The organism is Bacteroidota bacterium (assembly GCA_036522515.1).
Classification (GTDB): domain Bacteria; phylum Bacteroidota; class Ignavibacteria; order UBA10030; family SZUA-254; genus VBOC01.
In genome coordinates this window covers 1-57,671 of record DATDFQ010000032.1, presented here as the reverse complement: position 1 = coordinate 57,671, position 57,671 = coordinate 1, and the positions used below count along the sequence as shown (strand labels likewise).

Genomic DNA, 57,671 nt, shown 5'->3' with positions numbered 1-57,671 from the left:
ATCCCAGTTCAAACAGATCCGAATAGAAAAACGGAAGATGGTGATATGGCTGGCGGGCTCCCGCCATATTCCTTCCGGCGGCCGCACCCATGGAATTCGCGTTGTCCTCGTGTTCGACGCGCATTCTTGTCTCGAGCGCGGGATTGTAAAAATTCGCAACGTCTCCCGCCGCATGGATGTCCGGTTGCGACGTCGCCGTATATTCGTCGACGACGATCCCGTTCTCGACCTTCAAGCCCGCGGAATTTGCCAGCGCGACATTCGGCTCGATCCCGATCCCCGCAACGACTCCGTCGACTTTGAATTCCTTCCCCTGCTTCGTCCTGATCGAGAATGAACCCCCGTTCGCTTCTATTCCCGCGACACTCTCACCCGGAACGATTTCCACACCCTTCGACTGATAAAAGGTGTTAAGGAATTGCGAGAGCTTCCGCGGATAGATCTTCGCGCCGATTCCATTATCCGGAAATATAATCGTAACTTTTTTGCCGTTCAGGGTAAGGGCGGCGGCGATTTCGGACCCGATAAATCCTCCTCCGATCACCGCGAACGTGTTGCCCCGCTCCGTCTCCTTCCTCAGCCTCGTGTAATCATCGAGCGTGCGGTAGTAGATGATACCCTCGACACTCCAGGGGAACCTCCGCACCGTTCCACCGGTCGCGAGAAGCAGCGTCCTGTACCTGTACGATGTACCGGTATCATCGACGACCGTTTTCGTGGACGGATCGAGGGTCGTTGCGGTTTTCCCGGAATGGATTTGCAGATTTTCAGGGGGAGTTGTTCGCCAGATTTTCTCAACCGGGGATCCCTTCCAGAGCGCCTTCGAAAGGGGCGGCCTGTCGTACGGCGGATGCGGTTCGCTCCCGATAATCCCGATGGAACCGGTCGCGTCAATCTCCCGGATACCTTTGACGGCCGCGTCCGCCGTCATTCCGCCCCCAACGATAAGATACTTGTAGTCAGGCATCGCCTCCTCCTTTTGGTGTTTTCCTGCCCCGTATGCGGATCTTCCCCCGCGGTGTGCGGGGGAAGATTACGCCCGCGATACGTAAACACCGAGCCACCGTTCAAAGTTCGCCCAAAGCTCGCCCAAAGCTCGGTTGACACCGGGTGAAGTTAGGACGCTACAAGCTCTCCCGGCACGAGAGTAAGAGAGATCTTTTTCTCCAGCCGCAGGATGATGAGATGCGTCTCTTTTCCCACGATCCCTGCGGTAAGATGCCTGTGCAGGTCGTCGATGCTTTCAACTCGCTTCGAATCGATCTGAACGATCACGTCGCCCACAAGAATGCCTGCTTTCTCCGCCGGACCGCCGCGCTCGACGTGCGCAACCATCACGCCGCGAGATCCCGGAAGCGCGTGCGCATGCAGGGCGCCTCGGGCGAGATCGAGAACCTGGCCGGCAATGCCGAGGTACGCACGTGAGACTTTTCCATCCTTCATCAGATAGCCCGCGATGAGCCTGGCGGTATTGACCGGGATCGAGAAGCAGATGCCCTGGCCCCAGGGGATCGCAGCCGTATTAATCCCCACGACTTCACCGCGCGAGTTCACCAGTGGTCCGCCGGAATTTCCCGGATTGAGGGCGGCGTCCGTCTGAATGACGTTGTCGATCGATCTTCCGCCGCCGGTGTGAAGCGAACGGCCGAGAGCGCTCACAACCCCCGTCGTCACCGTGCACTGAAATCCGAACGGGTTGCCGATGGCAATCACGAGCTCCCCGATCCGGATTCCCTGCGAATCTCCAAGAGCCGCGACGGGCAGATCCTGTGCGTGGATCCGAATCACCGCTATGTCGGTGAACGGGTCGTCCCCGACGAGCTCCCCTCTGAACTCCCTCCCGTCGGCGAGCGTGACATTGATAACCGCGGCATGATGTATGACGTGGCTGTTGGTGAGTATGAACCCGTCAGGCGTAAATATCAGGCCGGAGCCGCTTCCGGTGATTTGTTCCGGGCCGCCCGGGCGCCGCCGTGCCTGATACTCCCTCCGCCTTCGTCCGTGATGCGACACATCGATCTTGACCACTGTCGGAGAAAGGCGGTCCACCACCTTCGTGACTGCGGCGGAGTATGCGTCGAGGAGAGCGAGATCTCCGTTCGATCCCTGAACCGGGTGTTCCTGTTTGGACTCCTGGCTGGTCGACATGAACTGAATGAGATTTGGCATTGCACATTCCCTTCGTGAAATTGATCTATGCTCGTCATCCCGACGTGTTTTAGGTCGGGATCTTTATTTTACATTTTCGATCCTTGTTTCTGGTCCGGTTCTTCTTTGTGCGAAGGACCGCACCGGTGTCTGTATTCCTCCCTGAATTTCTCCCTCTCTTCGGGGCTCATGGAGGCAAGTTTTTCCTCAAACCGGCGTCTCCATCGCTCCCGGTGCCACCCGCCGCCGTGCCGGCCCATTCCCCACGACCTCAGGAGCAAATGAGAGAGCAGCAGCAAACCAACCGCCTGCCAGAAGGTCAACAGATGCCCGCCAAACAGGTCGGGGATCAAGGCGTTCCAGAGCGCCATCACCACGAAGCCGAGGACGAGCGTGGCGACGATCATCATGACAACGAATTTTCCGATCCTCAACATCCACCATGCTTTCATACACTTCCCTCTTATGGTTGTTCGAATTCCTGATACAATTCTTGAAGCCGTTCCCGCAGAAATAAGACCGCATACCGTTTCCGTGAGATCAGGGTGTTCACCCCTTCGCCCGTCAGTTCGGCGATCTCTTTGAAGCTCTTCCCTTCCAACTCATGCATGACGAACACCTGCCGCTGATTCTCCGGGAGATCATCCAGCGCGTCGGCGAGTTCGGTCCAGACCGTCGACCGGGCGTATGCCTGATCGGGGGTATTTCCAGGATCGAAGAGGATCTCTTCCAGGTTGAGCGGGAGCGAGGATTCAAACTCTCCGTCCGAACCCGCGATACTCTTCGAGAGCGAATTCCCGGGTTTACGCTTCCGGTACCAATCGATGATCTTGTTGCGCGCGACCGCGAAGAGCCAGGAAGTCAGCCTTTCGATCGGTTCGGTCACGCTGTAGCTCGAAATCAACTGGTAGTAAACATCCTGCAGTATGTCTTCGGCATCCTCCCGGGATCGCACCCGGCGGAGGATAAAGTCGAACAGCCGTCGGCGCTCTTCCCTCACCGCATGGTCAATCGCACCGTTGCGGTCCGCCTGTTCCTCAGTAGAATTCAACGAACGATTTCTTTCTTTACCTGGGTAGACGTATGAATCGGGAAAATATTGTTCAGAAGTCCTGGGGTACGATAAATCGTACGAAATCGGACGGGAAAATGCCCGTGCGGACTGCCGCCGGACCGGGGTTGACTCTCTCTCCCCAACCCGATATATTGGTCAACCTTTTACAACCAAGGAGAATTGCCATGAAAAAAGTCCTCATCGGCGGAATTGTGGGCGGAATCGCTCTCTTCATCTGGAGCGCGCTTGCATGGACCGTCCTGCCCCTCCACAAATCGAGTCTTCACGCTATTCCGAACGAGGATGCGACGATCGCCGCGCTCAAGTCCAACATCGGGGAAAAAGCCGTCTATGTCTTTCCTGCGATGCCGGCCCAGGGTCAACCGGGAATGGATGCCTACACTCAGAAGATGGAACAGGGTCCGGTCGGCCTGATTATCTACGATCCGCAAGGGATGGGGCAGATGATGACGAGCCAGTTTGTCAGCGGACTCATCATCGATATTCTTGCAGCTCTCCTTGCCGCATGGATTCTCTCCAGAAGTACTGCGCTCGGATCGACCTTCGTCGCGCGTGTCGCATTCTGCGGGCTCCTCGGCATTTTCATATCGCTCGGATCATTTCTTCCGGGATGGAATTGGATGGGCTATGCGCTCGATTATACGACGGCGATGGCGGCAGACGCCCTCATCGGATGGCTGATTGTTGGACTCGTGATCGCCTCGTTCGTGAAGGCACCGGCGGAACAACTAGCGTAAAAATGCGGCGTTCCGATTCCATAGGCGCGAGGCATGCGTCGCCCGGACAGCTTGCCAACGCGACCTGAAGGTCGCGCCTACCGACGCCTCGGGCTTGGTAGCCGCAGCCTTTAGGCTGCGTTTATTCGGTTCGGCGCTGGAATTTGAGCCAGAACGCAACATCCCTTTGACCCGATTTTTTCCTATATTAAGATATCAACACTCATACGTTCTAATCAAAGGGGCATAAAATGCACGATATATTAGTCCATCAGTTTAAGAATGAGGTGACAAGGCTCGGGGTGAAGGACCTCCAAACCCCGGAAGAAGTCGATGAGTTGCTGGGAAACCGAAAGGGAACCGTGCTCGTATTTGTAAACTCCGTGTGCGGTTGTGCCGGGGGAATTGCGCGCCCTGCACTTGCGATGGCCATGAATCATCCGGTGAAACCGGATACCTTCGCGACCGTGTTTGCAAGCGGCGACCGGGAGGCAACCGAACGAGCGCGCTCCTACTTCACCGGGATGCCGCCGTCCTCGCCCTCGTTCGCACTCTTGCGCGACGGAAAACTTGTGAAGATGATTCACCGCTCGGATATCGAGGTCCGCGGTCCCCAGGAGGTTGCCGCCCTCCTGACCGGCTCATTTGACGCATTTTGTAGCGCCGTCTCGAAGGGGTAATCCTCAAAAATCCACTTTTTGGGAGGGTTGGAGGGGGAGGTGGGGGTAACTAGCCCTTGACATTTGCCTTCAATTCTCATAGGTTACACTGTCGATGATTGAATAATCCCGTCCGCCCGCACTCTCCTTCACGGTGGGGTTATAAATAGATGTCCACCCTTTCAAACCTACGATGAGGGTTATGTGAGGCTTCGGTACATTTTGTTCAATCTGCTTCTTTTTGCTTTCAGCTCTTTTGCTCCCGCCCAGTCGCCCCGTGGATTTGCGTCGTCCGATTCGATTTACCAACGGACCAACGACCCGGGCGAAGCGGTATCCCCTTCGGATGAGAGTGTTCTTTTTCAGACCGGAACCGCATCGGGCGCTCCCACCATCAGGTCGTTCAAGCCGGGATCAAAAGTCATCTCGCTCGCCAAAGGGGACAGCACGCTCCAGACATTCGGTATTTCGAGCGATGATATGGTCAACGTGATTGTGGAGTTCACCGCGCCCCCGATCAGCATTCTCCACAATCTGAGGGAGAAATTCCCGGCGCCCCGGTTACAGTCGGCAGTTTCGTCCATCCAAGGCAACCACGATCAGTTCAGGTCCGACTTTCAGCGGATCACCTCGAGCCCGCCGCAAAAATCAAGATCGACTTTTGCGGATCATACCTCGACCATCCGCTACGAATACTCGACTGCCCTGAATGGCGTCGCTCTGACCGCCCCGCGGTGGGCGCTGGATGTAATCAGAAAACTCCCCTACGTCAAAACGATCAGCGAAGACGGAACGGTCACAGCCTTCGACGACTCCAGCAACGCCCTGATCGAAGCGCCGCAGCTCTGGAGTACGTACGGCCTGCATGCGGACAGCATCGATATCGGTATCATCGACACCGGGATCGACTATCTTCACGAAGCGCTCGGAGCCGGTCCGATCCCGAACGGAAAGGTCGTCGGGGGATATGATTTTGTCAATAACGACAACGATCCGATGGACGACAACGGACACGGAACGCACGTCGCCGGCATTGCCGCCGGCTACGGGCCGCCTCCGCTCAACCTTCGGGGCGTCGCGTTCGGTGCGCACTTGTGGGCGTTCAAGTGTCTTAATGAGTCGGGTCAAGGCCTCTTTTCCCAGATCATCGCCGGAGTCAACCTGGCCCTCGATCCGGACAACAATCCTTCGACGCCGACACCAATCTCGGTTCTCAATCTGAGCATCGGCGGATCGGGCAACCCGAACGACGCGCTCTCCCACGCGATCGATAATGCGACGACCGGCGGAGTTGTGTGCGCCGTGGCGGCGGGAAATAGCGGTTCCGGATACTACACGATCAATTCGCCGGGATGCGCGCGAAAAGCCCTGACCGTCGGGGCGGTGAACAACACCGACGTGATCGCCTTTTTCAGCTCTCGCGGGCCTTCCAGCCTTTTGTTTGCGATCAAGCCCGATCTGCTCGCACCCGGATATCCGATTAATTCCGCCAAGCTCGGGGGCGGGTACCTTCTGGAGAGCGGGACATCGATGGCCACTCCGCACGTCGCGGGAGCGGCGGCGCTGATGCGCGAGCTCCATCCGGCCTGGACGGCCGAGGAGATCAAGGCGAGCCTCATGAACACGGCGCACGACGATTCGTACGATGTCTGGACTCAGGGTACCGGCCGCATGGACGTTTTCCATGCCGCCCAGGAGAGTGTCGTGGTCTCTCCGGCGACGTTGAGCTTCGGCTCGGACATCACGACGCTGAACAACTGGACGGTCAAGGAGACCCTCCAGATTTACAATTCGACGACCCTGCCCGAAATCTTCCAGCTATCGCTTCAATCGGCGACGCCGGGCGGCGTTTCGATTTCGTTAAGCCCGTCCACAGTGGCGGTCCCGATAGACGACTCCGCATCGGTCGTGGTCACGCTCACGGTCGACAACACGCTCTATCCTTATCCGACATCGTATCCGCCGGCGTACATCAACAAGGTCATCGTACAATCGACGCTGACATCGGAACATCTCACGGTTCCCTGCGCGTTCGTCAAGAGCCCGATCTTCAATCTCTCCTTCGACGTGCCGCCCACTCTCGTGATCATCCACAACAACAGAGACACGGCGTTTTTCAGCGTGGCCTTCTCGAACCTTATCGGTACCGGGCTAAGCCTCCTTGTGCCGGTGGATACCTACGATGTTGCGACTTACTTTTACGTCGATTCGCAGATGGTGATCACCGAGGGGGTCTACGTCGGCGGCTTTACGACGGTGAGCATCCACTCAACGGACGCCACGCACCTCCTGACTCTCCGGATGCTGGATGTCAACGGGAATGAAATCACCAGAAAGCGGACCGAGCTCGAGTCGATCGTCAGCAGGCGCTCCAGGTTCGGTGTCTCGCTGTTCGGACCCCAGAACCACACACGGCGATACATCTCCAACCTTAGTACAAACTACATTTATGAGCTTTCTGCGATCCCGGAATTTTTCAACGGGCAGAATTACATCTATGAATTCCCGTATGTGGTCAGTAACGGCGTCAGCACCGATCTGACGGTTCAAAACAATCCTTCCGATTTTAAACGGGTCGACTACAGGTTCAAGGTCCCATCGGCGACGAACAAGCTCTATCTGAGCTCTATCTTCTCCTCGCCTTCGTTCGGCCTGGGGACGACGGTCGGGACTCTCTCGCCGCCTTTCAACCTGGCTGCGTATTATCTGCCCACTCCCCGCGAGGAGAACTTCCCCTACGCGACCCACTGGCTGACCAGAAACACGCTCGACATCATCAACAATCTTCTGCATCGCACCGGATACAGCTCCATCAGCCAGCCCGACACGATGAAGTTCACATGGAGTACGACCGGGTATTATTCCGGTTCTTCGCAATTTGTCTCCAATCGAAACAAGTTCCAGGATGCCCTCGGTATCACCGCGCCGATGTGGGGGGGCAAGGTCATCAACCTGGGGACGCAATTCGACGTTCAGGTGGCGACGGACAGCTATTTTATCAATGCGCTCGGCGACCGGACCGCGGGCCCGTTCACCTATTCTCTCTCCACGAACGGGGTCCCGCTCGATTCGGGGGTCATACAAAACATGCCCCGGTACCATCTCGACACCCTGCTCACGGTGCCGGGCGGTCCGTACGAGTTCAACGTATTCTTCAACCAGTTCAACGTCGGCGCAAGGCAGGCGATCGCCGCGGCGAGGATGAAAGGAAATTCGAACAATCAGGGCACGATCCTCCCGAGATTCAAGAAGCTACAGTTCTTGCGGAACGGCGAGTTGCCCGACTCCCTCCCGGTGAACCAGCTGGCGGTGGTTCCGAAGGCGGATCAGGGACTCGACTCCGTCGGCGTCTGGTACCGGAGGTCGAGCAATCCCGTCTGGATACCGCTCAGTCTGTCTACGCATGATTCGACCTACCTCGCCGCGCTGCCGGAGACGCTCAGCGTCGGCTACTACTCCGCTCGCGTGAGAATCACCGACAACGCATCGAACGTCATGGACTACGACCTGGAACCCGGCTTTGCCATACCCGGCACCCTCGTCGACAAGACGGATCTCGTCTATGATACCATCCATGTCGGTTGCCGGCAGACCAAGACAATCAGCATCCAGAACCTCCGGTTCCTGGGCGACGTGCACGTCCAGTCGATCGTCTCCGACGATTCCGATTTCGTGCTTCCCGGAGGATCGAGCGCGTTCATCACGGCGTCGGAGAGCCTCAATGTCGCGGTCACGTTCTCGCCCCTTACCGAGGGAGAGAAACACGGCAATATTATTTTCACCATCGACGGAATCGCAACTCCCGAGACCGTCCATGTAAGCGGCGTCGGGGGAGGTCCCGGAAGCGAGATTAATGTTTCCGCAACGCTCGGCACGCGGTGGCAGCTCATTTCGGTTCCCGTCGATGCCTATTGCCGCTACGTCATGCCTGTTCTGTTCGGGTTCCGCGGGACCTATCTCATAAAGGACACGCTGAACCCCGGAGAAGGCTACTGGAAATACCTCGGCGACACCATGTTCATATTCACCGGCCAGCCGATCACGACCGACACGATCCAGGCCTACCAGGGATGGAACCTGATCGGTGCGATCTCGTACGGCGTCCCCACCGTCACGCTTTCCTCGATACCGGACGGGATGATCTCATCGCGGGTGTTCGGATATACGGCGGAGGGTTATTTCAAACCGGATAGCATTCTTCCGGGTCATGGGTACTGGGTGAAGGTGGGCGCCAATTGTAAGCTGGTTCTCACCAGACAACCGGAGGGCGCTCTGCCGAAGCCGGCTCAAGCCGATCAGCTGGCCGGGGCCTCCAGCATCACGATCACCGACGCGGCGGGAAGATCACGCTCGCTTTACTTCGGCCACAAGAGCGGTTTCCCGGCGGATCAACGGATTTTTGAACTCCCCCCCAACCCTCCCGACGGAGCCTTCGACGTACGGTACGCGACGAATCGCGAGTGCGAGATTATCGGGGATAGAGAGGCGCGGACTCTCCCGATCCGAATTCTCTCCGCGGAATATCCCATCACGGTCCGTTGGGACGTGAACTCCGGGGACGTGCTTGCAGTGCTGAACATCTCGGGGCAGAAGATTCATCTGGGCCAGTCGGGACATACTGTTGTGAACTCGCCGGCTGATACCCTGATGTTGAAAATTTCCGGAGAGTCGCGAATCCCGAAGACATTTGCACTCGACCCGAACCACCCGAACCCGTTCAACCCGCAGACGGTCGTTCCCTATCAGTTGCCCGTCGACAGCAGGGTCGATTTGAGAATATTCAACGCGCTGGGAGAAGAGGTCGTGACTCTCGCCCACGGCGAGGAACCTGCAGGATTCAAATCGGCAACCTGGAACGCAACCAACGTCGCGACCGGGGTCTACTTCTGCCGTCTGCAGGCTGTCAGCCTCGCAGATCCGGCGAGGACCTTCACCAAAGTCCAGAAGCTTGTCCTGATCCGGTAACTATTCGGCGGTCGTTCTCCCCAACTCGTCATGCTGACATGCTTTAGGTCAGCATCTTGAAACGCTTTTAAAAAGATCCCGATCTGGAACAAGTCAGGACGACGACGTTGGACGAAACTCCGACGTCGCCTTCCCCCGAAGGGGTTTGGAAATCTCCTTCAAAAGTGGTAAATTATACACATTCAAATCTGAATGCCTCGAGCAGAATCAATCGCTTGAGGCGTTTTTGTTGTAACCGCAGCCGAATTCGCAGGCTGAACCAAAAAACGGCTGCCGGGGCCCCTCAGAATGGCCTCCTGAACTGCCAGAACCGGGCGGAGCGAAGCCGCACCAGACCATGAGAATGATGACATGAACCAACGACAGGATATACGAAACATCGCAATCATCGCGCACGTTGACCACGGCAAGACGACGCTGGTGGACCATATGCTGCGCCAGACAGGCACATTCCGGGATAACCAGGAAGTTGTCAAGCGGGTCATGGATTCCAACGAGCTGGAGCGCGAGCGCGGGATAACGATTCTGGCGAAGAATACCGCGGTCTTCTACAAGCCCCGTACGCCGAAGGACGGGCCGAAAGAGATTAAGATCAACATCGTCGACACGCCGGGCCACTCGGATTTCGCCGGGGAAGTCGAACGCACGCTCAAGATGGTGAACGGCGTGCTGCTGCTCGTGGATGCCGCCGAGGGCCCGCTCCCGGGCACCAAGTTCGTACTGAAAAAATCACTCGAGCTCAACCTCCAGCCGATCGTGGTCATTAATAAAATCGACCGCAAGGACGCGCGTTCTCATGTCGTGCTGGACGAAATCTTCGAGCTGTTTCTCTCTCTTGGTGCCACGAACCAGCAGCTCGACTTTCCGACCATTTACGCCATCGCGAAGCAGGGTGTCGCGAAGTACGAGCTTGAAGACGCAGGGGTGGATCTTGCTCCTCTCTTCGAGACGATCGTGAACCGGATTCCGCCTCCCCCGGGCGATTCCGAATCTCCGTTCCAGATGCTCGTGACAACCATCGATTACAACGACTACCTCGGCAGGCTCGGGATCGGCCGCATCGAACGCGGGACCATACGTCTCGGATCGCCGATGAAGATCGTCCACCGCGACGCGGTCGTGGAAGACGCCCGGGTTACGAAAATTTACACGTTCGCCGGACTGAAGCGGACCGAAGTTACGGAGGCCTCTGCCGGAGACATTATCGCAATTGCAGGAATGGAAGACGTCGAGATCGGCGAGACGCTCGCCGATGCCGCCGACCCCGCTCCCCTCCCCTTCGTTACGATCGAGGAACCAACGCTCTCGATGAACTTCATCGTGAACAACTCCCCCTTTGCCGGCCAGGAAGGCAAATATGTGACCACCCGCGCGCTCGGCGAGCGGCTTGCAAAAGAGCTCCGGTCGAATGTCAGCCTCCGGGTGGAGCTCACGGACACGCCAGATACGTTCAAGGTGAGCGGCAGGGGAGAACTTCATCTCGGGATTCTCATCGAGACGATGCGGCGTGAGGGATATGAGTTTCAGGTCTCGGCTCCCCAGGTCATCTACAAGCGCATCCACGATGTGATGTGCGAGCCGATGGAACACGTCATCATCGACGTGCCGGACGAATTTGTCGGCATCATCATCGAAAACCTCGGATCCCGGAAGGGAGTGATGAAGGCCATGCTGCAATCGCTCGGCAACACGAGGCTGGAATTCATCGTGCCTGCGCGCGGGTTGCTCGGGTTTCGTTCGGAATTCATGACGGATACCAAGGGGACGGGCATCCTCCATCATAATTTCCACGGCTACGAACCCTACAAGGGCGATCTCGCCACCAGGCACAAAGGCGGGGTCATACAGCTGGAAGACGGCGTCGCGACAGCCTATGCGATGTTCAAGCTTCAGGACCGCATCACCTTTTTTATCGCACCCGGGACGCATGTGTACCGGGGCATGGTCGTCGGTGAGAACGCCCGCGACGAGGATATCATCGTCAATGTCTGCAAGACGAAACAGCTTACGAACATGCGGGCGAGCGGCGCGGACGAGGCGATCCGTCTCGAACCCCCCAACATCCACACGCTTGAACAGGCTATCGAGTGGATCAACGACGACGAGTATATCGAAGTAACTCCCGCGTCTCTGCGTCTTCGCAAACGGTATCTCGACCACAACGAGCGGGTGCGGATGTCCAAGAAGAAGGTCGAAGCGATCGGGGTGGAGTAACACTTCCAATCAGATGAAGTTCTCCCGTCGTACGGAGTGGCACCGCGAACCAAACAGCCTGTCAATGCTCCTCGGGGCTCGCCGGAAAAGCGGAAAACCGGTGTACGATCTTACCCTTTCCAACCCCACCGACTGCGGAATCGCCTATCCCGGGACTGAGATCCTGAATTCCCTTTCGAATTCCCGCGCCCTTCACTACGAACCCGACCCGCGTGGTCTTCTCAGCGCGCGCGAAACGATCTCCCGGCATTACGAATCAAAAGGAAGTAAGGCGGACCCGTCCAGGATCTTCCTTACCGCGAGTACGAGCGAGGCGTACTCGATATTGTTCAGGCTCCTCTGCGACCCCGGCGGGGAGATATTGGTGCCCCAACCCTCGTATCCCCTCTTCGATCACCTCGCGCAGCTGAACGACGTCAGGCTCACACCGTACAGCCTGACATACGATCACTCGTGGAGCGTCGATCTCGATTCCGTGCGGGAGGCGATCACCCCTTCCACCAAAGGCCTGGTCATTATCAACCCGCACAACCCGACCGGGATGTTTTTGAACGAATCGATGTACCGCGCTCTCAAAGAAATCGCTTTCGAACACTCGATTGCGCTCATCGTGGACGAAGTGTTCGTCGATTATCCTCTCGATCCGAATCACGAACCCATCTCGACGGCCGGCGAAGAAAATACACTGACATTCACTCTGAACGGAATTTCGAAGATGGCGGGCCTTCCCCAACTGAAACTTGGATGGATTATTGTGGGTGGTTCTGAGACAGAAACTGGGGAGGCGTTGCAGCGTCTTGAGATCGTGTGCGATACGTACCTATCCGTGAACACCCCGGTACAGGTTGCCCTTCCTGAAATAGTGCGAGCGGGTGAGAGCGTTCGGGCGAACATCCTCGAGCGGATTCGATCCAACTATGCGTGCCTTCGAAAGGCAATCCGATCCGAGTCGCCGGCCTCCATGCTCAACTCTGAAGGCGGATGGTCCGCAATAATCCGTGTCCCCAGTGTGAGGACAGACGAGGAGTGGGCGCTTGCACTGCTCGATCAGACGGGTATCTATCTCCATCCGGGCTACTTCTACGACTTCGGAACCGAGGGACATCTTGTCGTTAGCCTGCTGACTCCAAGGGAAATATTTCATCAGGGAGTCCGGGAAATCGTCAGGTTCGTCTCCCTCTAACATGGCGGGGCACCCCCCGCTACCCGATCCCCGCCGCTTCTGCGGCGGGAGTTGCCTCCGGCGTTGAGTCGACCTGCCGAAGTCCTTTTGCGAGGAAGATGCAAAGGACCGTCGTGAGACAGGATATTAATCCGACCCATCCGAAATTTGTGATCCCTCCGCCCAACGACTTTCCCAGTATGAATCCTCCCATGAGAGACGCGACCCCGGCCGAGAGTTGCTGAACGCACGCGCTGATGCTAAGAAAGCTCCCCCGTCGCTCCGGGTGGACGGCTGCCGTGACCATCGCCAGCGATGGCACCGCCCTTCCCGATACGATCACCATGAACACCGTCACCACGATGATGGCGACGGGAAGAGAGACGGAAGGCAGGTTCGTCATCAGGATCACGGGCAAAAGCGAAGCCCAGGCGAGGTATGTGAAAACACGGAGTTTTCCGAAGCGGTCCGCAAGCTTGCCGACCACCCGGGACGATATAATCGTCGCGGCTCCTCCAAAGAAATAGAGATACGGGAGATCCAATTCCGTCCGCCCGGCATTGGAAACCATGTAAGGACTGATATATGGAAAGATCGCAAATCCCCCAAAAATCAGCGTTCCCATGAAGAGTATGGCCCGCTGCGGCGCCGCGTCCGTCAGGAGGGCTTTGACGGTCTGAAACGGACTGTCGTGACGCACCGATTGCAGGTGGGACCTCATGGGGGGAAGAACCCAGGCTCCTATCAGCATGCAGATAAGCGCCGAAGACGCGAGGAATACAAACGGCGCGTGCCAGCTGAAATGGTTTGCAAGAAAGAGACCGATCGGGACTCCACCGACCTGCGCAAGAGAAAAAGCCGTCATGATCATCCCCATCGCTGCGCCCCGCCGGTCGTAAGGGACCATGTCGCTGACGATCGCCAGGATTGTCGCGGCGAGAATACCCCCGAATGTCCCCGCGATAATTCTCGCTCCAACCAGGAAAAGGTAAGTCGGTGCGAAGGAGCAGAGAAACGTCCCGACTGTGAATCCCGAATACAACACGAGGAGGGCTTTCTTGCGATCGAACCTGTCGATAAAGAACGCCGCCAGGAATCCCGAGATGCCCGCGCTGAACGTATAGGCGGATACGACGAATCCGAATTCCTGCGGAGAAATCGAAAAGACCCTCATCAACTGCGGCCCCAGCGGCATCATGATCACGAAATCGAGTATGTTCGTGAACTGAATGGAGGTGAGCACCAACAGGATGGTCCGCTCGGAGATCGGCGCGGGGGGAGTCTGGGGGGAGTGTTCTTCCTTCATCCTTCTCCCCGGCTCAATCGCCCTGCTGAATATGGGTTAAGCTCGAGCATCAGTGCTCCGGCTGGCCCTCCTTTCTCTCCGAAACCCGCATTGTCATCAGTGCCGAGAGAACCCCCAGACCAAACAGACATCCCCATAAAACGGTGGACCCGAAATGTTGGAGAACCGCGGTTCCCAACCAGGGGCCCAAAGCAAATGCGAAGCTGAACGATAAGACGTAGAGTCCCATGTATGCGCCCCGTTTCTCTTCCGGGGCGATGTCCGCAACGAACGCAGCGCTCGTCGGGAAAAAGATCATTTCTCCAAAGGTCCAGATGACAACCGTGATCGCCACTCCGATGAAACTGTTCGCGAACATGAGGGCTCCGAACCCTGCTCCGATCAAAAGCGCCCCCAGCATGAGCGTTCTCTTGTGCGGCCAGTGCGCCATGGCCAGGTTAAGCGGGACCTCGAGAAAAATGATGAGAATTGTATTGATCGGGAAGAGAAAGCCGTAAAGCTTCTCCGGCATCCCGAGCTGATTTACCAGGAACAGCGGCAAGGATCCCTCATGCTGGAAGAAGATGAGCTCAACCGGGATGAAGAGAGCCAGGATGTAGAGGAGCCGGGGATCTCCGATCCAGGTGAACATGGGGCCTTCGCTCTTTTTTGATTGTCCCTTTTTCTGGCCATGGAACAAAAAGAGAACACCTGCGGCAAGGAGAGCCGTTCCTCCATCGACGAAGAAGAGGTAAGAATAGGAATACGTTGCAAGGATTCCCGCCACCGCCGGTCCGATACTCATCCCCAGATTGATCGCCACGCGCACAACCGCCATCGCCGTTTTCCTGTTCTCAGGCGCGACATATTCGGCCGTGGCCGAGAGACTCGCGGGCCGGAATGCTTCGTTCGCCATCGCCCAAAGAAATGTGAGAAGAAGAACGCCGCGATAGTCCGGTATGAACGGGAACAGGAACAACAGGAGAGCGGAAAAAACGAGAGACCCCTTCATCACGAGAAGCGAACCGATACGGTCCGTAAGCGCCCCCGAGATGGGCGCGGTGATCATGGCTCCAACACCATAAACGCCGAGCGTCAGACCGGCCTGCCCGGCGGAAAGTCCCCTGCTCCTCGTGAGGTAAAGAACCAGGAAAGGAAGTGCCATCGTACCGGCTCGATTGACGAGCGTGGTCATGAAGAGGACCCAAATTTCCCTGGGGAGCCCCTTTAAACCACGCCAGGGATTCAAGTTGAGAGTCATTTCAATGTTTCTCTTGAACTAATTCGCGCTTGAAAAATTCTGAGGGTTGGGAGGTGGGCCGTGGAACCCGGAGGGATCGCTACTTCGTAAAGAGGATTACCACATCGTTGTCGTCCTCTTCCGTTACGACGATATCCGCCTTGCCGTCCCCATCGATATCATCGATGACCGCACACTGAGGTCCGTGTCCCACCGATATCGGGGAGCCCTCCGCCATCTTGATACCGTTCCTCCCCCCGAGATAGAGTGTCACACTGTTTTCCATTTTGTTCGGCAGGACCATATCGGTGAATCCATCCCCATTCAGGTCGCCCGCCGCGACCATCGGAGGGTAATGCCCTGTGGGAAACGGCGAGCCCTTCGCCAGGGTGAAACCGCCTTTTCCGTCGCCGTAAAGGAGTGAGACTCCGTCCTTGCTCCGGTCATCGCCCTGGCCGGAATAATGGCTGACTGCGATATCGGGATGATGGTCCCCGTTGAAATCTCCCACGGCAAGTCCAAACGGGGACTCGGGCACGGGGATGTTCCCCGAGCCGGCAGGCGTGAACCCCCCTTTGCCGTCTCCAAGGAGAACCGAGACGGAGCTTCCTTCAAAGTTCGAGGTGATAATATCCGGATGCCCGTCGGCATTGAGGTCCGCGGCGCGCAGGCGCTGGTACGGCATCTTCCCGACATCGAATTTCACGCCCGGTTGCGAGAAGGAGCCATCGCCGATGCCGAACATCACAAGCACCTTGTTCTCTCCCCAGCTCTCCACTGCGAGGTCGAGTTTCTTGTCGCCGTTGAAATCCGCAGCCACAATCCCGTGTGGATGGGGCCTACTCTGCACGCTGAACGGAGACCCGGGAGCGAATGAGAATCCCCCCTTCCCATCCCCGAGAAGGACGGTTGCGGTCTTCACTCCGTGATTCGGAACGGCGAGATCGGAGCGGCCGTCGCCGTTAAAATCCCCTACTGCAATATCGTTAGGCTCCTGCCCTGCCGGAAAGGGTGAGCCTTTCGCTTGCATAAAACTCCCCTTGCCGTCACCCACGAAGATCGCAATCATGGACTTGTCGCTATAGGCCACAATGATGTCTTTCTTTCCGTCGCGGTTTAGGTCCGAAACGGAAACCGAGTTCGGATGGCCCCCTACCGGAAGGTGAATCGCCGGCCGAAAAGAGACTCCCCCGCCTGGTTGGGGGGCCGCACAGCTTTCCGCGACCAGAAGGAGAAAAAGGAGAGTCTTAAACACCGAGCGCCTCATTCAGGAACCGGATCAACGGCAGCATCTCCTTGTAGACCTGAACGATATTGCCCACCACTTTCGGCGTATAGCAGCTCTTCTCCTCCCACTCGACCCCGGAGAAGAATTGCTTATATTTCAGCCATTCAATCATGGGGTGATCGGCGCTATAGCCGAGCGGATTCCTCTTGAGTTTTTCACCCTCCAGGCCGCCGAACTTCCGCTTGAATGACTTGTCTTCGACGATCGACCGGAACTCATCCGGCCGGCTTGCTATCGCTGCCCGGATTTTCTTCAACTGGCTGCTATCCGGCATGTAAATTCCTCCCCCGAGAAAGACCTGCCCGGGCTCGATGTGAAAATAGTACCCGGGGCTCCCCTGCCAGTTTCCTCTGTGATGAAAGACCGCCGCCACATGAGTCTTGTAGGGAAGCTTGTTCTTGCTGAAGCGCGTGTCCCGGTAGATCCGGAACATGCTTCTTTTTGGATGGACATCGAACTCCGGGGCAAGCCTCGACATCGGCTCACGCAAGGAAGCGATGAGCGATTGCATCGGCAATTTCACGAAATCCTCAAATTCGGGTTTATGTTTCGCGAACCATTCCCGGTTGTTGTTCTTCTTCAGCTGCCGGAGGAATTTTATCCCTTCCTTCGGAAAGCCGCCGAACGGCGGGTACATTTCGGAATCGAGCAGTTCCGGCTTCATGACCGATCGTGGGTGTTGTGGGTGGATGTTGTCAACGCGAATTCTTGAGTGCGCCCCGGACGAAGCCGCCGGCTTTTTTGAGCCGGGCCTTCGCCTGGCGGGCTGAGATATCCAATCTTGCCATCACGATGGCGGTTTTCACGTGCCCGCCCGCCTCGTCCAGCATGGCGGAGGCCCGGGCATAGTCAAGGCCTGTGGCGATCATGACGATCCGCTTCGCGCGCTCCTCGAGCTTGCGGCTGTTCAGTCGCAGATCGATCATCATGTTCCCATAGATCTTCCCGAGCCGGACCATGGAACAGGTGGTGATCATGTTAAGCACAAGTTTCTGGGCGGTGCCGGCTTTCATCCGTGTCGATCCCATGATCACTTCCGGACCGACGACGGGACAGATCGCAACGTCGACGCTTTTTCGAAGCGCGGCGAACTCCCGACCGGCAAGCTTCGCCCGGGAATTCGTGGTGACGAGTATGGTAGAAGCTCCGCGCCGTTTGGCCTCCCGGAGAGCGCCGATGACATAGGGAGTTCTCATGCTCGCGGCTATCCCGCACACCACATCCTTGTCGCTCACCCTCTCCTTCCGGATAGCAAGCGTCCCGTCGGTTTGAAGGTCCTCAGACCCCTCAATTGCCCTAAAAACGGCGCTTTTACCGCCGGCAATGAGCCCTAGTATCATCTCCGGGGGCGTCCCAAATGTCGGGGGACATTCCGCCGCGTCCAGGATCCCGAGCCTGCCGCTTGTACCTGCACCGGCGTAAATAAGCCTTCCTCCAGATTTCAGCGATCGAACGACCATCGCCACTGCTTTTCCAATGTGGGGTATCTCCCGCCTGACGGCGGAGGGTACCGTCGCATCTTCGCGCGCAATCGTCTTGAGGATTCCCGGAATGTCCATCCGGTCGATGGTTTGGCTTCGCGGGTTCGACTGCTCGGTTGTGAGCTTTCGGAGCTGATCAAAAAGCGTTTTGTTCTGTTTCACTCTGGCATCTTAAGGGCGGATGATGACAATTTTCTTTTCGACAAATTCGGATGGATCGATCCCGTCGATCATAAGGGGATAGGATTCAATATCCCCCGGCTTTTGCTTCACACGTGCCTGCTCCATCTCTCCCGTAAGATCTCCCCCCTTGAGGAGAATAATCGATCCCCTCTTCAGCCATTTCCGCGGGGAGGGATCGTTTGGCTGACCACCCGAAGAGGTCTTTAGTAAAGGTGCGCCCCATTTCACAATATCGGAAATTGAGCCGACTGCACGAGCGATAACATAATCGAATGCATGGTGGAAAGGCGGCTTGCCGTTCAGCTCTTCGATCCTGCCCGGGAGAGCCTTGACTCGTCCCAACTTTCGGCTCGTAATAATCTCTGCCACGGCCCGGATCTTCTTTTGTATCGAGTCTATGAGGGTGACCTCCAGGCCTTCAGACAGGATGCCAAGGGGAATCCCCGGCAGCCCGCCGCCGGTACCGATGTCGATGATCGTGGAGCCCGGGAGAAACTCGAACTGAAAGAGGAGTGCAATCGAGCCGAGCACGTGACGCGTCCAGATATGTTCTTCGTCTTTGCGTGAGATCAGATTGATCTTTTGATTCCATTCCAATAACTCTTTCACATATCCTTCGAGCGAGCTGAGCTGAGCGTCCGTTATTTCAAGGCGGTTTTTCTGGCATATTGACCTGAACAAAACAGCATCATCCATAAACTACTGTTTTTATTGGGTTTATAACGCAAGATTCCACGTGAAACTGAAGAGACAATCTACCGTTTGAGTTGAACCATTAACACAGAAATATCGGCAGCCGTTATCCCGCTGATGCGTGACGCTTGCGCAACCGAGGTGGGCTTGAATTTCATGAGCTTCTCTTTTCCCTCGCTCGAAAACGATTTCACAGATTGGAAATCATAGTCATCCGGAATGCTCATCGATTCGATTTTGTCGAATCTTTGGATCTGGTCCGTCTGCTGGACTATATAACCGGCATACTTGATTTCAATTTCAATTTGCTCGATTATCTCGTCAATGAGGTTGGGATCTCCAAGGTTCAACAATTTGTCGACATATCCACATCCCTCAATACACTCTATTTTGATAAGCTCCTTCAGGCTTATTCCCGGCCGGCGCAACAGCTGAGAAAGTTTCTCGCTTTGAGTCAGGAGAGAGTTGCCATGCTGCTCGAGAAAAGGATTGATATCCGATGGCCGACAGGTCTCCCGCTCCAGGAAGCCTATCCCGTCCCTGATAAACGCCTCCTTGGTCTCAAGCCGCTCCAGAACACTAGTGGGGATGAGACCGAACTGGTGCCCCTGCCTCATGAGTCGCCGGTCTGCATTGTCTTGCCTGAGGAGCAGCCGGTATTCTGCCCTGGACGTGAACATGCGGTAAGGCTCTTCGGTGCTCTTGCTGACCAGGTCGTCGATCATCACCCCAATATATGCCTCAGATCGCTTCAAAATGAAAGGTTTATGGCCTTTTACCCTGAGGGCGGCGTTGATTCCAGCCATCAGGCCCTGTGCGGCCGCTTCCTCATATCCCGATGTACCGCAGATCTGACCGGCAAAGAACAGGCCCTCCACAAGTTTCGTCTCCAAGGTGGGTTTGATCTGGTGTGGCGGAAAGAAATCGTATTCTACGGCATAGCCGGGCCGCAGCATCTTTACCTGTTCAAGCCCCGCCATGGTTTTGAGCCCCTCATACTGAACTTCCTCCGGAAGGCTCGTAGAGAAGCCGTTGACATATACTACGTTTGAGTCATACCCCTCAGGCTCCAGGAAGATCTGATGCCTTTCCCGCTCAGAAAATCTGACGATCTTGTCCTCGATCGAAGGGCAATATCGGGGCCCGGTACCCTTAATTCTCCCGGTAAACATGGGTGAGCGGTCGAATCCCTTCCTGAGGGCCTCATGAGTCGCTTCGTTCGTGTGGGTGAGGTACATCGGGATCAATCTGTTCGAAATCTCCCTATTTTGGAAGGAAAAGGGCTTTGGTGGGTCGTCGCTAAGCTGTTCCTCCAAAGCCTCGAGGCGAATGCTGTCGAGTGCAACCCTGGGCGGGGTCCCCGTCTTGAGCCTCCCGCTCGTAAACCCCAGCCTCTCAAGGTCCTCGGTGACACCCTTTGATGCTGGTTCACCGAACCTGCCCCCCGTGGTTTCGTTAAGTCCCGTATGAAGTAAGCCGCGCAAGAACGTGCCTGCGCAAAGAACGAGACACCGGCAGGTTATCGAACCTCCCCGCATGGACAATCCTAGAACTTTCAGCCTTCCAGGAGAGCCATCCTGGCAGGTATGGATATCGAGGAGGGAATCCTCCAAAATATGGAGGTTTTCTTGGTTTTCTATCCTATTTCGAGCTTCGACAGAATACCATTCGCGGTCATTTTGGCACCTTGGAGACCAAACAGCGGGGCCTTTAGACTTATTGAGCATCTTGAACTGGATCCCCGTCGCATCTGCAATTTTCCCCATTTCCCCGCCAAGGGCGTCAATTTCCCTCACCAGATGCCCCTTTGCTGTACCTCCGATCGCGGGATTACAGGACATCCTCCCAATCGATTTTCTATCCATCGTCAAGAGGGCAGTCTTACATCCCATCCTGGCGGCTGCCAGTGACGCCTCTATTCCTGCGTGGCCACCCCCAACCACGGCAACATCATAATAAGGTTTGGGTTCTACCACGACAAACCGGCTCCCGTATGTTCCACGTGAAACATCCCTTACTTCCCTATGCAGAAAGTGGCAAAAATGTTATTAAGCACATCTTCGCTGGTAACAACCCCGACTATCTCTCCAAGACTGTCCAAGGCCAGCCGGAGGCTCAGGGCGACAAATTCATTGCTCTTGCCCTCCAGGAGGTCGATCCGCCCCTGAACTAGTAGATCCCTTGCTTTGGATAAGCTATTCTTGTGCCTCTCATTTGTCACGATTGGACTCTTTTCAGTCCCCAATCCGTTGCCGTTAAGGACAGATGAGACGAGCGCTGCCTGAAGTTTATCCACACCTTTTCCCGTTTTCGCTGAGACGTAGATGGGGGGTGTATGCGGCTGGTAATTTGGGATTTGCAAGCGCCAATGTGCGTTTAGGTCAACCTTGTTCACTACTACCAACAACTTCTTCACAAGGTTTTCCACTCCTGTCAACCGTGAGATCAGAGTAATGTCCTCTTCGTCCACTCGACCAGACTCCAGAACGAGCACTCCGATGTCCGCATTCTGAATCTCCTTTTCCGTCCGAATCATTCCTTCTATTTCAACGGGGTCATCGGTCGATCTCAGGCCCGCCGTATCAATCGCTGTGAACAGGAGGCCGCCAATGTTCACATTCTCTTCGATCACATCTCGCGTAGTACCTGGGATTGCCGTAACTATCGCTCGCTCATCATCAAGCAAAGCATTAAGAATACTTGATTTACCGACATTCGGCTTGCCGACGAGCGCGACTCTCACGCCTTCGCGGTAATGCCTGCCATGCTCATAGGAAGCGATGAGCGATTCGATCTCTTCGATCGTGCTTGTTAAACTATTGTTTATATTGGATTTATCAACTACTTGAAGGCCCTCTTCTGCAAAGTCGAGTTCAAGCTCAAGAAGGCCGCACACATTGAGGAGGCTCTCCCTCAGTCCGTTCACTTTTCCAGAGAGCCTGCCTTGAAGTTGCATCAGAGAAATCTGGTGTGCGCTTTCAGATCTCGAGCGAATCAGGTCGGCAACAGCTTCAGCCTGCGAAAGATCAATGCGGCCATTGAGAAAAGCTCGTTTCGTAAATTCTCCCGGTTCAGCGGCGCGGGCGCCGCTCTGCAGTAGCGACTGCAGGATCTTCTGGCAAATATAGACTCCTCCGTGGCAACTGAATTCTACCGTGTCCTCGGCGGTATATGACTGAGGAGCCTTGAAGACTGTGGCGACCACTTCATCGATCATGACGCCGTCCCGATCGATAAAGTGGCCGAAGTGGGCCGTGTGGGTCGCTACCGAGGAAAGGGGGGTCTTGCCGGCAAATCTCGCACTGGACAAATCTATCGCCCCCTTGCCGCTGACGCGGAGGACTGAAAGCCCTCCCTCGCCAATAGGCGTAACAATGGCCGCTATGATATGATCCTGGGGGTTCATCGTAGATTCGGTAAGAAAGACTGGCACATGAATCTATGAAACTCCGCCAATAAAAACAACGATCCGGCCTAAGCTCGTTGTCCCGGTTTTTGACATTGGGTGGGGCAGATAGTAGATTTCGAGTGACCAGGGGGAGCCGACCATGCCGCACCGCATCTTACTTGCAATAACTTGTCTTTCGTTTAGTGTGCCATTGAACCTATCCGCCCAATGGGTGCACTTGGGGCTGCCTTACGAGGCCATTACGTCGGTACTCGTGGATCCGAGAGACGGAAGCAATATTTACGTAGGAAGCGACATCAGCGCCGCCCAGGGCAGAATCTTCAAGAGCACCAATGCGGGCGTGGACTGGATGTTGATGCGAGACAGCGTTTGTGTACAGGAATTGGTCATGCGTCCCGACAGTTCCAACATTCTCTTCGCGGCGCTCTATGCCGCCTCTTATGGCTCTGCCGGCCTGCTAAAAAGCACAGACGCGGGCGCGACATGGTTCCGCGCGGATAGCGGCATCCCGGCGAGCTGGTGGGGATCAGGGATTACGAAGCTCGCCATCAATCCAACGCATCCAGATTCCATGATTGCCGCTCTGGTAGTTGGCGGATTGTCCAGGACCACAAATGGCGGCGCGCTTTGGGAATCCATCGCTGATTCGACTGGGCCTCAAGGGAGGAATATCGGCGCGATTGGGATTGATCCTGAAAACCCTGAAAGGATTTACGTGAGCGCGTATAGCGACGGGCGGCTATACATTTCGACAAACGATGGGTTGACTTGGAAGAATACGCTACCGGATATTCTCTATGGAGGGGGAGGTTACCATTTCGAGTTCGGGGACCCGTCATCGACTCTTTACATGGCTGGATCTCGTACGGTCGCAGCTTCGAAGGGGATCTTTAAGTCTTCCGATCGAGGCACGTCATGGATCAACATCTCAGCCGGGATCCCGGGGAACTTCGCAAATGTCTGGTGCATCACTAGGCGGCTAAGATCGATACCGGACGCTCTCTTTGCAGGTATCAGCTGGTCTTTCGATTTCCGGCCTGACACCGTATTCGGCCACGGGGTGTTCACGAGCTCGGATGGTGGACAATCGTGGCAGGACATCGGAATCGACTCGGCACAGGTGTTCGCATTGGCTCTATCGCCCGACGAGAGATACCTCTATGCGGGCGTTAACGGTACCCGCTTTGGAGGAGGTCCTCGCGGAGTCTATCGTCTCGATCTTGGAACAACCTCCGTAAGAGAACCTCTGGATCGGATCCGGTCATTTACGCTTTACCAGAACTACCCCAATCCGTTCAATTCATCCACCAGCCTCCGCTACGAAATCCCCGGCGAAGGAACGATCACCCTGAGAATTTATGACCCCATCGGGAGGGAGGTGCGAACCATCCTACAAAGCAAAGAAACCGCGGGGCCTCACCAAATAATGTGGGACGGCGCTAACAATCGAAATAGCCAGGTTGGAACCGGACTTTATTTTGTCAGGGCGACCTATCTTCCGACGAACCGCGGGTCATCTGCCCTCCAATCTGCCGCAAAGGGAATCCTGCTGATCAAGTAGGGGCTGCAGATCAACTCTCGCCAGATCCGGGCATGAATGCATGTTGAATCGGGGCGAACTGTTTTTAATTTGGACAGCAGTCAATCCAAGGGAGGCTTGCAATCTGCAAATTGTCTCCTTATCTTTGAGTAGTGGTTCCACAGCCACCGTACCCGGTTGTTTGGCTGCAAGGAGGTACTATGAAAGCAATCGGTCTTCTTCTACTCGCAACATTAGCCGTCTCCTGTAGAGAGACCCCACCGCAATCCATCCTGCCCCAAGGAATCCCGCCCCGACCACCGCTCGGCCAGATCATTGCATACGTCTATTGGGATAACCAGGGTTTGCCTGGAAAGAAGCTTGTGTTGCTCGAAACGGCCGACACCCTGTTCACCGACGCCAACGGCCTTGCGATATTCGATGTGCGGGCAGGGCATTATGTCCTCCGTGCTTTCGAAATCAATCGGGGCGGTCCATGTTGTGCGTCGATTGATTTCGATATTGACGTTCAGACCGGGGTTACAACGAAGGTGAATATTTTTGATTGCCTCCCCTGTTTATAGCTTTGGAGAGTCATGCTCAAACTAGTGGTTGTTGCGGCGTTCATTTTGGTCGCGGGTTGCGACAGGGCGGTCGTCCTCGAGTCTCCGGTACCAGATATTAAGCTGACTGTTACTGCAACACCGCCCGCAGGAAGTTTTACAAATCCCGTAACTATTACAGCCCGGGCTGTGAATATCGGATCAAGTGCGGTAGAGTGTGGGGCCGGATGCAGCTTTATCGGTCCGGGAATGACCTTTCAGATCGTCGCCCCTGATTCAACCGAGGTGTTCGTTTTTGATCCGCGGACGCGGCCCCTCTGTCCGGACTATATTCTAACGATCCCCCCGAGAGAAGAGGTCATGGGCTTGATAATTTTCGACGGGAATCTATTCGCGTCTAATGGGGGACGATTGGTGCCGCAGGAGGGACTTTACTCCGTTATTGTCAGCTTCCGCTCATTCAGCGGCCGCGTCAATGACGAAGGAATTGTGATCAAGAACCGGGTTACCTTCCGGTGGAGCTCTCAGTAAACCACTACTTCTTGGGGGCCTTCGGCAGTTGCTTCGCGATTTTGTTTATCCACCCGCCGGACTGTTTTTTCTCGTCCACTTTTCTCAGCGGCTCATTCTCGTGTTGCTTATTCACCCACATCTGCTGGGCGATCGAGAAGAGATTGAACATAAAGTAATAGAGGTTTAGTCCCGACGGGAAGCTGGTAAACATCAGCGTCAGCATCACCGGCATGAGCCACACCATCATCTTCTGCCGCGGGTCCTTCACGGTCATTTTTTGCTGGACGAACATCGTGATGCCCATCAGCAGCGCGAGCCCGCTGAGTTCGTTGATGCTGAAGAGGGGAAGCTTGAACGGAAGGACCGCGATCACATCCGGAGACGAAAGGTCCTGAATCCACCAGACGAAATGGGCCTGCCGGAGCTCGATCGTCGCGCTAAAGACCGCCCATAACGCGTACAAAATCGGGAGCTGGAGGAGCATCGGGAGACAGCCTCCCGCCGGATTGACGCCGTACTCCTTGTACAACCGCATGATCTGCTGGTTCATCTTCTGCGGATCGTCTTTGAACTTTTCCCGTATCTCCGTCATCATCGGCTGAAGAGCCTGCATCTTCCTCATCGACGTCATGCTGCTCTTCGTGAGCGGGTAGAGGACCACTTTCACGATGATGGAGAAAATGATGAGGATGACCCCGTAGTTGGAGATGAACAGCCTGAGGAATTCAAACAGGGGGAGGATGACATACCGGGAGATCGGCCTGATAATCCAGACCGCGCCAAGGCTCATGATCCGGTCGAGCTCGACATTGTAATACTTCACGACGCCGAAATCGAGCGGTCCGAGGAAGACCGTGATCCGGTCCGTCTCGACCGGGTGCCCGATAAACGGCATCTTGAGCGCGATGCTGTAGTTTTCTTTCGCCCCGTTATCGGGAAGCTTGACGCGGTTGCCTTCCAGATAGGCCCCCTGACTTGTCTTCTCGCGGGGGATGAGCGCGACGGCAAAATATTTGTTCCTTGCGGCAATCCATTCCACGCGGCCCGAGATATTCTGTTTCAGAGGCTCGTTGAAGTTGCTCGCGTCGACATCGGTCAGCTCGCCGCCCGCAAACACCGAGGACTTGGCAAAATTCGATTCATTGACTGTGTTTCGTTCCTCGTACCGGAGACCCGACTCCCAGGTCACCTGGTATTCAAAATTGGCGATGATATTTTCCATCCCCTCGAACCGGTAGACCGCATCGAACGAGTAGAGACTGCCGTTGAAGACAAGCGATTTTACGATTCGGCTCCTGTCGCCGGCCTTTAGCACGAAATCGACCTTGAGGGATTCCTGGTCGGCAAGGGTGAGGACCGTACCGTCCGCGAGATCCGACTGGAACGCCAGGTTTTTGGTGTTAATGAGCTTGCCGTCGGTGGAGTAAAACATGAGATTGAAGTCGCGCGTATCGGCCCCGTCGATGAGGTTTACGGGGTACTGGTCCCAGGTCTTATACTCTTTCAGTTCCCACGACTCGATCGTTCCGCCTTTTGTCGAGATTTTCGCCCGGTAGTGCTTCGTTTCGATCGTGATGACTTTCGTTTGCCCGGACTCGGCCGAAGAAAAGTATTTGCCGAGCGTATCCTTCCCGGCTTGTACGTTCCCCGGCTGGGCGGGGAGATTTTTCGCCGTATCGGGGTGGGTTTGATGCACCAGCGCGGAATCAAACCCCGCGGGAGCTTTCGTGGGCGGAGGGGCATTCGTCCACATCCAGATCATAAGGATGAGACCGATGAGAATAAAGCCTATGACTGCATTTCGATCCATGGAACGGCCGGGGTCAGTAGTTAAATGGGGGAAAGTTATGGTACCGGGTCATACCCACCGGGGTGCAGCGGATGGCAGCGGAGCAACCTCTTCGCCGCCAGCCAGACTCCCTTGAGAGTCCCGTGCCTGTTGATCGACTCGAGCGCGTAGGAGGAGCATGTCGGGTAAAACCGGCATGCGTTAACGGAGAACGCAGGAGAAATGAACCGCTGATACAGGCGAAGCAGGATTGGGATCATTCGGATCCTTCGATCCTTGTCTCGGCGAGCAAATTCAACAACTTCTTCATGTCCAGTTCGACTTCCGCAAAGGTTGGGAACCGCGGCGATCCGGATACGGTGGAGGTGTACAGGAAGATCAGCGCCAGCGGATTTGACAGCCCGTTCAGCTTCGGTAAGAGGATCTCCTTGTTGAGCCTGTACGCTTCCCGCGCCAGTCTCTTGAGGCGGTTGCGGTCGACGGCCTTTTTCAGGCCACGGGGTGATGTAAAGCCGACGCCTGAGGTCGATCCTGCGCGAAGTTTTAACCGCTGGTCCGCCAAGATCAGGCATCCCAGATACTTCGCCTGCACCTTCCGGCCATGTTTGAAGACCAGCTGAAAATTGTTTCTTCCGCTGAGGATCTCCGCCCGTCGAAGAGTGCGCCGCACTCTCTTGAGATCGCGGGTTGGTGGGCTAGCGCTCGTCGCTAACGGTGAGTTTCCAGCGTCCTTTTTTTCGGCGGCGCGCAAGAACTTTTCTCCCATCCTTCGATTTCATGCGCTCACGGAATCCGTGTTTGTTCTTCCGTTTCCGGTTACTGGGTTGAAATGTCCGTTTCATTACTCGAGACTCCGAATGAGATCTGTTCTTGCGAGAATGCAAAAAGAGGATTGCTGTTCACAATCCTCTGCCTTCAAAAACCCGCAATTCGATAGTGGTTTGCAATATACGTAAACCGCGCTGCAAAAACAAACGGACCTCAAGCCGGGTGGCGGGCGAGTTTCAACCGCCGAACCGAAAAACCGCAGCCTGAAGGCTGCGGCTACCAAGCCCGAGGCATCCGTAGGCGCGACCTTTAGGTCGCGTAACGAGATTGAGGCGCTCCCCGTGTCGGGCCGCGGAGCGGCCGAGGTATGCGTTCCCACGCCCGGCGTGGGAACGAGAAGAGAAACTCAGCCGATGAACTGGAAGTAGAGCATACAGAGCGCTGCCGCCGACATCACGACGAGCGCCGTCAACCCCAGGATGTTCGAGAATCTTCCGTTCGTGAACTCGCCCATCACCTTTTTGTTGTTGGAGATATGCAGCGCAATCGCGATGATGACCGGCGCTGTAATCCCGTAGAGAATGGCGGAGTACATGAGGGCCTGAATCGCGGAGATGCCTATGTAGTTTATGAGGAGCCCGACAAGGAGCGAGAACGCGATAACGACATAAAACGCTTTTGCTTCGTGAAATTTCCTGTCAAGACCCGCGTTCCAATCGAACGCCTCCGAAAGGACATAAGAAAGCGATCCGCTCAGGACCGGGATGGCGAGAAAACCCGTCCCGATCACTCCGATCGCAAAGAGAAGGTATGCCGCTTTTCCCGCCAGGGGCTCAAGCGCGCTCGCGGCCTGCTCGACTGTCGCGATCTCCCGGACGCCCCCGTGAAACAGGACGGTGCCGGTGGTCAGCATGATAAAGAACATGACGATGTTCGAAAAGAGCATTCCGATGTCGATATCGACTTTCATATTACGGATGACGCGTTTGTCCACGACCAGATGCCTCTTCCTGTGGCGCATCTCCTCCACTTCCATGGTGGCCTGCCAGAAGAAAAGGTACGGTGAGATCGTCGTCCCGAGCACGGCCACAAAAATCTCAATAAACTCCCTGTTGAACCTGAAAGTGGGGATAAACGCGTGTTTGAGCACCTGGATGACGTTGACCTTTGAAAAGAAGGGTGTGACAAGGTAGACCAGGAGAATGGCGCACAGATATTTCAAGATTGACGCCATTTTATGATATGGCAGGTAGATAATTGCTGTCAGCAGAACTATGGTGGACGCGGCGCTAAAATAAATGGCGTGGACTGCGGGGAACAAGAGGTGGGCGACGGCTCCCATGCCTGCGATGTCTGCGCCGATATTCAGCACGATGGCAGGAAAACTGAACAGCACCATGAGGTAGGCGACCGGGCGGGGGTAGTATCTCTTGAGCGCTCCGGCCAGCCCCTGCGATGTGACGAGGCCGATTCTCGCGCACATTTCCTGCATCGAGGCCATCAGCGGATAGGTGAAGAGGGCGGTCCACAACGTGGCGAGGCCAAACTGTGCGCCTGCCTGCGAGTAGGTTGCTATCCCGGACGGGTCGTCATCGCTGGCGCCTGTGATCAGTCCGGGCCCGAGAATCCGCCAGTATCGCGTAAGCCTGACCCGTATGTTCCTCTTTACATTCATCAGAAAGCGTTTCTCCGCGGAAATTAAAGTGTAAAAAACCTCCGGCAATATCAACAACCGCGTTACAATTTCGTTTTTTTTTGCTTCCGGCACGAAGATTTCTCTTGACGTCAGCTCAAAAACTTTGTATTATATCTCATGGTTTGAGGCTTCTCTCCCGTGTCGATAAAATGTGGATAACCTTTATCGCGCGATCGTCCGGACCCGGCATCTCCCGCTTGACCATTCTCTTACAAAGCTCTGGACCGGATAAACGCGCTGAATTCAAGTTCTTGGAGGTCTCGCTTCAACATTCACCCCTTGCTGTGCGTACCGACCTTGGTTGCAGGCTGTAGCCCACCCGGGGGATTTTGTTCACATCGTTGTTGACAAGTTGTAGATAGCGGTTTAAATCGCCGTAATCCATTTTGTCTTATGAGGTTACCGAGCAATGCATCTAAGTGCCCCCACACAGAACAGCAGTGCGGATCCGAATGTCATCCCCGCTGGATTTGATAACCTTCAGCTTCACGAGAGGACCTGGTTTGATTGCCTCAAGCTGATCAAAGCGCGAGTGAACAACCAGAGCTTCAAGGCCTGGTTTGAGCCGATCATCCCTCTCCGGCTGAGCGACAGAAAATTTTCGATCCAGGTCCCGAGCCAGTTTTTTTCAGAATGGCTTGAGGAGCATTATTTTTCACTCTTGAGCGAAGTCCTCACGCAAGTCACCGGAACTGAAATCGCTTTGGATTATGAAGTCGTTTCCGAAGATCGGGACACGCGTCCATCTGGCCATGCCCCGTCCCCCTATTCTCCCGAAGCTCCTGCGCCGATCTCCTCCGAGCCGGCCGGGTCCTCCGGCGATGTACCGCGCGCGGCCATGAGCGCGCCGATGACAAAGTCACCCGCCGCGGCGTTCCTGAATCCGTCGTACACATTTCAACATTACATCAGAGGTGAGAGCAATCAATTCGCCTCCGCTGCCGCGCTCGCGGTCGCGAACACGCTGGGCGGATCGTCGTTCAACCCGCTCGTGATCTACGGCGGAGTCGGACTCGGGAAAACGCACCTGGTGCATGCGATTGGGAACCACGTGATGCAAACCGACCGCAGCCGGCGGGTCCTCTACGTCTCGAGCGAAAAGTTCACGATCGATTTCGTCGAGGCGATCCAGAAGGATCGCGTCGCCGAGTTCTCCAATTTCTACCGCCGCGTCGACCTTCTTATCGTCGACGACATTCAGTTCTTCGCCGGGAAGGAAAAGACGCAGGACACGTTTTTCCACACCTTCAACGAGCTCCACCAGCTCGGAAAGCAGATCGTCCTTTCCTCCGATAAGCCCCCGAAGGAGCTGAAAGGGCTGAATGAGCGCCTGATTTCACGGTTCCAATCGGGATTGACCGCCGACGTCCAGCCCCCGGATCTCGAGACAAGAATCGCCATCCTCCGGAAAAAGAGCGGCGACCGGGGAGCCGAACTTCCGCATGCGGTGGTCGAGTTCATCGCGCTGAATGTCACCTCGAACATCCGCGAGCTGGAGGGCTGCCTGATCGGCCTGCTTGCGCGCTCATCGCTCGAGAGCCGGACGATCGATCTCGACCTTGCGAAGGAGGTCGTTCGTTCCATCGTGGGAGAGGTCAGAACCCATATCACCGTCGAGGAAATTCAGAGGGTGGTTTGCGAGCATCTCGGCATCCCGGACGATCTCATTCGCGCGAAGACCCGCAAACAGGAGATCGTGAACGCACGCCAGATCGCCATGTACCTCACGAAGGAATTGACCAACTCTTCCCTCAAAACGATCGGGCTTCATTTCGGCGGGCGCGATCACAGCACGGTGATCCATGCCTACCAGACGGTCGAAGACAGCATGGCAAACGATCCAAAACAGAAAAACCTGGTGCTGCAACTCAGATCAAAACTGGAGTTGAGTCTCGGATAATCACTTTCGACTCTTCAGAGGTTCAGCGAGTGCCCGGTCTTGTTCGGGCACTTTTCGTTTCGGCCGGGAGTTGTTGATAACGCTGTGCGCCGGAAGTGATTTCATGTGAATGGACTGTGCAAAGAGTTTGTCGTTTCGTGGCGGGATGTGGCAGAGACGATGTTTTGTGGATATGCCGGATCTTTTCAAGAGCGAAGACACAGAGTTCAAACAAATGAGTCGTGCGCAAACGGAGGCGGGAAAAGAAGTTGAACCAATTGTACACATGTCAACGTGCCTTATTATTAGTAATCCTCTTTTTACATCTCTATAACATATAGTAATACTGGGGGTTATAGGGGTGGATAAGGCAGTGGTATCAGGGAGCCTGTGATTTCCCTAACTTATTGTATTTGTATGGGGTTAGGATATGTTTTCGATTGAATTTCACGCGTAAATTTCGTAAATTTAAAGGTTGCCACCGTACCCAACTTCACCATTCAAAAGAGGAAAGATCAATGAGATTCTCCACGTCCAGCATCGAACTGCAGAAGGTTCTCGGAAATATCGGGGGCGTAATTCCGACGCGATCGACTCTTCCAATTCTGGAAAACTTTCTGTTTGAGGTTACGGACAACAAGCTCCAGCTCACGGCGACCGATCTCGACACCTCGATGTCGGTGAACCTGCCGGTCAAGAACGGCGAGAACGGAACGATTGCGGTCCCGGCAAAGAGGTTGATGGAAACGGTGAGAGCGCTCCCCAACACGGAAATCAATTTCACGGCCCAGACGGACAACAATAAAATTCTGATGAAGACGGGAAACGGCGAGTACCGGCTGACCGGCGAGTCGAGCGAGAATTACCCCGCCATCCCGAAATTCAAGTCGGATGCGGAGTTGAAAATCGACGGCCCGACGCTCAGCCGCCTGATCATGAAGACATCCTTTGCCGTGAGTTCCGACGAGCTGAGGCCGGCGATGATGGGCGTCCTCTTCCAGATCAAGAAAGACGAGATCCGCGCCGTGGCGACGGACGGCCACCGTCTCGTGCGCCTGGTGAATTCGTCGTTCTCCTCCACCGCGGGGGAGCGCGAAGTCATCGTCCCGGCGAAGGCGCTCAACCTCGTCCTGAAATCGTCCGATACGGCCGACGGCAGCGTCGCGTTCAGCGAAAATCACGCGATGTTCTCGATGGGAACGACCCGGCTGGTCTCGCGGATGATCGAGGAGAAATTTCCGAATTATGAAAGCGTGATCCCCCTCGAAAACGACAAGGAATTATTGATCGACAAGAATCAGCTTCTTGCTTCGGTGCGCAGGACGGCGCTCTACGCCAGCTCGACGACGCATCAGGTCCGTTTCTCCCTCCGCAAAGGGTCTCTCGCGGTTTCGGCCGAAGATATCGATTTCGGGAGCGAGGCGAAAGAGACGCTCACCTGCGATTACTCCGCGGAGCCGATGGAAATCGGATTCAATTCTACCTACATGATCGACATGCTTTCGCATATGGACACCGATCAGGTTCAGTTGATGTTCAGCTCGCCGACGCGGGCAAGCATCCTCAGGCCGGTCTCGCAGAGGGACGGCGAGAACCTGTTGATGCTCGTCATGCCGGTGAGGTTGAGTGATTGATCCCCTCGAGTCGATGCAGCTGACAAACCTCAGGCTACGGGACTTTAGAAACCATCTCGACTCCTCCTTCCAGTTCACGGGCGGTACCAACCTCCTGCTGGGTGACAACGGCGAAGGAAAGACGAATATTCTCGAAGCGATCTCCTACCTCTGCCTCACGAAGAGCTTTTACGCGTCGAGCGACGCGCTCGCGTTGAACTTCGGCGCGGAGCTGTTCGAGATCGCGGGAACGTTCGTCGGAGGAGGGGGGACGGAACACAACGTCCGCGTCGCCTATGCGAAGGAGCCGGTCGAGAAGGTCGTGATGGTGAACAAGCGCAGGGTCGAGCCGTTCACCTCGATCATCGGAAAATTTCCGATCGTGATTTTCTCTCCGGAATATACCGCGATCGTTTCGGGCGCCCCGGCCGACCGGAGAAAGTTCGTCGATTTTGTGATCTCGCAGTCGAGCAGCGTCTACCTGCAAGACCTCATCGCCTACCGAAAAGTCCTGCGGCACCGGAACAGGATTCTCAAAGAAGCGAAACTCCAGCGGACGGATTGTTCGGACCTTCTCCCGCCCTGGGACGACCAGATGGTCGTTCTCGGCGCAGCGGTCACCAACAGGCGGAACCAGTTCGTCCGGGAATTTCAGGAGTTCGTCACCTCCGCGTACCACCGTCTCGTGGGGAGCGCCGAGGAGCCGACAATCGAGTACCGGCCGATGATCGCCCTTTCGAGCAGATCGACGGAACCCGAAATTCGGGAGCTGCTCAAAGCCGAGATAGAAAAGACCCGCCCGGTGGAAATGCGCGCCGGCATAACGCTTGTCGGGCCCCAGCGGGACGAGCTGTTATTCAGGATCAACGGGCTCGACCTGAGGAGTTACGCCTCCCAGGGGCAGCAGAAGACGTTTCTGATCGCTCTCAAGATTGCGGAATTTTTCTACCTCCAGGACCGGAGCGGTGAAACGCCGATCCTGCTCCTTGACGATATTTTCTCCGAACTCGACGAGCAACGGGCGAGACAGCTTCTGCATTTTGTCGAGGGGTTAAGCCAGGCCTTCATCACATCGACGAGCGTTCGATTCTTCGAAAAGGGGACGAACTTCGGTGAATCTCACAAGCGGTTCCTGGTCCGGAGCGGGACCGTGGTCGAACAGGAGCTGGCGGCATAAGCATGAGCAAACCGCCGGCAAAACTGATCGCGACGGGAATTTCCGGGGTTCTGAGCTCGCTCGGAATCGGGGGAAAGATCAAACAATACGAAATGCTCGAAGCCTGGCCGGGGATCGTGGGCGAGCAGATCGCGGGAGTGGCCACCGCCGAGCGGATCACCGACGGAAAGCTCTTCGTCCATGTCGAGCAGGCGGTCTGGCGGAACGAGCTGGTTTTTCTGAAGAAGGATTTGATTGAGAAAATCAATCGTGCGATGCATCAGGAGATCGTGCACGACATCATATTTCGATAAAGGGGCGTCATGCGAAAAGTTGTAGAAGAAGAAAAAAAGGTGAAGGGCAAAGCGGCAAGCGAAGCTCCCGCGGGAAAAGGGCGGACCAACGGCGAATACACCGCGGACGATATCACCGTCCTGAAGGGGCTCGAACCGGTCCGGCAACGGCCGGCGATGTATATCGGCGACATCTCCGTCCGCGGCCTCCATCACCTCGTGTATGAGGTGGTGGATAATTCCATCGACGAGGCTCTCGCCGGGTACGCGCACACTATTTCGGTCAGCGTGAATAAGGACGGGTCTGTCACCGTGATCGACGACGGCCGCGGGATTCCGACCGATATCCATCCCGAGGAAAAAAGGTCCGCGCTGGAAGTCGTGATGACGGTCCTCCACGCCGGGGGAAAATTCGACAAGAATACCTACAAGGTCTCCGGAGGGTTGCACGGGGTCGGAGTTTCCGTCGTCAACGCGCTCTCCGAATGGCTGGAAGCGGAGATTTACCGGGACGGGAAAATCTGGTATCAGAAGTATGCCCGCGGCAAGCCGCAGGGCGCGGTGAAAGTCACCGGCAAGACCGATGCGAAAAAAACCGGCACCAAGATCTCGTTCCTTCCGGACAACCAGATTTTCAAAAACCGGACGTTTAAGTTCGAAACGATCGCCGAACGGCTCCGCGAACTGGCCTTCCTCAATCCGAGCGTGAGGCTCGGGATCGTGGATCTCCGGGACGGCGAGGAACGGGAGGAGTCGTTCCATTTCAAGGGCGGCATCATCGAGTTCGTCCAGTATATCGACGCGACCCGGCCGCCCATCATGAAGAAAACGGTCTACATGAAAGGGCAGGACAAGGACGAGGCGGGGAGGATCGTCGAGGCGGAGATCGCTTTTCAGTATAACGATCAGTACAACGAGAACGTCTTTACCTACGTCAACAACATCAACACGCTCGAAGGCGGCACGCACCTGATCGGGTTCCGGACGGCGCTCACGCGCACCCTGAACTCCTACGCCTCGAAGAACAACCTGGTGAAAGAAAACAGCGTCCAGCTCACCGGAGACGATTTCCGCGAAGGGTTGACGGCCGTGCTCAGCGTGAAGGTGCCCGAACCCCAGTTCGAAGGACAGACCAAGACGAAACTCGGCAACAGCGAGATCAGGGGAATCGTGGAGACCATCGTGAGCGTGCAGCTTGCGATCTGGCTCGACGAGAATCCCGGCGACGCCCGGCGCCTCATCGACAAGTGCCTCCGCGCCGCCGAGGCGCGTGAAGCGGCCCGGAAGGCGCGCGACCTGACGCGCAGAAAGAGCGCGCTCGAATCTTCGAGCCTCCCCGGGAAACTCGCCGATTGCTCGATCGACGATCCCGAACACTGCGAATTGTATATCGTCGAAGGAGATTCCGCGGGCGGAAGCGCAAAGCAGGGGCGCGACCGCAGATTCCAGGCGATCCTTCCGATCAAGGGAAAGATCCTGAACGTCGAGAAGGCCCGCCTTCACAAAATCCTCGAGAACGAGGAAATCCGGTGCATCTTCACCGCGATCGGGGCGGGAGTGGGGGAGGATTTCGATCCCGCGAAGATCCGGTACGGAAAAATCATCATCATGTGCGACGCCGACGTCGACGGCTCCCACATCCGGACGCTCCTCCTGACGCTTTTCTTCCGGTATATGAAACAGATCATCGAGCTCGGACACGTCTACATCGCCCAGCCCCCGCTCTACAAGGTCAAGAAGGGGAAGCAGGAACTCTACGCGTTCGACGAGGATGAGCGGGAGGAAATCCTGAAGCGGTTCAAGGCGGACAAGAAGAAAAACGGCGACAAACCGGAGCCGCCGGGGCAGGAAGAGGAAACGGTGGAAACCGTCTCCGAGGAGGGGGCCGTCCTTCAGACTAGCGGCATTACGATCTCCCGGTTCAAAGGCCTCGGGGAGATGAACCCGGAACAGCTCTGGAGCACCACCATGAACCCGGACACGCGAACGGTGCTCCAGGTTTCGATCGAAAATGCGGCCGATGCGGACCGCACATTTTCCATCCTGATGGGGGACGAGGTGGAGCCCCGGCGCGCGTTCATCGAGAAGAATGCGAAGTATGTAAGGAATCTGGATGTGTGATGATCCAAAAGACCGCTCCGCGGCCGGGGTATCGGTAGCCGCAAGCTTTAGCTTGCGGGTTTTTGATCGAGGAGCTGTGCCATGGCGGGAAAAAGACCGCAGCCTAAAGGCTGCGGCTACCAGGCCCAAGGGATCGGTAGGCGCGACCTTCAGGTCGCGTGCCGTGTAACGCAGGCTAAAGCCTGCGCCTACCAAGGCCGAGGCATCGAATGTCATAACGAATCAACGACTTTAGGGCAATAGAATGGCTAACGGCAACGAAAAAATAGTTCCTGTCGATATTGAAGAAGAAATGAAGGGGTCGTACATCGATTACGCGATGAGCGTGATCGTTGCGCGTGCGCTCCCCGACGTGCGGGACGGGTTGAAACCCGTTCACCGCCGCGTTCTCTTCGGCATGCAGGAACTCGGACTTGCGAGCAACCGCGCCTATAAGAAAAGCGCGCGCATCGTCGGCGAAGTGCTCGGCAAGTACCATCCGCACGGCGACTCCGCGGTCTACGACACGATGGTCCGGATGGCGCAGGACTTTTCCCTCCGCTATCCGCTGGTCGACGGACAGGGGAACTTCGGATCCGTCGACGGAGATTCACCCGCGGCGATGAGGTACACCGAAGTCCGTCTCTCGCGCATCGCCGAGGAAATGCTCAGGGATCTCGATAAGAACACGGTCGATTTTGTCCCGAACTTCGACGATTCGCTCAAAGAACCGACCGTCCTTCCGGCTCTCATCCCGAACCTGCTCGTGAACGGAACCTCCGGCATCGCCGTCGGAATGACGACGAACATTCCCCCGCACAACCTGACGGAAGTCGTCGACGGCTGCGTCGCCATCATCGACAACCCGGAGCTCACCGACGAGAAACTCCTGAAGATCATCAAGGCCCCCGACTTCCCGACGGGCGGCATCATCTACGGATATGAGGGAGTCAAACAAGCCTACAAGACCGGCCGCGGAAGGATCATCGTCCGGGCGAAGGCCAACATCGAAACGGGGCGCGCGGACCGCCAGTCGATCGTGGTCACCGAGATCCCGTACCAGGTCAACAAGTCCGGGCTCATCTCGAAGATCGCTGAGCTCGTGCGGGACAAAAAGATCGAGGACATCTCCGATATCAGGGACGAATCGGACCGGGACGGGCTGCGGGTCGTCATCGAGTTGAAGCGGGACGCGAACGCTCCGGTCGTGCTCAACAATCTCTACAAGCACACGCAGATGCAGACGACGTTCGGCATCATCATGCTTGCGCTTGTGGGCGGCCGGCCCGTGGAGCTCAAGCTGCGGGAGATGATCGACCACTTCATCAAACACCGGAACGATATCATCGTCCGCCGCGCAAAGTACGAGCTGAGCGAAGCGGAGAAGCGCGCGCATATCCTCGAAGGGTATATCATCGCGCTGGACAACATCGACGAGATCATCAAGCTGATCAAGAAGTCGAAGGACGTCCCGACGGCCCAGGAAGGGCTGATGAAGAGGTTCAAGCTCTCCGAGATCCAGTCGAAGGCGATCCTCGACATGCGCCTGCAGCGCCTCACCGGACTCGAGCGCAAGAAGATCGAGGACGAGTACAAGGAGACGATCAAGCTCATCGAGCGGCTGAAGGCGATCCTCGCGAGCAAGAAACTCCAGATGCAGATGATCAAGGACGAGCTTCTTGAGATCAAGAAAAAGTACGGCGACGAGCGCCGCACAGAGATCGTGTACAAGGCCGAGGAGTTCAGCGTCGAGGACATGATCGCCGAGGAGAACGTCGTGATCACGATCAGCCACGGCGGTTTTATCAAGCGCGTTCCCGTTTCGGGATACCGGCGCCAGGGCCGCGGCGGACGGGGAGTCACGGGGGCGACCACCAAGGAGGACGATTTTATCGAACACATGTTCGTCGCCTCCACGCACAACTATATCCTCTTCTTCACCGACAAGGGCCGGTGCTACTGGCTGAAGGTCCATGAAATTCCGGAAGCGGGCCGGGCGTCGCGGGGGAAGTCGATCGTCAACCTGATCGCAAAGCAGGTGGGAGAGAATATCGCGGCGATCGTCCCGGTGCAGGAGTTCGACGAAAAACACTTTGTCGCGATGGTGACCGGAAATGGCGTCATCAAGAAAACGGCGCTTTCGGAATTCGGAAACGTGCGCCGAACCGGCATCACGGCGATCAGCATGCGAAAAGACGACATCGTCAAGGACGTGAAGCTCACGGACGGCACCATGGATATCATCGTCGGAACGCACAACGGGATGGCGGTCCGGTTCCCGGAGACGGAAGCGCGCCCGATGGGACGCTCCGCCTCGGGCGTGCGCGCGATTACGCTCGGCAAGGGGGACAAGGTGATCGGCGCGGTCGCAATCTCCCGTCGCAAGACCTCGATTCTCGTCGTGGCGGAACACGGATTCGGCAAACGGAGCGAACTCGACGAATACCGCGTGAGTCACCGCGGTATCAAGGGGGTGCTCACGTTGCGGGTCACGGATAAGACCGGAAAGCTGGTAGGCATCAAGGAAGTGCTCGAGAACGACGACATCGTGGTTGTCACATCCAAAGGCGTCGTCATTCGCCAACCGGCGAAGGAGATACGGATGGCCGGACGCATCACACAGGGCGTCAGGTTGATCCGTCTGGAAGCCGGAGATCAGGTCGGCGACCTGGCCGTGGTTCCTTCCGAGGAGGAAAAGGAAGAGCCGAAAGAAACTCCGGCCGCCGGGCCGGGCAAGGCCGAGGCCGTCAAGACGGAGACCGGAGAAAAACCCCAGGAATCTCTCTTCGAATCCGGGGGGCCAGCGGGGGAGAAGCCGAAGAAGGAGACCGCAGGAGGAAAACCGGCGAAGGGGCCTGCCGCGAAACGGAAGGGCGACAAGAAGCCGGAGAAAAAAGGGAAGAAGAAGTAACCGCTACAGGGTGATCGTCACCGTCCCGATCGCGCGCCTTTTCAGAAGCGATCCGCCGAAGATCTCGTAGTGCTCCCTGTCCAGCAGGTTTGAAACATCGAGGCCGAGAGTGATATTCTGAGAGAGCGCGTACCGCGCGGCAAGATTCACCACCGTGTAGGCGAGGACCCTTCCCTGAAAGATGCCCGCCGACCAATCGAATGACGGGACGTATTTCGCCGTCACCCCAACCTGCAAACCCGATCCCCCCTTATAGGTGATCCCCCCGTTCAACTTGTACTGAGGAGTATTCGGAAGAAGCGGGCTGTTCGCGTTCTCTTCCTCTACATCAAAATCGAAAAGCGAATAGTTCGCATCGATATTCCAGGACTCCGAAAGAGTGTAATTCAACCCGAGCTCGAACCCCTTCTCGTTTACTTTTCCCGCATTGCCGTACGACCAGACTGTCCGAAGCTTGCTCCCGATATTTTCCTGGCCGTGATACGCGGGATTCACGCCCGGTGCGAGATCGGTGATGAAATCGCTCAATTGATTGTAGTACCCGTCGACCGTTGCGTAGATCGCATTACGAAACGTTCCCTTGTAACCGAACTCGTAGCCCCTGATCTGTTCGACCGTCAGATGATCGTTCCCGAGATAGGCGAGGGGTTGGGCGGGGTCGAGGACATGGAGAAACAGTTCGGAATAGGCCGGCTCTTGAAACGCCCGGTTGTACGTGACGCGAAAACTGTGCTCGCGCTCGGGAGACCAGACGAGCGCCACCTTGGGAGAGAACTGGCTCTCGTGAAGCGTGCTCCGGTCCCAGCGCGAAGCCGCAAGAGCTTTCAATTGGTCGGAGAAGCGGTACTCAAGCTGCCCGTAGATGCCGGTCAAATTATCCTTGTGTTGATCGAGCATGAGTGTTCCGCGGGTGTCGACCGTCTGGTACCTGTAAGAAAGTCCCGTCGTCAGGAAGAGGCGCTCCTCCATCGCGGAAGTGTGGTACTGATAATCCCCCTGAACTGTCAGCGACGTTTCCTCCAGAGGCAATCCCGTCGAGAGGGAATATTGCGGCTCCCGGGAATCCCGGCCGCTCGCCCAAACCTGGACGCTGGAATGGTCGTCGGAGTAACTGGCCCTGCCCCACGGCCTGAGCGCGCGAGTCACCTGCACCCTGCCGATGCCGGTGATGAAGACCTCGTTCTCCACCTGAGCGAGTCCGCCTTCGACGACCGCGAGGGCTCCGCTGCCGGCATCGTAGTCGACCCGGGCGGATCCGTATGTCGACCTGACCGGATCGGTGTTGAGCCGCCGGACCTCCAGATTCAGAAACGGATTAAATCCGTCATACTCGAACGGATGCTGCTGCGACGCGTCTCGCGGTACGCTCCAGGTGTCTCCCTGTGAGCGCCCGATATTCACTTTGTATCCCCATCTCCCCGAGACGCCCGCATGCTGGAGATCGGCCCGGACGGTGTTGAGTTCGCCGCCGGCCAGCGTGAGTCTTGTGCCGGCGCTTTGTTTCGGCGAAGGCGTGACGATGTTCAGCACCCCGTTGAACGCATTTGCACCGTAGAGGGCGGATCCGGGGCCGCGCACAAGTTCGAGACGGCCCAGCTGTTCCACGGGGACGGAGAGCCCGTTCCATTCCTGTGACCCGAGGAAAACGATAGCCAGATCGCGTCCATCGAGGAGAACCAGCAGGCGGCGAGTGAGCGAGCTGTTGAATCCACGAGTGTTGATGTTAAAATCAAAAAGCCCGTTTTGAGCGATATCCACGCCGGGAAGGCGCTCGAGCAGTTTCGGGACCTGTCCCTGGCCCGAGTTAAGCTGAATGTCGCCTGCCTCCATGGCTGAAACCGCCGCCGGCGCGTCGGTAATCCGTTCCCTGCGGAAGGAAGCTCCATAGACGACCACCTCGCCGACCTGAACGCTTGCCTCCTTCAGTTCGATCGCACACGTCGCGGTCTCTTGCGCGCGCACCGTCACTCCGGAAACATCCACGGTGAGGTAACCTATTGCCGATGCGGTGATTGTGTATGTGGAGGGGGGAACATTGGGGATGGAGAATCTCCCTTCGCTGTCGCTGACGGCGCCCAGGGTGGTTCCCTGGATACGGATGTTCGCATCCTGGATCGGGTCTTCGGTGCCGGCGTTCCGGATCGTACCCTGCACCATGCCCCCGCCCGTTGGGTTGGATGTGAACGGTTGCTGCGCGAGGAGAGGCCCCGAGGCAAGCAGCAGAAGGAGAACGAAGATCACGATCCTGCCACGGTTGTCATTCTGATTCGCGAAGCGACGAAGAATCTGTCTATTCGGTTCAGACGGCGTGTGAGATCCTTCGCGGAGTTCACACTGAGCGAAGCGAATGTGCTCAGGATGACAGCTTAGAAATTTCTGCTCGTCAGAACGCGGAAGAGCCCGTAGTTCTCGGTATCGCCGGATATGTTCACCTGGACCGGCCCGACGTCCGCCACAAGCCAGAGTTTCGCCGTGGTCGCATCGTCTTGCACCACGAATCCGCCGGCAATGATTTTCCGCCAGGTTCGTATCCTGTACGCATGGGGATAGACCACGTGAGCGGCAGAGCTGTCCGTGATTGAAACCTGACCTTCAATCTTCCCGAAAATCTGAAGACGCACATCACCGGTGAGGCCTCCCATGTGTCCCACCACGGTCGTATCGAAGGCGGACCATTGGGCACCGACGCCCACGCTGGGCTTTGCGAGTTCGATCCAGGCAAGCGTATCCGAATAGGTTGCTCCGATCGCCCGGTAGAAGGGACCGAGCGTCTGGCGGAAGGAGAGATCCCCGGAGGCGGAGTCCTTCTTGATCTGGAAGAATCGCACCGATGTAATCCCCTCCACGGTTGTGGAATCGCGGATCAGCCAGGTTCCCGAAGGCCCGGGCAGAACGGTCCAGATGCCCAGATAGGATCCGACCGAAGAAGTGATGGCGGAGTCGACGGTGTTCGGGTAGACCAGGAAGCCGGTGTATTCGAATCTGCGGTCGGCGGCGAGAGGGAATAAATCGTCGTGAATAGGAGTGACCACCGGAGGCGCCGTGGTGGTATCGTCGCTCTTACATCCGCCCCCCGACAGGATCAGGCCCAGGATCAGACCGGAGAGGGTGAGAACGATGGCCGCGACCAGGAGAACGGATTCCCTTATCTTTCCAGGGTTCATGATGATCTACCTCTTGATGTGGAGGAAGCGTAAAGATAGGCAAGAAGCCGCAGAAGTTCAAATCCGTTGCATCTCAGGCGGGTTCTTCGTAAATTCGGTCAGATTTTTCACAAAATACCCCATGCGACCCCTCGTTCTCGACGGAAACAGCCTCACCGTCGAAGATGTCTATCGTTGTTCCAGAGACGTTTCAAGGATTTCCTACTCCGAATCCTCGAAGCGGCGCATGCGGGCGTCCCGCGAGCTCGTGGAAGACTGGGTTCGCCGCGGCGAATCGATATACGGGGTGACCACCGGCTTCGGAGAGCTGAGCAATGTCCGGATCAGCGCCGATCATCTCGAAGAGTTGCAGACAAACCTGATCGTCAGCCACGCCGCGGGGGCCGGAGAGCCTCTGCCGTACGAAGTGGTGCGGGCGATGACGATTCTCCGCCTGAACGCGCTCGCAAAAGGGTACTCGGGCATTCGCCTCGAAACGATGGACTTCTTCCGGAAAGTATTCAACGCCGGAATCATTCCCATCATCCCCTCGAAAGGCTCCGTGGGATCGAGCGGCGACCTCGCCCCGCTTGCCCACCTCGTCCTGACGTTGCTCGGTCAGGGGAGGGTGTGGTATAAAAATGCCGTCATGGATTCCGGTCTTGCGCTTCGCAAGCTCGGACTGAAACCGCTGAGACTGGGGGCGAAGGAAGGGCTCGCACTCGTCAACGGGACGCAAATGATGGCCGCCTACGGCGTGCACCTGGTGCACGAAGCGCGGTCTCTCTGCAAGATCGCCGACATCGCGGGAGCGATGAGCGTGGAAGCGCTCAAGGGAACGGACACGGCTTTCGATCCGAGGATCCATGCGCTCCGCCCCTACAAGGGACAGGCCGCCAGCGCGGCAAACCTCCGGCGTCTGATGAAACACAGCGCCATTCGCGAATCGCACAGGCATGACGACCCGAGGGTGCAGGACGCCTATTCGATCCGCTGCATGCCCCAGGTTCACGGCGCGTCCCGCGACGCGATCCGATATGTCTACGATGTGGTATCGATCGAGATCAACTCCGCGACGGACAACCCGCTGATCTTCCCCCGCGGGAAAACGCATCTCGAAGGCGGGAACTTTCACGGCCAACCGCTCGCCCTCGCTCTCGATTTTCTCGCGATCGCACTCGCGGAACTGGCGAGCATCTCCGAGCGCAGGATCGAGAGGATGGTCAACGGCTCGCTGAGCGGGCTCCCCCGCTTCCTGAGCGAAAACGGAGGGCTCCACTCCGGCCTCATGATCGCACAATACACCGCGGCCTCGATGGTTTCGGAGAACAAAGTCCTGGCCCATCCTGCCAGCGTCGATTCGATCCCGACCTCGGCGAATCAGGAGGACCACAACAGCATGGGATCGATCAGCGCGCACAAAGCGTGGCAGGTGTTACGCAACACCGAAACGGTGCTCGCGATCGAACTGATGGTCGCGGCGCAGGGGATCGACTTCTCGCGCATCCACCCCGATTCCGGACGGAAGATGGCCGCCGGAAAAGGAGTCGAAGCGGCCCACCGGGTACTCCGCAGCAGGATCAAGCATCTGGGACGGGACCGCGTCCTCCATGACGACATACAGTCGGCCCTCAAATTAGTGAAGGATGGAATCGTTCTCAAGGCGGTTGAAAAAGAAGTAGGGGAATTGATCATATGAAACTGACAGAAAAATTTATCCGCACGCTTCCGAAGCCTCTGCTCCACGATCACCTCGACGGAGGCTTGCGGCCTCAGACGATCATCGAGCTGGCAAGGGATCTCGGATACGACAAGCTTCCGACGACGGATGCGGGAGAGCTGGGGGAGTGGTTCCACCGCGGCGCCCAGCGGGGAAGCCTGCCGCTCTACCTCGAGGGATTCGCCCACACGACCGGAGTCATGCAAACGGACGAGGCGATCGAGCGGGTGGCATACGAGATGATGGAAGACATGCACGAGGACGGCGTCGTCTATGTGGAGACGAGGTTCGCGCCGGTCCTGCACACGGAGCGGGGCATGCACTGGGAGGAGATCGTCTCGTCGGTGTTGCGCGGGCTGGAGAGGGGAAGGAGGGATTTTGGAGTCGAATTCGGCCTCATCATCTGCGCGATGCGGGATATGACGCTCTCCCAGGAGATGGCGGAGCTCGCGATCGATTTCCGGGAGCGCGGCGTGGTCGGATTCGACCTGGCGGGCGAAGAAGGGGGCTATCCTCCCAAGAAACACGTCGACGCCTTTCACTATATCCAGCGGGAAAACTTCAACATCACGATTCATGCCGGCGAAGCCTTCGGCAAGGAATCGATCTGGCAGGCGATCCAGTGGTGCGGCGCGCATCGCATCGGCCACGCCACGCGTTTGATCGAGGATATGTCGGTGTCGGACGACGACCCGACCGAGGTCGCCAACATGGGGTATCTCGCCCAGTACGTGCTCGACAAGAGGATACCTCTGGAGATATGCCTGACCAGCAATGTGGATACGGGCGCGGTGAAGAGTATCGAGGAGCACCCGTTCGGGATTTATCACCGCTATCGTTTCCGCGTTACGCTCAATACGGACGACCGGCTCATGAGCAAGACGACTCTCTCACGCGAGTATAAGCTCGCCGCCGACGCCTTTAATCTGACCCTCCATGATCTCGAGAAGCTGTCTCTGAACGCAATGAAGAGCGCGTTTGTTCCTTATAAGAAGCGGATCGAGCTCATCTACAAGGTGATCAAACCGGGTTTTGAGCGGGCGCAGAAGGCAAAAAAGTAGCACTCCGGTCATCCTGAGGGAGCGCAGCGACCGAAGGATCTGTTCAGAATGACGCGAATCAAACGGTTACTCATCCTATCGGTCCTCGGAGCGGTCATCACGCTCCCGGAGCCCGGCTGTGCGCCGGCACCGGAACCGGGGATGTACTTCTACCGGGCAATCAACGACGGGTGCAATTGCCAGGAGTACCGCCTCGCGGACCGGCCGGGCCGCATTGAGTATCTGTTCCGGGCCCGCTACAGGATGGAGGAAGGGGTCGTCACCGACATCGAGATCGAGTTGACAAACAATAACCGGGATACGCTCTTCCTCGACCGGGGCGCGATCAAAGTAAGCTCGCAGAACATTCCCTACCAGTACAACGGCAAATTCCTCCCGCTGCCCGCCCTGATCATACCTCCCTCTCAAAGCGATGTCGTCAAGCTCGTGGGGCGCGAGATTAACGGCAAGCCGGATTGGAACAAGATCGCCGGCGAGCAGCTCAGCATCACAATAAAAGGGCTGCATGCGGGGCTGAGGGATCTCGCGTCGCAAACCGCGATCTTCGTTCCGGATAATCCGAGAGTGAGAAGGCGCTGAGGAACTGCCCTACCGAGCTACTCTACCTAGCCACATGCCTCTCCACCTCGTCATGCTGACATGCTCCTGGTCAGCATCTTTCAACTCTTTTATAAAGATCCCGACCTAAAACATGTCGGGATGACGAGAGAAGGTTAAACTGTGGCACTACCCGCCGTTGTTATTCTAGCGCTAATTCGGTATATTTTTTTATGAAAACTTTCAGGCGATCCTGGAGGCGGATGACATATTGGACTGCGCCGATCTTGTTGTCGGGGCTCATCTTCGCCGGCTGCGGAGGATCCGGGACCACGGCGCAATCCTCCAAACCTTCGGGCAGCTTTCCGCTGAAACAACTCCCGGACGATGATCTCGCGCTCCGCCGTTTCATCGAAGGATCTCTGCTCGACCAGACGGGGAAATACGCCGAAGCCATCCTGCAATACCAGGAAGCCCTCCAGACCAGGCAGGATCCCGCCATTTACCACGCGATCGCAAAAGACTATTCGATTCTCGATAACCATACCCGGGCCATTCAGATGGGACTTGAGGCGGTCCGTCTGGAGCCCGACAACAGGACCTACCACGAAACGCTCGCGGAGGTTTATGTAAACGCGCTCGATCTCGACGGCGCGATCAGGGAATTCGACGCGGTGATCAAGATCGACTCGATGTACCTGGAGGGCTGGTTGAGCCTGGGCAGGCTTCTTCAAGTGCAGAAACCCGATCGGGCCCTGAAAGTCTACCAGGAGGTCATCAACCGGTTCGGCCCCGAGTCCGACGCGTATTTCCAGATGGCGCAGATCTACAGCGGCATGGGAAAACTCCGGGAGGCGACTGAGCAACTGAAAGGGATGCTCTCCCTCGATCCGGGAAACTTTGAAGTGAAAAAGGCCCTCGGTGACGCCTACCTCAAGATCGACAGCGTTTCGACGGCGCTTCGCATTTACAACGAGCTGATAGAACTTCATCCCGAAAACCTCGATGTTCGGGCCTCGATCGCGCACGCCTACCTGACACGGCAGGACTATGACGCCGCCGCGGAACAATTTGAGGCCGTCCTCCGGAGGGACTCTCTCTCGTTGGATGACCAGCTCAAGTTCGGCCAGGTCTTCCTTAATTTTATTCAGAAAGATTCCGCGGTCGCCCCCTACGCGATCAACCTCTTTCAACGCATCAAGAAAAAGTATCCGGACGACTGGCGCCCCTACTGGTTCCTCGGGGCCATCGACAACATCACCAAGGACGATTCCGGCGCGATGCTGAATTTTCAAAAAGTGAAGGAGCTCGCGAGCTGGAACGCGGACGGCTGGGTCGGAATTGCCTCGATCTACTACGACAAGGGACGATTCGACGACGCGATTCAGGTGCTCACCGAAGCGCGGAAGGTCGTGCCCGAGGAATTCCGCATCCATTTCCTTCTCGGGATCTCCTACCAGCGAAAACACGCCCTTGCCGACGCCGCCGCCTCGCTCGAAAAGGCGATCCAGCTCAACGACAAAAGCGTCGACGCGGTGAGCGCGCTTGCGCTTACCTACGACGAGTTGAAACGGCCGGAGGATTCCGACAGCATGTACGAACGGGGGCTCCGGATGGATCCCCACAACCACCTGCTTCTCAATAATTACGCCTACAGCCTTTCCGAGCGCGGGCTGCAGCTCCAGAGATCGTTGCGCATGGCGAAGGAGGCAGTCGAGCAGCAGCCGGCGAACCAGTCCTACCTCGACACCTACGGCTGGGTCTACTTCCGGCTCCAGCAGTACGATGAAGCAGAGAGGTACATCAAAAAGGCGATCGAGCTGGGGAGCAACAGCCCGGTCATCAACGAACACCTCGGCGACATCTACTACAAGCAGTCGAAGAAAGAGAAGGCGATGGAGTACTGGCAGAAAGCCCTGCAGCTCGACGCGACAAATACGGAGTTGAAAGAGAAGATCCAACGGGGAAGTCTGTGAGATGCACCCCCTGCGGGACCGGCGTATTGCTCCTTGCGTGTGCGTTCGCCGGGTGCGCGCCAGCCGCGAAATCGATCAGAGAGCGCCCGTTCCCGGCCGCCGAGGTCATCCGCCGGGTTCAGGAGCGGAACGAGCAGGTGAGGACACTCCGGGGAAACGGCACGATCACCGTGGAGGTCCCCGAGGGGTCGAACTCGGGCTACTTCGACGCGTCGCTCAAGAAGCCGGACTCGCTCCTGGTGGAGTTCAAAGGGCCGTTCGGGATCCATGTGGCAACGTTGCAGTTATGCCGCGACCGCTTCGTTTTTTTCAACCAGATGGAGAACAAGGCCATCATCGGTAAACCCGACGGCAAGACGCTTCAATCGATGCTCAAGCTGAAGATGGAGTTCGATGAAATACTGAACGTCTTCACGGGAGAGTTTCCCGCGGCATCGCCCGGCGATTCGCTCGCACGGTTTACGGTGGAGGACGACCGCTACGTGCTCCGGTACGCCGAACGGACCGACAGCAAGGAATACCAGATCGACGGGGAGGATTTCGTTGTGACCAGTTACCGCGTCGCAGACAGCGCGGGCAGCCCGGCCGTTACGGCCACGGCATCCAGGATCGACGACTCTCCCCCGGTTGCGGTCCCGAAACTGTTGCGCGTGATTTTCCCGCAGGAAAAGAGGAGCATCACCATCGCGTACTCCGGCCTGGAAGTCAACAAGCCGGTCGAATGCTCGCTCACCATTCCCGATCGCGCAGAGATCATCCGGCGCTGATGACCCCCCGCGCAACCTTCCTCGCACTGCTCCTGATCTCCGGATTGTTTGCGGCTTCTTCCGGCGCCCAACGGAGCGAGCTGAAGCAGAAACGCTCCGATCTCGAAAAGCTGAGAAAAGAGATCGATCAGTTCGAACAGAAGATCAAGGGGAAGGAGCGGAAGGAACACGCGACGCTCGAACTCCTCGACAGCTACGATCACCAGGCCTCGCTCGTCCGAAAGCTGATCGGCAGGCTGAAGGACGAAGAGAAATCCCTCTCCGACGATATCGACCGCGACCGCGCTCTCATCGGCACTTTGAGCGACCGGGTCGGTTTCCTCAAGCAGGAGTATGCCCGGTACGTCACGACCGCCTACAAGTCCGGCCGCACGTACGATCTCGAATTGCTCCTCACGTCGCGCTCGTTGAACCAGATGCTTATCCGCTCGGAGTATCTGAAGCGGTTTTCCGAACAGCGCCGGCAGGATCTCGACAGCATTTCCGATCAACGGGCCGACCTTCAGGCGCAGAACACGAAACTGGAACGGCAGCTTGCGAACCGCCGCCAGCTGATCGCGGAAAAGGCGCGCGAAGAGAAAAAGCTCGCCGGCCGCGTCCAATCGCGGAAAGCGCTCCTTGCGACGATCCGAAAAGACAAGCGAAACTTTACACGCGAAATCAATCGCAAGATCGAAGACGCAAAGAAACTGGAGCAACTCGTCGCGGGCCTGATCGACCGCGAGAAGGCCGGACCAGCGCGAAAACCGCCCGATCAGAGTACGCGTCCGGGCGGGAGCGTTTCGCGGCCCGGAACGGGGTTCGATCTCTTGAGGGGCAAGCTCTCGTGGCCGGTGTCGCAGGGAAAGATCATCGGGCGGTTCGGGGTCCAGGAAAATCGCACCCTTCACACGGTGACACAGAATACCGGCATCGACATCGGGGTTTCCTCCGGCACCGTCGTGGATGCGGTCGCCGCGGGCGAAGTCTCCACGATCTGGTGGCTCCCGTCCTTCGGCAACCTCGTCATCGTGAACCACCAGGGCGGGTACCGGACCGTCTACGCCCACCTTCTGGAGATCTCCGTGAACGAAGGAGACGACGTGAAAGAAGGGGATCAGATCGGGAAAAGCGGCGAGGCCCTCTCCGGTCCTCAGCTTCATTTTGAAATCTGGAAGGATCGCGAGAAGCAGGATCCCCTGCAGTGGCTCCAGCCCCGTGGATTGACCAACCGGTAGGCCGCACGGATGGAACAGGGGAAATCGAAACGGTTCTACCTCGGGATCGGCCTCATCGTCCTTGCGCTTCTCCTCTCGCGCGTTCTCTCAGGCCCCTTCGACGCGCTGGAAGAATCGTTCACCGCGACGAAGTATCACCTCCGCGGCGAATCAAAAATCGATTCCTCGATCGTCATCCTCTACCTTTCCGGCGACGACATCGCTTCGCTCGGCGGGATCCCCCTCAAACGAAGCTACTATGCGCTGATCCTCGACGTGCTCCATGACCTGGGCGCGAAGGCCGTCGGTGTGGACGTCGCCTTTACCGAGCCCGATCCGGAGCACCCTGAGTATGATGAGATCCTTTCGGCGGTGGTCCGGAAATCAGGCAACGTCGTACTCGGGGGTTATTTCCGGTCCCTGAACGCCCCCGACACCGGGAGCCACGGAGCGAGCGGGATAAGCGCGATTCCATCCAGCATCGCGTATCCTCCCGGCCGGGAGGAACCCTTTCCCTCCGGCAGGGGGCTTGAGCTTCCGTTTCCAGAATTACTTAAAAGCTCGGCGAGCTTCGGGCACACCACCATGCTCGAAACCTCAAAGCTGCCCCTCTTCGTGAGTACGAGTCAAGGCCGCCTTCCCTCCTTCGCGTTCGAGGTTCTCCGAATCGGGCTCGGAGCTTCCAGGTCGGATGTAAGGATCGGCGACGGAGACGCCGAAATCGGCGCAGAGGGTCGCCGCGTGAGGATTCACTATTCCGATGACGGTTCCATCACTCCTAATTTCACCGGAGGGACCGGTTCGCTCAACCTCATTTCCACGGTCGAGTTTCTGAAAGCGTACGACGTGCGCCAATCGGGCGGCACAACTCCCCCCGTCATCGCGCAGATCAGGGGAAAGATAGTCCTCCTCGGCATTATCGCCGGCGGGAGAAGTCCGTTCCTCTCGACTCCATTCTCCTCCCAGTTTCCGTCGATCGGCCTCCACGCGACGATCATTCACGATGCCCTCCACGATTCGTTTCTTCGGAGGATATCGGAAACCGCCGGTTACCTCCTGGCGTTCTCTTTGGGATGCGCCTGCATCCTGTTCATGGAATCGAGACGCCAGCTCGCGGGCATTCTGGCGATCATCGCCTCGGCGCTTGTGCTCCTGATCGCCTCCTGCTGGACCTTCTCGTCCTCTTCGATCATTCTACCGGTTGTTCCCTCTCTCTTCGCGGCGCTGGTAGTTACGGCAGGGCTCGTGCTCTTCAGGCACCAGCTGGTCCAGGGACAGGTCACGTCGCTCAGGGAGGAGAAGGAATCGATTCACCGGCTCCTGCACGACAAAGAGAAGCGGCTGAAATCGCTCGAGGAGGAACTCGGCGCCCTCCGGCAGCCGAACGGCGAGCCGCGCGGTGCGGCCCTCCAGGAAGAGATCGCGGCGTACCAATCCGAAATCGCCCGGTTGCGCACGCAGGCCGACGATCTTCAACCGCACAAGGAGTCGCCGCAGAGTGGAGGGGAAGCGGAGGACTTCAACGGGATCCTCTATCGCGCCTCCGGACCGATGCAGGAAATTGTGGCTTTCATAAAGAAGATCTCGAATAACGACGCGAATGTCCTCGTTATGGGCGAAAGCGGCACCGGGAAGGAACTGGTGGCGCGGGCGATACACGCCCACTCCTCCAGGGGAGCCGGGCCGTTTGTCGCCGTCAATTGCGGGGCGCTCACCGAGACGCTCCTCGAAAGCGAACTCTTTGGACACGAACGCGGCGCCTTCACTGGCGCAGTGCGCGAGAGGGCCGGGAGATTCGAGCTGGCGGACGGGGGGACGATTTTTCTCGATGAAATCGGAGAGACGAGCGAGGCGTTTCAGGTGAAACTCCTCCGCGTGTTGCAGGACGGCACGCTCGACAGGGTCGGAGGGACGGAAACGATGAAGGTGAATGTCCGCGTGATCGCCGCGACGAACCGCGACCTGCGCGACGCGGTGCAGCAGAAGAAGTTCAGAGAGGATCTCTACTACCGCCTCAATGTCTTTTCCGTAAATCTCCCGCCGCTCAGAGACCGCCAGGCGGACCTCCCGCTTCTCGTCGGGCGATTCATCGAGCGGGAATCCCCCGGTACGAAGTGCAGCACGATCGTGATGGAGGTATTTCTGAAGTATCCATGGAAAGGAAACGTCCGCGAGCTTCAAAGCGTCCTCAAGCGGGCTGTCCTGCTGGCAAGAGCGGAAGGGCGCGATATGATCCGGATCATCGATCTTCCGGAGGAGCTCGCATCGTCGTCGACGGCAGTCCTGGACATCGAAAAACAGATCATCGGCTCAGTGCGCGAAAAAGGTTTCTCCCGGAATGCGATCTCCGAAACAGCCGAAGAGCTGGGCGGATTCAACCGCGGAACGGTTGCCGAATATCTGCGCGGGTATTGCTTCAAGACGTTTGTCGAGAAGCGGTGGGACACCGGCGACGCGGTCGTGGCAATCGCCGGCTCCTCCGACCGGGAGGTTCTCCGGAGGGTTGAGAAGAAATTGCTCGAGTATCTCGGTAATGCCGTCGAAGCCGTCAACCCATCCGGCTCTGCCGAACAGGTTCTCGCCGCGGCCCGGCCCAAATACAAGAATCTCCCGCAACGCTACCATCCCTACCTCGACGAGTTGATCGGGGCGTATAGCCGCGGGGAATGGAAAAAGGATCCGCCGACCGCGTGATCGGGTTCGATCCCGCGTAACTCTCCGGAATTCCCGCACTACCCGGCACACGATTTCCCCGCTTTTTCAACCCGATCCCCCATTTCCCCTCGAATTTCACAGCTTCCGTGTAAAGAACCGTCCTGGCACGATGGTTGATGCCTATCTCACCATGTGGATGCGCTTCAATCGAGGGATGTGAAGCGCATCAACAGGCGAGAGGCACCCTGTTTCAATTTTCACGCCTGTTTGTTAGACTATGGTGGATGAATTTGTCCCGCTGCTCTTCTATCTCAAAATCACGTGCGGGCGTGTGGGAGAGAGCGGCGGGGCAAAATTAAATTGAGACCGCACAGCAAGTCACTCTATAAAGGAGAGGTAGTCATGAAGAATTTGCAGCTGGCAGTTTTGGGTGTCACGGCGGGTCTTTTGTTCTACCTGACCGGGTGCACCAAGGATAATGTCATCAATCCCCCGGTGACCGTCACGGATCAGCAGGCCCTGCAGGAAGAAGTCGCGACCACCGATTCGGTTGCCGGATTCTCCTCATCGGATGAAACGACAATCGACGACAACGGGATGCGCGCTCCTGAGTATGACGGATTTGCGAAGCTCGACATCGGCGATCTGGGCCATCTCGGAATAACCTTCGGGGATACCATTACGCCTGTCCGCTGGGGCCGCCGCATCTTCTGGAATCAGGTCACGCGCCATTACGATGTTGTCATCGCTCCCGGCGACTCGTCGGCGCTCGTGACGATCACGAAGGTGCTTCCCGGCGAATTCTGGGTCGGGGTGGGAACCAGGACGCTGGACACGGTCATCGTCGACAGCATCATCAAGAAGCCGTTCACCGAGGTTGTGACGCGGAAGGTGCGATTCATCCGCGTTGCGCGCACGGACAATCCGTTGAGGAACTGGGTCCCGGTCGCCATCACGATGGTGCTCGGCCGCACGAGGCCCGATAGTCTCAAGAACTTCTCGCTCTCCACGCTTGAGATCGAGCACATCGGACACTTCGACACGACCTATACGGATCCGCTGAACACGTGGTTCCGCCTCGGGCTCTTCCGCGGCTCGGTGCCGCATTTCAGGGTGGGAGACTCCGTAAGAGTCCGCGTCACCCTCAACAGCTCGGATGATTCGGCGGAAATCGCGCACCTCCGGTACGGCATCGCGGGTGACGGCGCCGAACGCCGCCGGACGCTGATGCATCTGGTTTCGACGACAGGCGGGCCCGGCAATTATACCAGGGTCTATCAACGCGTGTTCATCAGCCGGCTGCCGTCCATTCTGCCGCTGGGCATCCTCGCGGCTCGCTTCAACGCGGTTGTCGATGTCATGTCGTGGAGCTCGATCTATGTCGCCGACGCTCCGTTTACGAACGAGTTCTGGGGTACACCATATATCGTGGTGCGGTAACACCCCGGGTACCATTCATTTCCCCCGTCTGCGTCGGAACCGGTATTGCAGGCGGGGGAAGCTTTTATTAGATTGCACCGAATGCCGGCGAAACCGGTATCGCGAAAAGGAAACGGAATGAAATGGACGCTCTACCATAGCATCTTGATTCTCGTTCTGATCGCCGCGGGTTGCCAGAAGCAGGGCCCGGTGAATCTGATCGACGATGCGATTCCGAATCCCGTGGTGGTTTCGCCAATTTCTATTTCGCCCGACGGGGCGTTCGGGACTGAGGATATCGACTCGACGCGCCTCTTCCCGCCCGTCGGAAGCACGAGCCTGGGCCAGTTGATCGTCGCAGGGTCGTCGTTCGATAGCAGGACAGAGCATCACGAAGGTTCCCTTGCACGGGCGATCTTTTTCGACCGGTCCGCCCCCGTGATCATCGACTCGCAGACGCTTGGCTACAAGACGCTCAACGCCGGGATCGTCGGCATCGATGACATTGCGCTCATTCCCCGCGAGAAGCGTCTGCAGATTCCCCGGCTCTTGCTCGACACGCTGCTCGGGGTACAATATTTTCTTGTGAGCCGCGACGGCATCGGAGGCCGCGGCTTCCAGTATGTCGGCAACCACGCATACCGGTGGAGCGCAACGGGACTTGGCGTGATCCTTCCGTTCACCGTGGACGTGGAGTCTCCGGCGGCTCTCCATGTCGATTCACCGCTGCCCGATGAAATAGTCTCGCTCTCGCACAATCTTCGCGTCCGCTGGACCGGCGGCGGCACATCCGTCAATGTGCTCATCAGCTCGGTGCAGTCCGGCTTGCGCGCGAGGCCGCTGATCCGGCTTCGGGTCAATTCGAACCTCGGCGGAATCGTCATCCCGTCGACGCTCCTCCAGATTCTGCGCGGACAGCCGGCCGCGCTCTTTACGTTCACATCGGAGAGCGGCAAGACCGTGAGCGTCAACGGATATCCCGATTCGATCAGGGTGACGGCGTCTTCGACGCATAACCTGCTTCTTTCTCTTGGTCCCTGACCGCCGTCTATGAAGTTTGTGCCTCCTACCCGCATAGGATTGGCAGTGTTGTGCATGATGATGATGACCCGTTCAAACTCATATTCGCAACACCTGAGCTCGGCCCGGGCGATCGGCATGGGAGGGTACACCGCCCTTTCCGACGGGGTGAGCGCGCTTGACTGGAATCCTGCGGGACTTGCCGGAATCTCGGACTGGGAAATCGACGCGGGAAACTTCTTCTCCCCTTCATTGAGCGATCCCTCCTGGACGGCGCAGCTCGGCGGCGCCGGCAAGCGGTTCCTCGAAGATTACGCCGCAGGGCTCCGTATTTCCCCCGGGATCTCGCTCGAGTTTACCATTCCCTCGGTCTTCTCGCTCGAGGATTCCAGCAGATCGGTCGTGAACAGGTTCGACAAGAAGATCAGCTACAGCGAGCCGTATGCGTTCGGAATCGCGTTCCGCGGGCCGCGGGAGATCTCGATCGGCCTGAGCCTCCACAGGTTCGAGAACCAGGTGAGCGATACCCGGTTCTCCGTGGATTCCAACTCTGTCATCCAATCGACACCCGTGACCTATTCGGGGAATACCTTTCTGGCCGATGTGGGAGTCCTCTGGAGCCACCCGGCCGGAGTCAGGCTCGGGCTCGTGGCGAAAAACCTCTTTCAAATTGTGGAATCCCGGCTCACCGGGGATGCGCAGCAGTACGAGTTGACGCTCCCGCGATACGTTCGCATGGGCCTCGGGTACGAGGTGGCGGATGGCGCCCTCGTGAGTCTGGATGGCGACACAAGAAAACAGTTTCGCGTAGGCGGAGAGTGGACCGGACCGTTTCATGTTCTACTCCGTGGTGGATTGTACATCGATGGTTCGGCCTCGCTCTCCGCAGACGCACTCTCCGTCGGTGCCGGCGGCTCCTACGGGCCCGTCAGGCTCGATGCGAGCTATCTCAAATTCGTTTCGGAGGAGAACCGGAAGGGTTCCGCCGCGCTCAGTTCATTTCAACAGTCCGACATCGGAAGCCTCGAATACAATCCGTTCACGGGGGACCGGCTTTCATTGACCGCCCGCATCACCCTCGGCGGCGTCCATCCCAACCCTGTTCAGATCGATCGCGTCGACATGAGCGGCGACTTCTTTCCCGTTCTCCAGACGGTCTATGCCTACCGGCCCGTCGGCAGAGCGATCGTCCGGAACGTGACAGGCGAAGCAATCGACGCGAAACTCAGTTTCTTTGTCGACAAGTTGATGGATGCGCCGACCGAGACGAAGCCGGCCACCGTTCCGGCCGGCGACACGGCGGGCATTCCGCTCTATGCGGTTTTTAACGATTCGATCCGTTCCGCGCGCTCTCCAAGCATACGAAATGGCGAGGTAAACGTCACCGCGGTGACCGGCGACGGGAGGTATGACGACCGGTATCAGAGCCGCGTGCTCATTCACGCCAGGAACGACTGGAACGGCGACGTCTCGGTCCTGAGGTATTTTGTGACGCCGGCGGATTCCGAAGTCCTCAGGTTCACACGGTCGTATTTGAACCACTACAAGGGGCTTCTCGATACGGTGCCCGGCGTCCTTTCGAATGTCGCGCGCGCGAGGATTTTGTTCAACGAATTTGCCACGCAGCTTCTCTACGTGAACGATCCCAAGAAGAGCGAAGATTTTGTCCAGTATCCCTCCGAGACTCTCCGGATCCGGGGAGGCGACTGCGACGACATGAGCGTCTGCTATGCCGCTCTGCTTGCAAGTATCGGGATGTCGACGGCATTTGTCGACGTCGTGCCGCCGGATCACCCCGCCGATTCGCACATCTACCTGATGTTCGATACGGGTATCAAGCCGGGGGAAGCATCGTTACTGAGCGACAATCCGAAGATCTACGTGATCAGGCCGAACGACCGGCGCGAAGAGTCGGTGTGGCTTCCGATCGAGACGACCGCGATCACGAAGGGATTCGACGACGCATGGAAGATGGGCGCTCGCGAGTACTTCAACGATGTCGAAGTAAATCTCGGAATGGTCCGCGGCTGGGTGCGTGTCGTGGACGTGGGTGTAGTGGAGTAGGACGACTCCTCGTTCCCACGCTCTGCGTGGGAACGCATATACCGGCGCTCTGCGCCGGAACGAAAAAAATAGGTAGCCGCAGCCTTTAGGCTGCGGGCTTTTGGCGGGGTTTTAGAAGAAAGGTGATGCCATGAAAACAACGATGATGATTCTGTTGCTCGGTTTACTCGGCGCTGCGTCGGTGCGCGCCGATATCAGGGTGGTTGCCGTGAAGGGCGCAGTCTACGTCCGGCATAACGTCGAGGAAAAGTGGATGCCCGTTTCCCGCGGAGACATCCTGAAACCCGACGACTCGATGAAGTCCGGCGGAAAGTCCTCCGCTTCGCTTCTCGTCGACGGCAAGACGACCGTGATCCTCCCTGAGATGGCGATCATCGACCTCTCGGACTTGCGGACGCTCTCCAAGGAGGATCTGCTGTTGAAACTCGCGATGGAGCGTATCCGGCGGATCCCCGCGAAGGAAAGAAATGAGGAAATCTCAATCCCCCGGGCGACGACGACCCACGGGGCGAACATGGATGCCCGCGAAACCGTCGCGGCATCAGACCCCCAGGTCGCATTCATGCAGATGAAGGGGGCGGAAGTGTTATTTGGAAACGGCTTCTACGAGACCGGCGTCCTGAGGGCGAAGGGTCTGTTCCGCATCCATCCCGAGCTTTCCAAACGGATCGATGACCGGATGATGGTTGCGAAGGCGCTGGAGGCGTTGAAACTGAAGGGAGAGGCGCTGGATGAGTACGTCGATCTCGGAACCGCGCAGCTTACCGATCAGGAGCGCGCAGTCGTTACGAAGAA

44 protein-coding genes (1 of these 44 running past the window's edge) are annotated in these 57,671 nt (G+C 57.2%); 25 read left to right on the top strand and 19 right to left on the bottom strand.

Annotation, left to right across the window (positions count from 1 at the left end):
- The 4 genes from VI215_05185 to VI215_05170 form a co-directional block, all read right to left on the bottom strand.
- Positions 1–967 carry the 5' portion of an FAD-dependent oxidoreductase gene (locus VI215_05185; GenBank protein ID HEY6191707.1) on the bottom strand. It extends 212 nt beyond the left edge of the window, so the window shows 967 of its 1,179 coding nt (coding positions 1–967); it begins with the start codon at positions 965–967; its stop codon lies beyond the left edge, outside the window.
- A gap of 149 nt (positions 968–1,116) precedes the next feature.
- On the bottom strand, positions 1,117–2,169 hold the full coding sequence (locus VI215_05180; GenBank protein HEY6191706.1) for a trypsin-like peptidase domain-containing protein: 1,053 nt from the start codon (positions 2,167–2,169) through the stop codon (positions 1,117–1,119).
- 68 nt (positions 2,170–2,237) lie between these two features.
- Positions 2,238–2,600, bottom strand: coding sequence for a hypothetical protein (locus VI215_05175; GenBank protein ID HEY6191705.1), 363 nt, complete (start codon positions 2,598–2,600; stop codon positions 2,238–2,240).
- A gap of 11 nt (positions 2,601–2,611) precedes the next feature.
- The gene (locus VI215_05170; protein ID HEY6191704.1) at positions 2,612–3,199 is read right to left on the bottom strand and encodes a sigma-70 family RNA polymerase sigma factor; all 588 of its coding nucleotides are present in this window, start codon (positions 3,197–3,199) and stop codon (positions 2,612–2,614) included.
- A 188-nt stretch (positions 3,200–3,387) separates the two neighbouring features.
- Between VI215_05170 and VI215_05165 the strand changes: the two genes are divergently transcribed.
- From VI215_05165 to VI215_05145, 5 genes are all read left to right on the top strand, one after another.
- Positions 3,388–3,960 (top strand): hypothetical protein, encoded by a 573-nt coding sequence (locus VI215_05165; protein ID HEY6191703.1) that lies wholly within the window; start codon positions 3,388–3,390, stop codon positions 3,958–3,960.
- Between the two features lie 230 nt (positions 3,961–4,190).
- The gene (locus VI215_05160; GenBank protein HEY6191702.1) at positions 4,191–4,619 is read left to right on the top strand and encodes a BrxA/BrxB family bacilliredoxin; all 429 of its coding nucleotides are present in this window, start codon (positions 4,191–4,193) and stop codon (positions 4,617–4,619) included.
- 183 nt (positions 4,620–4,802) lie between these two features.
- Positions 4,803–9,563 carry a S8 family serine peptidase gene (locus VI215_05155; protein ID HEY6191701.1) on the top strand — a complete coding sequence of 1,587 codons (4,761 nt, stop codon included), beginning with the start codon at positions 4,803–4,805 and terminating at the stop codon, positions 9,561–9,563.
- 351 nt (positions 9,564–9,914) lie between these two features.
- Positions 9,915–11,777 (top strand): translational GTPase TypA, encoded by a 1,863-nt coding sequence (gene typA / locus VI215_05150; protein ID HEY6191700.1) that lies wholly within the window; start codon positions 9,915–9,917, stop codon positions 11,775–11,777.
- 100 nt (positions 11,778–11,877) lie between these two features.
- Complete coding sequence (locus VI215_05145) at positions 11,878–12,960, top strand: pyridoxal phosphate-dependent aminotransferase (GenBank protein HEY6191699.1); 1,083 nt, start codon at positions 11,878–11,880, stop codon at positions 12,958–12,960.
- Positions 12,961–12,979: 19 nt separating this feature from the next.
- On the opposite strand, the gene VI215_05140 is transcribed toward VI215_05145, so the two are convergent.
- From VI215_05140 to mnmE, 8 genes are all read right to left on the bottom strand, one after another.
- Positions 12,980–14,245 carry an MFS transporter gene (locus VI215_05140; protein ID HEY6191698.1) on the bottom strand — a complete coding sequence of 422 codons (1,266 nt, stop codon included), beginning with the start codon at positions 14,243–14,245 and terminating at the stop codon, positions 12,980–12,982.
- Between the two features lie 49 nt (positions 14,246–14,294).
- Complete coding sequence (locus VI215_05135) at positions 14,295–15,419, bottom strand: MFS transporter (GenBank protein HEY6191697.1); 1,125 nt, start codon at positions 15,417–15,419, stop codon at positions 14,295–14,297.
- 145 nt (positions 15,420–15,564) lie between these two features.
- The gene (locus VI215_05130; GenBank protein ID HEY6191696.1) at positions 15,565–16,719 is read right to left on the bottom strand and encodes a VCBS repeat-containing protein; all 1,155 of its coding nucleotides are present in this window, start codon (positions 16,717–16,719) and stop codon (positions 15,565–15,567) included.
- Positions 16,712–17,416 carry a DUF2461 domain-containing protein gene (locus VI215_05125; GenBank protein ID HEY6191695.1) on the bottom strand — a complete coding sequence of 235 codons (705 nt, stop codon included), beginning with the start codon at positions 17,414–17,416 and terminating at the stop codon, positions 16,712–16,714. Before VI215_05125 ends, VI215_05130 begins: the two co-directional genes overlap by 8 nt.
- Before the next feature lie 31 nt (positions 17,417–17,447).
- Complete coding sequence (gene murQ, locus VI215_05120) at positions 17,448–18,395, bottom strand: N-acetylmuramic acid 6-phosphate etherase (GenBank protein ID HEY6191694.1); 948 nt, start codon at positions 18,393–18,395, stop codon at positions 17,448–17,450.
- Between the two features lie 9 nt (positions 18,396–18,404).
- Positions 18,405–19,112 (bottom strand): 16S rRNA (guanine(527)-N(7))-methyltransferase RsmG, encoded by a 708-nt coding sequence (gene rsmG, locus VI215_05115; protein ID HEY6191693.1) that lies wholly within the window; start codon positions 19,110–19,112, stop codon positions 18,405–18,407.
- 59 nt (positions 19,113–19,171) lie between these two features.
- Positions 19,172–21,085 carry a tRNA uridine-5-carboxymethylaminomethyl(34) synthesis enzyme MnmG gene (gene mnmG / locus VI215_05110; GenBank protein HEY6191692.1) on the bottom strand — a complete coding sequence of 638 codons (1,914 nt, stop codon included), beginning with the start codon at positions 21,083–21,085 and terminating at the stop codon, positions 19,172–19,174.
- Between the two features lie 38 nt (positions 21,086–21,123).
- Complete coding sequence (gene mnmE, locus VI215_05105) at positions 21,124–22,515, bottom strand: tRNA uridine-5-carboxymethylaminomethyl(34) synthesis GTPase MnmE (GenBank protein ID HEY6191691.1); 1,392 nt, start codon at positions 22,513–22,515, stop codon at positions 21,124–21,126.
- Positions 22,516–22,735: 220 nt separating this feature from the next.
- Here mnmE and VI215_05100 point away from each other — a divergent pair, with 220 nt between their 5' ends.
- The 3 genes from VI215_05100 to VI215_05090 all read left to right on the top strand — a co-directional run bounded on the left by VI215_05100 (position 22,736) and on the right by VI215_05090 (position 25,131).
- Positions 22,736–24,079 (top strand): FlgD immunoglobulin-like domain containing protein, encoded by a 1,344-nt coding sequence (locus VI215_05100; protein HEY6191690.1) that lies wholly within the window; start codon positions 22,736–22,738, stop codon positions 24,077–24,079.
- A 179-nt stretch (positions 24,080–24,258) separates the two neighbouring features.
- Positions 24,259–24,621, top strand: coding sequence for a hypothetical protein (locus VI215_05095; GenBank protein ID HEY6191689.1), 363 nt, complete (start codon positions 24,259–24,261; stop codon positions 24,619–24,621).
- Between the two features lie 12 nt (positions 24,622–24,633).
- Positions 24,634–25,131, top strand: a complete 498-nt coding sequence (locus VI215_05090; GenBank protein HEY6191688.1) for a hypothetical protein — start codon at positions 24,634–24,636, stop codon at positions 25,129–25,131.
- Positions 25,132–25,135: 4 nt separating this feature from the next.
- Here the strand turns inward: VI215_05090 and yidC are convergent, their stop codons facing one another.
- The 5 genes from yidC to VI215_05065 all read right to left on the bottom strand — a co-directional run bounded on the left by yidC (position 25,136) and on the right by VI215_05065 (position 29,345).
- Positions 25,136–26,923 (bottom strand): membrane protein insertase YidC, encoded by a 1,788-nt coding sequence (yidC, locus tag VI215_05085; GenBank protein ID HEY6191687.1) that lies wholly within the window; start codon positions 26,921–26,923, stop codon positions 25,136–25,138.
- 35 nt (positions 26,924–26,958) lie between these two features.
- The gene (gene yidD / locus VI215_05080) at positions 26,959–27,162 is read right to left on the bottom strand and encodes a membrane protein insertion efficiency factor YidD (GenBank protein HEY6191686.1); all 204 of its coding nucleotides are present in this window, start codon (positions 27,160–27,162) and stop codon (positions 26,959–26,961) included.
- Entirely contained in the window at positions 27,159–27,572 is a 414-nt protein-coding gene (locus tag VI215_05075; protein HEY6191685.1) for a ribonuclease P protein component, read from the bottom strand. Before VI215_05075 ends, yidD begins: the two co-directional genes overlap by 4 nt.
- Positions 27,573–27,597: 25 nt before the next feature.
- A complete protein-coding gene (gene rpmH, locus VI215_05070; protein ID HEY6191684.1) occupies positions 27,598–27,744 on the bottom strand; it encodes a 50S ribosomal protein L34 in 147 nt (48 codons plus the stop codon).
- Between the two features lie 332 nt (positions 27,745–28,076).
- Positions 28,077–29,345, bottom strand: a complete 1,269-nt coding sequence (locus VI215_05065; protein ID HEY6191683.1) for a divalent metal cation transporter — start codon at positions 29,343–29,345, stop codon at positions 28,077–28,079.
- Between the two features lie 430 nt (positions 29,346–29,775).
- On the opposite strand from VI215_05065, the gene dnaA reads away from it, so the two are divergent.
- From dnaA to gyrA, 6 genes are all read left to right on the top strand, one after another.
- Positions 29,776–31,266 (top strand): chromosomal replication initiator protein DnaA, encoded by a 1,491-nt coding sequence (gene dnaA / locus VI215_05060; GenBank protein ID HEY6191682.1) that lies wholly within the window; start codon positions 29,776–29,778, stop codon positions 31,264–31,266.
- A 497-nt stretch (positions 31,267–31,763) separates the two neighbouring features.
- Positions 31,764–32,879: a DNA polymerase III subunit beta gene (dnaN, locus tag VI215_05055; GenBank protein ID HEY6191681.1), complete on the top strand. Its 1,116-nt coding sequence runs from the start codon at positions 31,764–31,766 to the stop codon at positions 32,877–32,879.
- Positions 32,872–34,035 carry a DNA replication/repair protein RecF gene (recF, locus tag VI215_05050; GenBank protein HEY6191680.1) on the top strand — a complete coding sequence of 388 codons (1,164 nt, stop codon included), beginning with the start codon at positions 32,872–32,874 and terminating at the stop codon, positions 34,033–34,035. Before dnaN ends, recF begins: the two co-directional genes overlap by 8 nt.
- 2 nt (positions 34,036–34,037) lie before the next feature.
- Entirely contained in the window at positions 34,038–34,328 is a 291-nt protein-coding gene (locus VI215_05045) for a DUF721 domain-containing protein (GenBank protein ID HEY6191679.1), read from the top strand.
- Positions 34,329–34,337: 9 nt separating this feature from the next.
- The gene (gene gyrB / locus VI215_05040; protein HEY6191678.1) at positions 34,338–36,428 is read left to right on the top strand and encodes a DNA topoisomerase (ATP-hydrolyzing) subunit B; all 2,091 of its coding nucleotides are present in this window, start codon (positions 34,338–34,340) and stop codon (positions 36,426–36,428) included.
- A 244-nt stretch (positions 36,429–36,672) separates the two neighbouring features.
- Positions 36,673–39,318: a DNA gyrase subunit A gene (gene gyrA, locus VI215_05035; protein ID HEY6191677.1), complete on the top strand. Its 2,646-nt coding sequence runs from the start codon at positions 36,673–36,675 to the stop codon at positions 39,316–39,318.
- A gap of 3 nt (positions 39,319–39,321) precedes the next feature.
- Here the strand turns inward: gyrA and VI215_05030 are convergent, their stop codons facing one another.
- Positions 39,322–41,559 (bottom strand): TonB-dependent receptor, encoded by a 2,238-nt coding sequence (locus VI215_05030; protein HEY6191676.1) that lies wholly within the window; start codon positions 41,557–41,559, stop codon positions 39,322–39,324.
- 125 nt (positions 41,560–41,684) lie between these two features.
- On the bottom strand, positions 41,685–42,482 hold the full coding sequence (locus VI215_05025; GenBank protein ID HEY6191675.1) for a hypothetical protein: 798 nt from the start codon (positions 42,480–42,482) through the stop codon (positions 41,685–41,687).
- Between the two features lie 121 nt (positions 42,483–42,603).
- Here VI215_05025 and hutH point away from each other — a divergent pair, with 121 nt between their 5' ends.
- The 11 genes from hutH to VI215_04970 all read left to right on the top strand — a co-directional run.
- Positions 42,604–44,160 (top strand): histidine ammonia-lyase, encoded by a 1,557-nt coding sequence (gene hutH / locus VI215_05020; protein ID HEY6191674.1) that lies wholly within the window; start codon positions 42,604–42,606, stop codon positions 44,158–44,160.
- Complete coding sequence (locus tag VI215_05015) at positions 44,157–45,242, top strand: adenosine deaminase (GenBank protein HEY6191673.1); 1,086 nt, start codon at positions 44,157–44,159, stop codon at positions 45,240–45,242. The genes hutH and VI215_05015 overlap by 4 nt, the downstream gene beginning before the upstream one ends.
- Before the next feature lie 48 nt (positions 45,243–45,290).
- Positions 45,291–45,821 (top strand): hypothetical protein, encoded by a 531-nt coding sequence (locus VI215_05010; protein HEY6191672.1) that lies wholly within the window; start codon positions 45,291–45,293, stop codon positions 45,819–45,821.
- 221 nt (positions 45,822–46,042) lie between these two features.
- Positions 46,043–47,755 carry a tetratricopeptide repeat protein gene (locus VI215_05005; protein ID HEY6191671.1) on the top strand — a complete coding sequence of 571 codons (1,713 nt, stop codon included), beginning with the start codon at positions 46,043–46,045 and terminating at the stop codon, positions 47,753–47,755.
- Positions 47,752–48,522, top strand: coding sequence for a DUF4292 domain-containing protein (locus VI215_05000; protein ID HEY6191670.1), 771 nt, complete (start codon positions 47,752–47,754; stop codon positions 48,520–48,522). Before VI215_05005 ends, VI215_05000 begins: the two co-directional genes overlap by 4 nt.
- Entirely contained in the window at positions 48,522–49,739 is a 1,218-nt protein-coding gene (locus VI215_04995; protein ID HEY6191669.1) for a peptidoglycan DD-metalloendopeptidase family protein, read from the top strand. Before VI215_05000 ends, VI215_04995 begins: the two co-directional genes overlap by 1 nt.
- 9 nt (positions 49,740–49,748) lie before the next feature.
- Positions 49,749–52,412: a sigma 54-interacting transcriptional regulator gene (locus tag VI215_04990; GenBank protein HEY6191668.1), complete on the top strand. Its 2,664-nt coding sequence runs from the start codon at positions 49,749–49,751 to the stop codon at positions 52,410–52,412.
- Positions 52,413–52,775: 363 nt separating this feature from the next.
- Complete coding sequence (locus VI215_04985; protein HEY6191667.1) at positions 52,776–53,813, top strand: hypothetical protein; 1,038 nt, start codon at positions 52,776–52,778, stop codon at positions 53,811–53,813.
- 117 nt (positions 53,814–53,930) lie between these two features.
- A complete protein-coding gene (locus tag VI215_04980) occupies positions 53,931–54,833 on the top strand; it encodes a hypothetical protein (protein ID HEY6191666.1) in 903 nt (300 codons plus the stop codon).
- Positions 54,834–54,896: 63 nt separating this feature from the next.
- Entirely contained in the window at positions 54,897–56,876 is a 1,980-nt protein-coding gene (locus VI215_04975; protein HEY6191665.1) for a hypothetical protein, read from the top strand.
- Positions 56,877–57,006: 130 nt separating this feature from the next.
- Positions 57,007–57,671 (top strand): hypothetical protein (locus VI215_04970; GenBank protein HEY6191664.1); only part of this gene is annotated, 665 nt, incomplete at its 3' end.

Coding starts and splice junctions, on each gene's coding strand:
- VI215_05180 (HEY6191706.1), bottom strand. CDS start 2,169: ATGCCAAATCTCATTCAGTTCATGTCGACCAGCCAGGAGTCCAAACAG.
- VI215_05175 (HEY6191705.1), bottom strand. CDS start 2,600: ATGAAAGCATGGTGGATGTTGAGGATCGGAAAATTCGTTGTCATGATG.
- VI215_05165 (HEY6191703.1), top strand. CDS start 3,388: ATGAAAAAAGTCCTCATCGGCGGAATTGTGGGCGGAATCGCTCTCTTC.
- VI215_05160 (HEY6191702.1), top strand. CDS start 4,191: ATGCACGATATATTAGTCCATCAGTTTAAGAATGAGGTGACAAGGCTC.
- typA (HEY6191700.1), top strand. CDS start 9,915: ATGAACCAACGACAGGATATACGAAACATCGCAATCATCGCGCACGTT.
- VI215_05140 (HEY6191698.1), bottom strand. CDS start 14,245: ATGAAGGAAGAACACTCCCCCCAGACTCCCCCCGCGCCGATCTCCGAG.
- VI215_05135 (HEY6191697.1), bottom strand. CDS start 15,419: ATGACCACGCTCGTCAATCGAGCCGGTACGATGGCACTTCCTTTCCTG.
- VI215_05125 (HEY6191695.1), bottom strand. CDS start 17,416: ATGAAGCCGGAACTGCTCGATTCCGAAATGTACCCGCCGTTCGGCGGC.
- rsmG (HEY6191693.1), bottom strand. CDS start 19,112: ATGGATGATGCTGTTTTGTTCAGGTCAATATGCCAGAAAAACCGCCTT.
- mnmE (HEY6191691.1), bottom strand. CDS start 22,515: ATGAACCCCCAGGATCATATCATAGCGGCCATTGTTACGCCTATTGGC.
- VI215_05095 (HEY6191689.1), top strand. CDS start 24,259: ATGAAAGCAATCGGTCTTCTTCTACTCGCAACATTAGCCGTCTCCTGT.
- VI215_05090 (HEY6191688.1), top strand. CDS start 24,634: ATGCTCAAACTAGTGGTTGTTGCGGCGTTCATTTTGGTCGCGGGTTGC.
- yidC (HEY6191687.1), bottom strand. CDS start 26,923: ATGGATCGAAATGCAGTCATAGGCTTTATTCTCATCGGTCTCATCCTT.
- yidD (HEY6191686.1), bottom strand. CDS start 27,162: ATGATCCCAATCCTGCTTCGCCTGTATCAGCGGTTCATTTCTCCTGCG.
- rpmH (HEY6191684.1), bottom strand. CDS start 27,744: ATGAAACGGACATTTCAACCCAGTAACCGGAAACGGAAGAACAAACAC.
- VI215_05065 (HEY6191683.1), bottom strand. CDS start 29,345: ATGAATGTAAAGAGGAACATACGGGTCAGGCTTACGCGATACTGGCGG.
- dnaA (HEY6191682.1), top strand. CDS start 29,776: ATGCATCTAAGTGCCCCCACACAGAACAGCAGTGCGGATCCGAATGTC.
- dnaN (HEY6191681.1), top strand. CDS start 31,764: ATGAGATTCTCCACGTCCAGCATCGAACTGCAGAAGGTTCTCGGAAAT.
- VI215_05045 (HEY6191679.1), top strand. CDS start 34,038: ATGAGCAAACCGCCGGCAAAACTGATCGCGACGGGAATTTCCGGGGTT.
- gyrB (HEY6191678.1), top strand. CDS start 34,338: ATGCGAAAAGTTGTAGAAGAAGAAAAAAAGGTGAAGGGCAAAGCGGCA.
- gyrA (HEY6191677.1), top strand. CDS start 36,673: ATGGCTAACGGCAACGAAAAAATAGTTCCTGTCGATATTGAAGAAGAA.
- VI215_05025 (HEY6191675.1), bottom strand. CDS start 42,482: ATGAACCCTGGAAAGATAAGGGAATCCGTTCTCCTGGTCGCGGCCATC.
- hutH (HEY6191674.1), top strand. CDS start 42,604: ATGCGACCCCTCGTTCTCGACGGAAACAGCCTCACCGTCGAAGATGTC.
- VI215_05015 (HEY6191673.1), top strand. CDS start 44,157: ATGAAACTGACAGAAAAATTTATCCGCACGCTTCCGAAGCCTCTGCTC.
- VI215_05010 (HEY6191672.1), top strand. CDS start 45,291: ATGACGCGAATCAAACGGTTACTCATCCTATCGGTCCTCGGAGCGGTC.
- VI215_05005 (HEY6191671.1), top strand. CDS start 46,043: ATGACATATTGGACTGCGCCGATCTTGTTGTCGGGGCTCATCTTCGCC.
- VI215_04995 (HEY6191669.1), top strand. CDS start 48,522: ATGACCCCCCGCGCAACCTTCCTCGCACTGCTCCTGATCTCCGGATTG.
- VI215_04990 (HEY6191668.1), top strand. CDS start 49,749: ATGGAACAGGGGAAATCGAAACGGTTCTACCTCGGGATCGGCCTCATC.
- VI215_04985 (HEY6191667.1), top strand. CDS start 52,776: ATGAAGAATTTGCAGCTGGCAGTTTTGGGTGTCACGGCGGGTCTTTTG.
- VI215_04980 (HEY6191666.1), top strand. CDS start 53,931: ATGAAATGGACGCTCTACCATAGCATCTTGATTCTCGTTCTGATCGCC.
- VI215_04975 (HEY6191665.1), top strand. CDS start 54,897: ATGACCCGTTCAAACTCATATTCGCAACACCTGAGCTCGGCCCGGGCG.